The sequence below is a fragment of the Streptomyces sp. NPDC052016 genome, assembly GCF_044548445.1.
Taxonomy (GTDB): Bacteria; Actinomycetota; Actinomycetes; order Streptomycetales; family Streptomycetaceae; genus Streptomyces.
Window position 1 is genome coordinate 57,672 of the sequence record NZ_JBIUBX010000015.1, and the last position, 55,612, is coordinate 113,283.

Below are 55,612 nucleotides of genomic sequence, written 5' to 3' on the forward strand. Positions count from 1 at the left end.
TGAGCCGTCACTCCGAGGGTGACGCGGAGGGGGAGGCCTCGTCCGACGGGGCCTCCGTCTCGCACGTCACCGAGAACGGCACCGAGTTCGACGTGGTCCGCTCCGGCTCACGCACCTCGACGCCGATCGAGTTGCGGTACGTCCCGCTCTCGGCGTACGTCGTCACGGTCACCCGGTCCTGCCGCGACGTCCCGCCGCCCGCCGGGAAGTCGAGCGTCTTCCAGTCCGAGTCCGCGAGCTCCCCGTCCTCCGACACCCACCGGTAGGTCACCTGCGCGGGCAGCCGGCCCACCGTGATGGTCGCCGTGAAGACCGGCACCCCCTCCTCCGGCGGCGGACAGGCTCCGGAGTAGTCCGTGTGCTGCCCGGTGACGGTGACCGCGACCGACTGCGCCGGAGCCTCGCTCGTGGCGCTCTCGCTCGTACTCGGACTCGGACTCGGCGAGGGCCGCTCCTCGCTCCCCGTCTCGCTCGCCTCGGGCGAAGCGGACGGACTGACGCCCTGTGACAGGCTGCTGGTCACACCCCCGCCCGCGCCGTCGTCCCCTTCGTCCCGGTCCAGCAACGCGTATGTCAGCCCGGCGACCGCCAGCGCCAGCGCCGCCACGCCCGCGATCAGCACGCCGGCGGCCCGCCGGTTGCCGCCCGGCTCGGTCCGGGTGGTCGCCGCCGGCCCGGTCCACGAAGGCGGCGCCGCCGGCTGCTGCCGGGCGAGCGGCTCCGTGCCCGCGGTCGACGGCAGGGCCGTGACCGTCGGCGGATACGGCGCCGCCCGGCCGGTGTGGGTGCGCGGGGCGCCTCCCCCGGAGGGGGTACCCCCAGCGGCGACGACCCGCAGGTCCTGCTCGGCCCGGTCGGCGGACAGCCGCTCGGCGGGGTCCTTGCGCAGCAGCCCCTCGATCACCGGAGCGAGCGGACCCGCCCGGCGCGGCGGCGGAAGCTCCTCGTCGACGATCGCGCGCAGGGTGCTCAGCGGAGTGTCCTGACGGAAAGGGGAGTTGCCCTCGACCGCCGCGTACATCAGCACGCCCAGCGACCACAGGTCCGACTCGGGTCCCGGTGTGCGCCCGAGCGCACGCTCCGGCGCGAGGAACTCGGGGGAGCCGATGACCTCACCCGTCATGGTGATCGCGGAGGTGCCCTCGACCGAGGCGATGCCGAAGTCGGTGAGCACGACCCGCCCGTCGTTCGACATCAGCACGTTGGCCGGCTTCACGTCCCGGTGCAGCACCCCCGCCTCGTGCGCCGCCCGCAGCGCGGCCAGCACCTCCGCGCCGATGTGCGCGACCCGCGCCGGATCCAACGGGCCCTCGGCGTCGAGCAGCTCGGCGAGCGAGATGCCCCGCACCAGCTCCATGACGATCCACGGCCGCCCGTCCTGCGTGGCCACGTCGTACACCGTCACCACGTTCCGGTTCGCGACCCGGGCCGCGGCCCAGGCCTCGCGCTCCAGCCTGGCGTACATCCGCTCGACGTCGTCGGCCGGCAGCCCGGCCGGGGCCCGTACCTCCTTGACGGCGACCTCGCGGTGCAGCACCTCGTCGCGGGCCCGCCACACCGTTCCCATACCGCCCTCGCCGAGCGGGGACAGCAGGCGGTAGCGGCCCGCGATCAGACCTTCACGGCCCGGTCCTTCGGACACCGTGCCCCCTTCTTCGCATCCGGGCGAACACCTCCACAAACGTAGCTCAGGCGACGAAGGATGCGGCCCCCTTGAGCACCAGTCCGGCGCCGAGGGCCACGACGACGAGCGCGGACCACAGCGGCACGTTCCGGCGGACCAGCGCCGCCACCGGGTGGGTGGTCCAGCGCGGGCTGCGGTCCAGGAACCGGGCCGCGCCCGACCCCAGCCTGACGACGGCGAACCCGGCGGCGGTGAGGGTGAGCGCGAGGCCGACGCCGTACGCGACGACGAGCAGCAGCCCGAACCAGGCGTGCCCGAGCGCGGCCGCGCCGACGAGCACGACGACGGCGGACGGGCTGGGGACGAGCCCCCCGGCGAAGCCGAGGAGGATCGTGCCGCGGAGGGTGGGTGCGGTGGAGTGGGTGTGGGTGAAGCCGCCGTGGGTGTGGGTGTGGGTGTGGGTGTGGGTGTGACCGTGACGGCCGTGGCCGTGGCCGTGGCCGTGGCCGTGGCCGTGGTCGTGGTCGTGGTCGTGGCTGTGGTCGTGGTCGTGCGCGGGGTCGTGGGGGGTGCCGTGCGCGTGGTCGTGCTCGGGCTCCTGGACGTGCGCGTGGTCCTGGTCGTGGTGGTGGCCGTGGTCATGCTCGTGAGATGTGTGTGCCGCGGAGGCGCCGACGAGGGCGAGCGCACGGGCGGGGGTCTTGGTGTGCTCGTGAGCACGGGTGCGCCCGGGCCCGTGGCCGTGGCCCGGGCTGTGGGCATGGCCGTGGCCGTCGCTGTGCGCGTGGCCGTGGTCGTGGCCGCCGCTGTGCGCGTGGCCGTGGTCGTGGCGGCGGTTGTGCCAGGCCCGGCGGACCAGGGTCGCGCCCGCGCACAGGACGAGGACACCGCTGGCCAGGCCCAGCCAGGCGATCACCGAGGGCGCCGCGGCCGAACCCGCGGTGATCAGGAGGCCGAGGGCGACCACGCCCAGGGTGTGGGTGACGGTGACCGACGCGGCCAGGGGCAGGACGTCCTTCATCCGGGCCCTGCCGCCCCGGGCGGCAGCCGTCGCGGCCATGAGGGTCTTGCCGTGCCCGGGGGCGACCGCGTGCATCGCGCCGAGTCCGACGGCGATCAGCACGGTGAGGGCGGCGAAGCCGACGGTAAGGTCCTGCCGGGCGACCAGGCTGTCCAGGGCCCGTGTCCAGCGGTCGGTACCGCGGGGCAGCACGGAGGCGGCGGGCGCGTCGCGCTCACCCTCCACGAGGGCCGCGCCGCCGGGGCGGATCCGCAGCGACGCGGTGGCGGTGTCGGCGGGAGAGGAGAGCAACTCTTGCGGGTAGTCGGTGAGTTCGCCGGACAGCGACTCGGTCGGTACGTCGGAGGCGGTGAGCGTCATCCGGTCGCCCCGCGCGGTGATCTCCCGCCAGCCCGGCCCGGAGGCGGCGCCCGCGCCCCGGAAGGCGAGGGAGGCCGTCCCGTCCTCGGGCAGCGGGGCCGTCAGCCGGCACTCCACGCGCAGGGTGTCCAGCCCCGCCTGACCGGGGCGTACGACCGCCTCGGCGGCGCCGGCCGTGAGGGCGACGGGACGGCCGTCGACGGTGAGTCCGCTGTCCTCGGCGGCGGTGGCGCAGCGCTGCCGGGCCCACGCGGTGAGGCCGAGCCGCTCGATGTCCGGCTTCGCCTGGGTCGCCGGGATCTCGGCCAGGTCCTCGACGTGGTCGACGCGCAGGTGTCCTGGCGCGGCGACGAGCCCGTCGTAGCGGTTGACGGTGAAGTTGCCCAGGGGGTGCGCGCTCGCGCCGGCGGAAGGGATCAGCACGAGCGCACACCCGGCCGTCAGGACGGCCGCGCAGGAGGCGAACACACGACGGGCTGTCACTTGGCCGCCTCCAGCGTCTTCAGTGCGGTGCGGGCGTCACGGGCGCCCAGCGGGGAGAACCCGGGGTTGAGTTCCAGGGCCGCCGCGAGGTGGGTGCGGGCGTCCTGGGTGTGACCGGTGGCGCGTTCGATGACACCCCGGTGGTAGAGGAAGGCCGCGTTGCGGTAGCCCGTGGCCGTGGCCTGCCGGGCGTAGGGGAGGGCTTCGGCGTCCCTGCCGTTGACGTGCAGGGCCCACGCGAGGGCGTCCGCGGTGTGCACGGTCCGGCGACGGTTCCACTCGGCGCGTGCCGCGCGCAGCGCCGCCGCCTTGTCGCCGTGGTCGGCGGCCGCGAGGGAGGTGTCGAGGTCGGCGTTGACGCCGTTGGCCCGGGCGAGGGCGGTCCAGGCGTCGACGAGTGTGTACTGCGCCTCGGCCTTCGCCGCGTCGCCCTGGGCGCCCCTCGCCTCGTACAGCTCTCCCAGCGCGACGAGCGGGCCGGGGAGCGGGAAGCGGAGGACCACGTCCTCCAATCCCTCGATCGCTTCGGCCCGACGCCCGTCGGCCGCCTGGGCGCGGGCGCGTCCCTCCAGCGCCGGGAGGTAGTCCTCGTCGGCGGCCAGAGCGCGGGCGTAGTGGGTGAGGGCGGTGCTGTGGTCGCCCTGGTTCCAGGCGAGTTGGCCGAGCTGGGTGGCGACGAAGGCGATGTCGCCGGGCGTGGTCGAGGCGGCGAGGGCCTGCTCCAGGACCCGGCGCGCGGTGGTGACGTCTCCGCGCAGCTCGTGGACGTACGCGTACCGCGCGAACACCGGTACGCCGGGGCGCCGTTCGTCGGCGGTCCGCGCGGCCTTCTCCGCCTCGTCGTAGCGGCCGAGCTCGACGAGCGCGTCGATACGGGAGCACAGGGCGCGTTCGCTGTAGGGGTTCTGCCGCAGGGCCTGGTCGGCGTGGTGCAGGGCGCCGTCGAAGTCGTGCCGGGCGGCGGCGAGGGCGGCGAGGCCGGACAGTGCCTGGTCGTTGCCGGTACGCAATTCCAGGGAACGCTCCAGGGCCTTCTCCGCCTGCGGGTAGCGGGAGGGGTCGCCCTTGGTCCGCGCCTGCTCGACGTAGGCCAGTCCGAGCGTGGCCCAGCCGCCGAAGTCCCGTGGCTGGGCGCGGAGATGGGCCTGGAGCGAGGTGATCCCGGCGTCGAGGTCGGCCCCGGCGAGCAGCCCCGGTGAGACCGCGGCGGCCGCGACCACCGGAGTCGCTCCGCCGTCGCGCACGGCCCCGAAGGCGATCGCCCCGGCGGTGAGCGCGACGGCCACCATGGCCGCGCAGGCCCCCAGGTGCAGGGCCCGCCAACGCCGGCCCGCGGCACCCGTACGACGCACGGCGGCGACACGGGCGTCGACCTCGCCGGCGCCGGACGGGGCGCCCGCCGAAACTCCTTCGCCGTCCGCGCGGTCCGGCCCGTCCTGGACGTCCGCGCGGTCCGGCCCGTCCTGGGTGTCCGCGTCGTCCGGCCCGTCCTGGGTGTCGGCGTCGTCCGGCCCGTCCTTGGTGTCCGCGCTCTCCGGCCCATCCTGGCCGTCTTGTGAGGCCCGGATGCTCCCCGGCTCCTCGAAGGTCTCCGTCCCCCGCGCGTCCTCCCGCACGGCCGGTACGCCCTGAGCGTCCTCGACGGCCCGGGCGCCTCGGCGGCCGGCGTCCGCGGTGCGTGGTCCGGTGGTCCGCGGGACGGCGTCTCCGCTGCCGGACGCCTGCGACGACCCGGCCGCCCCGGTCTCGCCCTCCGGCCCGCCGTCGGGCCGGGCGGGGTGCTCGGGGCGCGGCCCGGAGGCCGGGTGCTCGCGCTCCGGTTCGCCGTCGTTCGTACGCGGGGACATGCCCTCTCCTCGGTCGCCTGGGGTGGATCGTCCTGCCGTTGGGGTGGCGCGGCCCGCGCCGTGGGGGAATGGGTACGCGGGCCGCGCCCGTCGGTGGGGGGTGGTGCGGGCCGGGGAGCGCAGGATTCTCCCCGGCCCGGTCCGTGCACCGGCCTGGAAGGCCGGCGGTTCGAGGGCCCGGTGGCCGGTTGCCGGTGGCCCGGCGCCCGGTTGCCCGCCGCCCGGTTGGCCCGGCGGGCCTAGTAAGCCCGGCCCCGCATCCGGCGCCACCACGTCAGGCCGCCGCCGATGAGCAGGATCCCGGCCGCGCCCGCGCCCGCGGAGACGGCGATCAGACCCGTGTTGCCGTCGGTCCAGGAGGAGGCCGGCTGGAGGGCGTCACCGAGCTGGTTGCGGACGTCGTTGCCGCCGCCGGTGCCCTTGGCGAGCGGGCCGCGCGACCCCTCGGTCGGCAGCGCGACGTACGGGAAGGCCTTCTCGAACTCCTTGTCGTTCTTGTCGACCGCGTCGCCCAGGTCGTTCTTGGCGCCGAGCAGTTCACCCTCGACGACCTGGAGCGAGGCGTCGATCACGTCGTCGGTGAGCCGACGGCCGTTCGGGAAGCCCGCGTTGTCGCCGTCGAGCACGCCCAGCCGCTTGGGAGCGGCGGTCGGCTTGATCGAGGTGTTCAGCCGCAGCTCCTCCGACGGCGTCACGTGCGGAGGCTGGTTGAGGCCCTTGACGCCCTTCAGGAACACGTCGACGAGGTCGTTGCGCGGCTCGGCCGGCGCCTTGATCTTGTAGATCGCCTCGATGAGTTTCGGCAGCTCGGGGTTGGTGACGTTCTTCAGGAACCGGGCGTCCTCCCAGGGCGCGGACGCGTTGAACTTGTCCTTGTCCTTGATGGGGTTGACGACCTCGTTCACCAGCGGGTTGCCGAGTCGCGAGACCTGGGAGAAGTAGCCCTGCGCGTTGCGGCGCTGCGTGGTGGACCAGATGCCCACGATCGGCTGGTCGGACGACTCGGTGATCAGGTCGGTCGGCACCTGCAGGGCGATCGAGTTGACGTTGTAGCCCTTGAGCGTGTCGTTGCCGACCTCGGAGAGGTTCCCGCCGTACAGCAGGTCGAAGACGCGCAGGTCCAGGAAGAAGGGGTCGTCGGCCTGGCCGGCGAAGGTCTTCGCGCCGTTGGAGAGCTTGTAGATCGCCTGGTCGCGCAGCTTCTTGTAGTCCGGCATCGACGCCTTGCCCACGTTCGACGGCGCCACCGGTACGTCGTCCGCGAGCTTCGTCTTGTGGAGGACCTTCTGCTTCCTCAGCTTGACCAGCTCGAGGTCGTACGTCTGCGTGACGTTCAGGTCCTTGTCGTCGAGGCTCTCGACGGCCCCGGTGTTGTACAGGAACGTCTTCTTGTTCTTGACGTGCGTCTTGAAGGTGTACCGGAAGAGCAGGTCGCCCTGCGCGTCGCCGTTGTTGTCGATGTGCAGGTCGTACTGCGCGTCCTCGGCGAACGTGAAGAAGTTCGGGCCGCCCGCCGGCTCCTCGAACGGGATCCAGTTGGCGATGATCGTCGTCGAGTCCGGATGGTCCGGGCTCACGAAGGCGTACACGTCCGTGTTGTCGTACTGCGGGGTCCCGGAGATGAGCGGGGCCTCCCGGTGGCTGGAGGCGGCGGCCACCCCCGGTTCCAGCGTGGCGACGCCGGCGGCCGCGAGCCCCCCGGCGGCCAGCGCCCCGCATATGAGGGTCGCGACGCCCCTGCGTCCTGATCCGCTCCTGGAGATAGCTGCTGTCATGCCGTCCGTCCTCTGTGCCAACTTGCCTGACGGACAGTGATACGGAGCGGAGGGCGGGATCGGATTGGTCGCCGTCCAAAAACTTTTTCTTTCCTGTTCACCCGCGTTTCCGGCCTCCGGATCCGTACCTCCTCCGGAGGTGTGTGCGTTGCGAATGCCTGGTAAGACGGGACGGGCCGGGTGCGGCCGCGGGGAGGGGGACCGGATGGAGGCGGACGAGCTGCTGCTGCTCGTGGCGGGCGGCGACCAGAAGGCATTCGAACAGCTCTACGCGCTCGTGTCCGGACCGGTGTTCGGACTGGTCCGGCGGGTGGTGCGGGATCCGGCGCAGTCGGAGGAGGTGTCACAGGAGGTGCTGCTGGAACTCTGGCGCTCCGCCGCGCGGTTCGACCCCGGCCGCGGCAGCGCCCTGTCGTGGATCCTCACCCTCGCCCACCGTCGCGCCGTCGACCGGGTGCGCAGTGTCCGCGCGGCCGGCGAACGCGAGCAGCGCGAGGCCCAGCGCGCCCATCACCCCGCCTTCGACCAGGTGTCGGAGGAGGTCGAGGCGGGACTGGAGCGAGAGTGGGTGCGCCGCTGCCTGGACCGGCTGACGGCCCTGCAACGCCAGTCCGTCACCCTCGCCTACTACGACGGCTACACCTACCGCGAGGTGGCCGAGCGGCTCTCGTTGCCGCTGGGCACGGTCAAGACCCGGATGCGCGACGGACTCACGCGGCTGCGCGACTGCCTGGGAGGTGCCGCATGAGCGTCCTCGGATCGCTGTTCCGCCGGCAGGACCTGCACTCGCTGGCCGCCCCCTACGCCCTCGACGCCCTCGACGCCGACGAACGCCGCCGCTTCGAGAGGCACCTGAGGAGCTGCGACCGCTGCGCCGCCGATGTTCGGGCGCTGTCCGAGGACGCCGTGCGGCTCGCCTGGTCGACGGCCGCCCCGCCGCCGGCCGCGATGCGCGACCGGGTCCTGGCCGCCGTACGGACGACTCCCCAGGAGCCCGCGCACGGGCCGGTGCGGGAGCGCGCGCCACAGCTGCCGCCCCATGTCTGGGGCATACAGCCGCCGCCCGCCCGCACCCGTGCGCCCCGTGCGCGCCGCCCCCTGTTCGTGCCGTTCGCCACGGCGACGGCCGCCGCCGCGCTCGTCGTCGCCTCCCTCTTCGCCGTCCAGGCGAGCCGCACCCAGGAGCAGCTGGACGCCGAGCGTGCCCAGGCACGTGAGATCGCCCACGTTCTCGCAGCTCCGGACGCCCGGGCGGGCAACGGGAAGGACGCGCAGGGCCGCAGCATCGGAGTGATCGCTTCCGCCTCGGCGGGGGAGGCGGTCGTCACGCTGAGCGGATACGGCGAACTGCCCGGCGGGCAGGTGCACCAGCTGTGGGTCATGCGCCCTGGTGCGCAACCGCGCTCCCTAGGCCTCTTCGACGGCGACACGCCCTTGGTCGCGACCGGTCTCGAGCAGTCCTCGACGTCACTCGCTGTGACCGTCGAACCTGACGGAGGCTCACCACAGCCCACTACGCAGCCGGTTGTCCAACTCACCCTGAAATCGGTTGGATTCGGAGAGTAACCGCGGAGGCATCGTCAACACCCTTATGGGGAAGGTGAATCCTGTGACCGCGATACATGCGTGCTCCGACGGGGCGATAGGGTTACCCTGCCCGGGCCGGGTGGACTCGTACGGGTGGGGAGTGACATGGAACAGATAACGATGCGCAGCAGGGCGAGGGTCCCTGCGATCACCTGCGGGAGCAGCGCGACCAGTTCGCGTCTCGACCGCCATCTCTCGGTGCTGGCGGGTCCCGCCATACCGCAGCGGGAGACGATCGAGGCGACTTCACTGATGCGGGAGCTGACGGCGCGTGAGCCCACCCGCAACCGCAGCCCCAGGGGCGCCCGAGTGAGCCGGGTCTCGCTCTTCGCGCCGCTGCGCCGACTGCGCCGTTCGCTGTTCGGCGGCAACAAGCACTGAAGGCCCGCGCTCAGGCGACCACGCCGTTCCGGCGCAGCGCTGCGATCTCGTCGTCCGTCATCCCCACGGCACGCAGCACCGCTCCGGTGTGTTCCCCGAGCGCGGGCACGGCCCCCATCCGCGCCTCCGCCCCACCCGGCAGTGTGATCGGAGGAAGCAGCGCCCGCAGGGGCCCAACCGGCGAGTCCACGTCCCGCCACCGCTCCCGGGCCGCCAGCTGTGGGTGCTCCGCCAGTTCGGACACATCCCTCAGGCGCGCGCACGCGATCCCCGCGTCCTCCAGCCGCGCCAGCGCCTCATCGGTGTCCAGCGCTCCCAGGGCCTTCGCCACCAGCGCGTCCGTACGCTCCCGGCGCGCGACCCTCGCCGCGTTCGTCGCGAACGCCGGATCCGCCCCCAACTCCGGCTGCCCCAGCACCCGCTCCGCCAGGCGCATCCACTCACGGTCGTTCTGCACCGACAGCAGCACCCGTCCGCCGTCCGCCGTCGGATAGGCGTCGTACGGCGCGATCACGGCGTGCGCGAGTCCGGTGCGTGCCGGGGCGGTTCCCCCGTGCAGGGTGTGGTGCAGGGGATGCCCCATCCACTCCGCGAGGGCGTCCAGCATCGACACCTCCACCGGGCCGCCCCGTCCGGTCGTCCCGCGCCGCACCAGCGCCGCCAGCACACCCGAGAAGGCGTACATGGCCGCCGCGATGTCGGCCGCCGGGACGCCCGCCTTCACTGGCTGCCCAGGCGTCCCGGTGACCGACACCAGCCCCGCCTCGCACTGCACGAGCATGTCGTAGGCCCGCTTGTCCGCGTAGGGGCCGCTCGCGCCGTAGCCGGAGATGTCGACGGCGATCAGCCGCGGGTGCTCCGCGCACAGGGTGGCCGCGTCCAGGCCGAGCCGGGCCGCCGCCCCCTGCGCGAGGTTCTGCACGAACACGTCCGCTTCCGCGACCAGCCGGCGGACGACGTCCAGGCCGCGCGGGTCCTTCAGGTCCAGCGCGACGGACTCCTTGCCCCGGTTGCACCAGACGAAGTGGGAGGCGAGGCCGCGCGCGGCGGTGTCGTAGCCGCGTGCGAAGTCGCCGCCGTCGACCCGCTCCACCTTGATCACCCGGGCGCCCAGGTCGGCGAGCTGCCGGGTGGCGAACGGGGCCGCGACGGCCTGTTCGACGGCGACGACGGTGATGCCCTCCAGGGGCAGGGGGAGCTGTTCCATGGAGCGGATCATGTCCCGTGGGCGGGGACTTTGTCAGCAGCTGCCGGTCACCGCTGCCCGTGCGCGTACCGGCGGACGGCGAGCGGCAGGCACACGGCGATCAGCGCGAGGCACCAGGCCACGGACCCGGCGACGGGGTGGGCCACCGGCCAGGCGGCGCCCTCGGGCACGGGGGCGTTCCCGAACAGGTCGCGCAGGGCCGTCGTCACGGCGCTGATCGGGTTCCACTCGGCCGGCGTGCGCAGCCAGCCGGGCATGCCGTCGACGGGGATGTAGGCGTTGGACAGCAGCGGCAGCATGAAGGTGGCGCCGCCCAGCTGGCCGGCGGCCTCCTCGCTCTGCGAGGCGAGTCCGAGCAGGATGCCCACCCAGGTGGCGGCGAAGCGGAAGAGCAGCAGCAGCGCGAAGGCGCCCGCCCCGCGCAGCCATCCGCCCTCGACGCGCCAGCCCATCGCGAGGCCCACCAGCAGCAGCGGAACGAGCCCGACCGCGGTCGTCAGCAGGTCGGCCACCGCCTGGCCCAGGGGGACCGCCGAGCGGCTCACGGGCAGCGTGCGGAAGCGGTCCATCACGCCGCGGTGCGCGTCCTGGGCTGCGGTGAACATCCCCGTCATGATGCCGTTCGCGGCGGTCGCCACCAGCATTCCCGGGACCAGGAACGCGCGGTACTCCTCGCCCGGCATGGCGAGCGCGCTGCCGAAGACGTAGCCGAAGAACAGCAGGAAGACGATCGGCATCGTCTGGGTCATCACCGTGATCGCGGGCGCGTGCCGGATCCGCCGCAGGTGGCGGCCCAGCATGGCGCTGCCGTCGTGGATCACCGCGCTCATGCGGCGGCCTCCTTCGTGGCGGTGAGGCGCAGGAACACCTCGTCGAGAGTGGGCGGGCGCAGGCTCGCGTCGACGACGGGCACGCGGGCCGCGTCGAGTTCGCGGACGACCCGCGGCAGGGTGACGTCCGGGTCGAGGACGACCGCCCCCGCGGTGCGGCGTTCGCGGTCGAGCACCGGTTCGGAACCGGTCAGCTGGTCGAGGACCACGGCGGCCGCGTGCAGCGCGGGCTCGCCGCCCTCCTCGGCGACGACCACCTCCGCGAACCGCCCCGTCTGCGCCTTGAGCCCGGCCGGAGTGCCCTGGTGCGCGGCGCGGCCCTCGTCGATCAGCACGATGTCGTCGGCCAGCCGGTCGGCCTCGTCCAGGTACTGCGTGGTCAGCAGCACGGTCGTGCCCTCACGGGCCAACTCCCTCACCGCGTCCCAGATGTCGTTCCTGCTGTGCGGGTCGAGTCCGGTGGTCGGCTCGTCCAGGAAGAGCACGGCTGGCCGGGTGACGAGGCTCGCGGCCAGGTCGAGCCGGCGCCGCATGCCGCCGGAGTAGGTGCGCGCCGGACGGTCCGCGGCCCCGGACAGGCCGAACCGCTCCAGCAACTCGTCGGCCCGTGACCGGGGCGCGCGCAGCAGCCGGGCGAAGAGCCGCAGGTTCTCGGCGCCCGTGAGATCGCCGTCGACCGAGGCGTACTGCCCGGTGACCGCGATCCGCCGCCGGACCTCCGCCGCCTCGCGCACGACGTCGTGCCCGGCGACCCTGGCCGTCCCTGCGTCCGGGGCCAGCAGGGTGGTCAGCACCCGGATCGCGGTCGTCTTCCCCGCGCCGTTCGGCCCGAGCAGCCCGCAGACCGTGCCCTGCACGACCGCGAGGTCCAGCCCGCGCAGCGCACGGACATCGCGGAAACGCTTCTCCAGACCCTCACTAAGTACGGCGTACGTAGTTGTCATGGGGTGACCGTACCGCACTACGTACGGTGTACGTAACTACGATGGTGGGGAGGTGATGATCCATGGCGGGCCGAGCGGCCGAACCCGAGGTGATCTGGGCGCGCCCCGAGCGTGCGGGCCGGGGCCCCAAACCCGCGTACAGCCGCGCCGACATCGCGGCGGCGGCCGTCCGCATCGCCGACGCGGACGGCATCGACGCGGTCTCGATGCGCCGAGTCGCGGCCGAGATCGGCTGCGGCACCATGTCGCTCTACAACTACGTGCCGCGCAAGGAGGACCTGTACGAGCTGATGGTCGACCTGGTCAGCGGGGAGTACGACCTGTCCCGCGAGCCGAGCGGCGACTGGCGCGCGGACATGATGGACCTCGCCCGCCAGGCCCGCGGCATCATGCGCCGCCACCCCTGGCTGGTCCGCGTGATGTCGACCGTCTACAGCATCAGCCCCAACGCGCTGCGCTGTCTGGACTGGTGCCTCGCCTGTCTGGAAGGCCTCGACGTGCCGCCCGGTACGAAGCTGGAACTGTTCGGGATGGTCAACGGATCGGTCATGACGTTCGTCGCCAACGAGCAGGCCGTCGCCGAACGGACGCGCTCCGTGCCGTGGTCCGCGGAGCAGGAGGAGGCCGTGCGCGGCGCCTACATGATGCGCCAGGTCATGACGGGCGACTATCCGCACCTGGCGGCCCTGTTCGCCCAGGGGGTCGCCCCGCCGGAGGACCCGGAGGGCGCCTTCGACCGGGCCCTCACGCGGCTGCTGGACTCCTTCGACCCGAAGGCCACCCCCTAGACTCCGCGGCCGCCCCCTAGATCAGGGCGAGTTGACCCTCGGGGCCCTCCTCGTGTCCGCCGAGCACCGAGGCCGGCCGGCGTGCGGGCTCGGGCACCGGCAGCACGCCCGCCCGGTGCAGCTCGGCGGCCGTGACCGGGGCCGGCGCCGTGGACTCCGCCTGCCGCGGGCGCAGTTCGGCGAGCAGGGCGAGGACCGTGATCAGCTCCAGCAGCTCCGAGGTCCAGGTCTGCGGCCAGGTCGCCGGGCGCACGGCGTTCAGGGTCCCCGGCTCGCCCTCCGCCGTCCGCGCCGTGAACCAGGCTTCCACGACCCCGGACCCCGCCACCTGAAAGTCCCACGCCTCGGGCGGTACGGGGGAGATGCGGCCGTCGTCGAGGTGCAGGGTCTCCTCGTCGCGGTCGTAGTGGAGCGTGCGGGGGCGCGGCGGCAGCGGGGCGCGGACGTAGGGGCGGCGGCCGCCGGGGAGTTTGGGCCGGTCGCCGTCGCGGCGCAGCAGCCAGAGGATGCGGCGGCCCCGTTCGACGCCCCGCGCCCAGTGCTCCGGGTCCGCGGTGAGCGGGACCGTGAGGTCGGGGCGGGTCGCCGCGAGGATCCAGGCCAGGACGTCGGCCGGGGTCACCGGGTGACCCAGCCGTGCGGTCAGGTGCTCCAGCAGGCCGGGGGCCAGGTTCGGTTCCGTGCCGCCCGGGCGGCGGTACAGGGGGCGGACGCGGCCCGGGCGGACCAGGGGCAGCAGTGAGGTGGCGAGGAGGACGGGGCCGGGCGGATCCCCGGCCGTCTCCACCACGAAGACCTGGTGACGGTCCGCCACCCGCCACAACTCGGGCCGCGCGGCGTCGATCAGGCGGTGGTCGGGAATCAGCCACTGCTCGTCGAAGGGGGCGTGCAGCACGCGGACCGGCTCCGGACAGGGGCCGGAGGCCCGCAGCAGCTTCTCCGTGCCGGTCGGCCGGCCCGGCAGCTGGCCGACCGCCGAGTGCAGCGTCCGCGAACGGGTCGGCTCGAACAGGGCCTCCCGGTCGGGTCCCTCGGCCTTCACCAGAGCGTCCCAACGGGCCTTCAGCGATGCCGCGTCCGGGGCCGCCGGCCAGCCGCGGCCGAGCCGCACGGGTGCGACGGACCACGGCATGAGGTCCGCCAGGAGCGGAGCGTCGTCGTGCGTCACGCTGGGCATCGTACGACGGCCCCTCGCCGCGCGGGTCAGGTGGCGTCCAGGGTCACCGTGAAGGAGAAGCGGTCGCCGCGGTAGTGGATGACCGCCACGTCCAGCGGGCGGCCGTCGGTGTCGTAGGTCACGCCCGTGTAGTGGAGGATCGGGCTCAGCAGCGGGACGTGGAGCAGTCCGGCCGTCTCGGGGTCGGCGAGACGGGCCTCGACGGTGTCCGTGATGCGGCTGATGTCCGCCCCCACGACGTCCCGCAGCACCTTCGTCATCGGCCAGCGCACCAGGTCGTCCGGATCGATCAGGGACGCGACGTCCGGACGGACGTAGTTGCGGGCGTGGTTGGTCGGCTCACCCGTCTTCTCGTCGCTGCGCAGCCGGTGGTACGTCGCCACCTCCGCCAGGTCCGGGAAGTACTCGGCGAGTTCGGCCGGGGGCGCCGCCGTCCCCCGGTCGAGGAGCTCCGTCACCATGCCGGACTGCTGGGCCACGATCGCGTCGACCGAGCCCAGCAGGCGGACGGGGGCGCCCCGCCGGGCGGTCGGCTCGATGAACGTGCCGCGCCGGCGGTGGCGGGTGATCAGCCCCTCCTCCTCCAGCTCCTTCAGCGCCTGGCGCATGGTCAGCACGCTCACCCCGTAGTGCCCGGCCAACTGCTCCTCGGTGGGCAGGCGCAGCGGGTCCTGCGGCGAGCGGCCCAGTATCGAGGCGCGCAGCGACTGCGACACCTGGTACCAGAGCGGCAGCTTGCGGTTCAGGACGATCGAGTCCGGGGCGAAGGAGGTCACGGGCTATCCGTACCTTTCGCGCGACGGTCAGTGCAACGGGCGGAAGTGCCTCTCCAGGCCCGACCACACGTCGTCGTAGCCCTGCTGCAGGTGCTGCGCGCCCGCCGCGTGCGGGGTGAGGGTGACCGGCCACCGCGTCTCGAACATGAACGCCAGCCCGTCGTCCACCTTGTGCGGCTTCAGCTCCGCGGCGCTCGCCCGGTCGAAGGTCTCCCGGTCCGGTCCGTGCGCCGACATCATGTTGTGCAGCGAGCCCCCGCCGGGCACGAAGCCCTCCGCCTTCGCGTCGTAGGCGCCCTCGATCAGGCCCATGTACTCGCTCATCACGTTCCGGTGGAAGTACGGCGGCCGGAAGGTGTCCTCGCCCACCAGCCAGCGCGGCGCGAAGACCACGAAGTCCACGCTCGCGAGACCCGGGGTGTCGGAGGGAGAGGTCAGCACCGTGAAGATCGAGGGGTCCGGGTGGTCGTAGGAGATCGTCCCGATCACGTTGAAGCGGCGCAGGTCGTAGACGTACGGAACGTGGGTGCCGTGCCAGGCGACGACGTCGAGCGGGGAGTGGTCGTAGGTGGCGGTCCACAGGTTGCCGCAGAACTTGTTCACCACCTCCACCGGGCCCTCGACGTCCTCGTACGCCGCGACCGGTGCGCGGAAGTCACGGGGGTTGGCGAGGCCGTTGGCGCCGATCGGGCCGAGGTCGGGGAGGCGGAAGGGGGCGCCGTAGTTCTCGCAGACGTACCCGCGGGCCGCCGGGCCCGGCCCGCCGTCGGACCCGGTGTCGAGCAGCTCGACCCGGAAGCGGACCCCGCGCGGGATCAGCGCCACATGACCCGGTTCGGCGTGCAGCAGGCCGAACTCCGTGCGCAGCAGGAGGCCGCCGCGCTCCGGGACGATCAGCAGCTCGCCGTCGGCGTCGCTGAAGACTCGGTCCATGGAGGCGTTGGCGTGGTACAGGTGCACGGCCATGCCGGTGCGCTGGGTGGCGTCGCCGTTGCCGCCGAGGGTCCACAGGCCCGCCAGGAAGTCCGTCCCCGGCACGGGCTCCGGCAGGGGGTTCCAGCGCAGGCGGTTGGGGTCCGGGACCGTCTCCGTGAACGGGGCCGTGCGCAGCGCCCCGTTGTCCGCGCGGGTGAACGCGGGGTGCGCGGCCGAGGGACGGATCCGGTACAGCCAGGAGCGGCGGTTGTGGGCGCGCGGCTCGGTGAAGGCCGAACCGCTGAGCTGCTCCGCGTACAGGCCCAGCGGCGCGCGCTGCGGCGAGTTGCGGCCCTCGGGCAGGGCGCCCGGAACCGCCTCGGAGACGTGCTCGTTGCCGAACCCCGACAGGTAGGTCAGCCCCTCGGCCGTCTTGCGTGCGTCCCCGCTGCTCATGCGTGCTCCCTCTCGGACACTGATTCCTATGTATCACCGTAGGATTGCGGTTTCCCGCGCGCAAGAGGTGCGGGGCGGCTCGGGGCTCCTCCTCCGGGAGGGCTCCTCCTTCGGGAGGACGATCACGCGGTGGCGAGAACCGACTTCAGGGGGATTCGTGCCGTCGTACCGGTGTTCTACGCTCCCCCGCATGTCGTGGACGCGTGGCACCCTTCCCGCGCTCGCGGTCTGTGTCCTGCTGCTGACCGGATCCGCGGGCTGCGGCTCCGGTGATGCCCGCGAGCCGGCCGGGCCCGCGGGGACGACCGCGGCCTCACCGGAGCCGGTGGGCAAGGTCCTGGAGGACACGGACGACGACGGGCGCCACTACCGGGAGGTGGACGGCGAGGGCGCGCCGGAGGTGGGGCTCGAGGTGGAGCCCGACGCCGACGGCGGCTGGGACGTCCGCCTCAAGGTGAGCAACTTCCTGTTCTCGCCGGCCGGGACGAAGGCGCGGGCGGTCGCCGGCCGCGGCACCGCCCGGCTCTTCGTGGACGACCGAGCCGTGGCCGATCTGCGCGGTCCCACCTACGACATCCCCGCCGGCTACCTCCCGCACGGCACCCACCAGGTCACCGCCCGTCTGTACGCGGACGACGGCACGGTGTGGGCGGTCGACGGCAAGCCGGTGGAGAGCACGGCGGACATCACGGCGTCGGAACCGGAGGCGTCCTCGGAACCGGAGGCGTCCTCGGAACCGGAGGCGTCCTCGGGGTCGGAGGCGTCCTCGGGGCCCGAGGCGTCCTCGAGGTCGGACGCGACCCCCGCGTCCCCGGAGACCTCCGCCTCCTCCGCCGCACCGGGACTGAGTGCGTCACACATCTTTCTGCGTACCCAGGGGCGAGGTTCACCCGGTCCCGGCGGAAAGGCATCATGAAGCCCGTGCCCCACGCGACATCGCTTCGCCGTGCGCCCGTGCAGCGGCGCAGCGCCGAACGCCTGACCAGAATTCTGGACGCCTGCGCCGACCTCCTGGACGAGGTCGGCTACGACGCCCTGAGCACCCGTGCCGTCGCCGAGCGCGCCGGCGTCCCCATCGGCTCCGTCTACCGCTTCTTCGGCAACAAGAAGCAGATGGCCGACGCCCTCGCCCAGCGCAACCTGGAGCGCTACGCGGAGCGCGTCACCGAGCGGCTCAAGCGTGCCGGCGACGCGGGCGCCTCCCGCCCGGGCGGAGCCGAGGGCAGGGGGGACTGGCGGGCCGCCATGGACGCCGTGCTCGACGAGTACCTGGCCATGAAGCGCACCGCGCCCGGCTTCTCCCTCGTCGACTTCGGCAACCAGATCCCGGTCGGCGCCCGCGCCGAACCCAACCACCGTGTCGCCGACCGCCTCACCGACCTGCTCTCCGGCTACCTCGGCCGCCGGCCCGACGAGGATCTGCGCCGCACCTTCCTGATCGCCGTGGAGACCGCGGACACCCTCGTGCACCTGGCCTTCCGGATGGATCCGGCGGGGGACGAGAGGGTGATCGAGGAGACCCGGGAACTCCTGCGGGCCTACCTCGCCCGCACCCTGGACTGACGATCCGGGATCCCTGAGGCCGGGGGATTCTGCCGAGGGGCCTCTCGGCGGCCGGAGTTCGGGCCGCCGGACCTCTTCCGGGCCGGGCTGCTCCAAGGAGGGCTCATCCGAGGCCACGGCCACGGGTCGTTCCCGAGGGGGGAGTCCCCGCCCCCGCCCCCGAGGGCGTAGCCCGACTCCCGAGGCCGGCGGTGGCTCTCCGATCCGCGGGGCTGGCCGTATCCGGGTAGGAGCTTTCCCGTATCGGGGGGCGGTCTCTTCCGAGTGCGGGGCGGTTGCTCCCGTATCGGGGGGCGGTCTCTTCCGAGTGCGGGGCGGTTGCTCCCGTATCCGGGGGTGGCCTCTCCCGAGTCCGATGACCACCTCTCCCAGGCCGCGAGTGCTGCCTCTCCGATTGTCCGGCCCAAGGCCTCCCCAGCGTGCATACCGGTCGGTATGCTCTGCGGCACGCAAGCGTCACCGCCGCCGCCCTCCGGGAGGACCCGTGTCCCGCACCGCCCTGCGAATCTGCCCCCTGTGCGAGGCCACCTGCGGGCTCACCCTGACCATCGAGGGAACGAGGGTCACCGGAGCCCGAGGCGACCGGGACGACGTGTTCAGCAAGGGGTTCATCTGCCCCAAGGGCGCCTCCTTCGGGGCCGTCGACGGCGACCCCGACCGGTTGCGCACGCCCCTCGTGCGCCAGGACGGAGAGCTGCGGGAGGCCACCTGGCAGGAGGCCTTCGACGCGGTCGCCGCCGGCATCCGGCCGGTCGTCGAGCGGCACGGGCCGCACGCCGTCGGCGTGGTCCTGGGCAACCCCAACGTGCACACGGTGGCCGGCGCGCTCTACCCGCCGGTGCTGCTCGCCGGACTCGGCACCCGCAGTCTGTTCACCGCATCCACGGTCGACCAGATGCCCAAGCACGTCTCCAGCGGACTGCTCTTCGGCGACGCCAACGCCATCCCCGTCCCCGACCTCGACCACACCGACCACCTCCTGCTCATCGGCGCCAACCCGCTGGAGTCCAACGGGAGTCTGTGCACCGCGCCCGACTTCCCCGGCAAGCTCAGGGCCCTCAAGGCCCGGGGCGGCACCCTCACGGTCGTCGACCCCCGCCGCACCCGCACCGCGAAGCTCGCCGACCGGCACGTGGCGATCCGGCCCGGCACGGACGCCCTGTTGCTCGCCGCGATGGTCCAGGTGCTGTTCGAGGAAGGGCTCGTGGACCTCGGGGAGCTGGCCGCTCACGTCCAGGGCGTCGACGAACTCCGGGCGGCCCTAAGGGACTTCACTCCCGAAGCCGTCGCCGGGGCCTGCGACGTGGAGGCCGCGGTGACGCGGGCCCTCGCCCGCGAACTCTCCGCCGCTCCCACCGCCGCCGTCTACGGCCGTATCGGCAGCTGCACCGTCCCGTTCGGCACGCTCGCCAGCTGGCTCGTCGACGTCCTCAACATCCTCACCGGCAACCTCGACCGGCCCGGCGGCGCCCTCTTCCCGCAGGCCGCCACCGACAGGACACCCCGTCCCGCCGGCCCCGGCCGCGGCTTCGCGCTCGGACGCTGGCACTCGCGCGTGAGCGGACACCCGGAGGCGAAGGGCGAGTTGCCGCTCTCCGCGCTCGCCGAGGAGATCGACACCGCGACGCAGGAGGGCGAGCCGATCCGGGCCCTGATAGCCGTGGCCGCCAACCCCGTGCTCTCCGCACCCGACGGCGACCGTCTCGACAAGGCCCTCGACTCCCTCGACTTCATGGTCAGCGTCGACCCGTACCTCAACGAGACCTCGCGCCACGCCCACGTCGTCCTGCCGCCGCCCCCGCCCTCCCAAAGCCCGCACCACGACTTCGCCTTCAACACCCTCGCCGTCCGCAACCAGGTCCGCTACACCCGGCCCGCCGTCCCGCTCGAACCCGGCCGGATGGCCGAGAGCGAGATCCTCGCCCGGCTGACCCTGGCCGCCACCGGGATGCACGGCGCCGACCCGTCGGCCGTCGACGACCTGGTCGTCGGCCAGACCCTGGGCAAGGCGGTGAAGGAGCCCCACTCACCCGTGTACGGCCGCGACCCGCAGGAGCTCGCGGCGCGGCTCACCGGCGACACCGGTCCCGAGCGCCGGCTGGACATGATGCTGCGCCTCGGCCCCTACGGCGACGGCTTCGGCGCACGGCCCGACGGGCTCAGCCTGACCAGGCTGCTGGACCACCCGCACGGCATCGACCTCGGACCGCTGCAATCCCGCCTGCCGCAGCCGCTGAAGACCCGCAGCGGGCGGATCGAGCTGCTGCCGGGACCGATCGTGGACGATCTTCCCCGGCTGCGGCGCGCGTCGGCGGAACGGCCCGCCGGGCTCGTCCTGGTCGGGCGCCGGCACCTGCGGTCCAACAACAGCTGGATGCACAACGTGCCCGCCCTGACCGGCGGCACCAACCGCTGCACGCTGCACATCCATCCGGAGGACGCCGAGCGGCTGGGCGTCCGCGACGGTGCCGCGGTGCGCGTCAAGGGCGCCGGGGGAGAGGTGACCGCCCCGGCCGAGGTGACCGACGGCGTGCGCAGGGGCGTCGTGAGCCTGCCGCACGGCTGGGGACACGACCGGCCCGGCACCCGGCTGAGCCACGCCTCCGCCGACCCCGGCGTCAACGTCAACCAGCTCCTCGACGGCAGCCTGCTCGACCCGCTGTCGGGCAACGCGGTCCTCAACGGCGTGCCCGTCGAGGTCACCGCACTCGCCGCGGTGACCGAAACGCACGCGCCTCTGACCTGAGCAAAGCTGTGACCAGGACTTTTGCGCTTATTGCTCGCACGTCAACGTCTTGTTAACACCGTTTGAACGGTCCTAACGTCAACGCACCGCCGACCCCCAGGTGGGATGTTCAAGGGCGAACGTTAGGTATCCACATGCTGACCATCCTCGGCTTCGCCATGATCGCGACCTTCCTGGTCCTGATCATGATGAAGAAGATGTCGCCGATCGCGGCGCTCGTACTGATCCCCGCACTCTTCTGCGTCTTCGTCGGAAAGGGCGCCAAGCTCGGCGACTACGTCATCGAGGGAGTGGGCAACCTCGCGCCCACCGCCGCGATGCTGATGTTCGCCATCGTCTACTTCGGCCTCATGATCGACGTCGGCCTCTTCGACCCGATCGTCCGGGGCATCCTGAAGTTCTGCAAGGCCGACCCGCTGCGCGTCGTCGTCGGTACGGCCCTCCTCGCGGCGATCGTCTCCCTCGACGGTGACGGCTCGACCACCTTCATGATCACCGTCTCGGCGATGTACCCGCTGTACAAGCGCCTGAAGATGAGCCTGGTCGTGATGACCGGTGTCGCGGCCACCGCCAACGGCGTCATGAACACCCTGCCCTGGGGCGGTCCGACGGCCCGTGCCGCCACCGCGCTCAAGCTCGACGCGGGCGACATCTTCGTCCCGATGATCCCGGCGCTCGCGGTGGGCCTGCTCTTCGTCCTCGTCCTCGCCTACTTCCTCGGTCTGCGCGAGCGCAAGCGGCTCGGTGTGCTGAGCCTGGACGAGGTGCTGGAGCAGGAGAAGATCGTCGAGGACGAGCCGGACCAGGAGACCGAGACGGTGCTCGTGGGCGCCGGAGCCTCCGGCGGCTCCGGCAAGGTCCGCCTGACGAAGACCACCGGCGGCTCCGGCTCGGGCACCGACGCGAACGACGCGGGCGAGGGCGACGACGACCAGGACGACGCCCGCCTCCAGGGCCTCGACCCCGACCGCCCGACACTGCGCCCCAAGCTCTACTGGTTCAACGCGCTGCTCACGGTCGCGCTGCTCACCGCGATGATCATGGAGTGGCTGCCGATCCCGGTGCTGTTCCTGCTCGGAGCCGCGCTCGCCCTGACCGTCAACTTCCCGCACATCCCCGACCAGAAGGCCCGGCTCGCCGCCCACGCCGACAACGTCCTCAACGTCTCCGGCATGGTCTTCGCGGCCGCCGTCTTCACCGGCGTCCTGCAGGGCACCGGCATGGTCGACGCGATGGCCAAGTGGATCGTCGACGGCATCCCCGCGGGCATGGGCCCGCACATGGCGCTCGTCACCGGCTTCCTGAGCCTGCCGCTGACGTACTTCATGTCCAACGACGGCTTCTACTTCGGTGTCCTGCCGGTCCTCGCCGAGGCCGGTGCCGCGCACGGTGTCTCGCCGCTGGAGATCGCCCGCGCCTCGCTCGTCGGCCAGCCGCTGCACATGTCGAGCCCGCTGGTCCCGGCCGTGTACGTGCTCGTCGGCATGGCGAAGGTCGAGTTCGGCGACCACACCAGGTTCGTGGTGAAGTGGGCCGCGATCACCTCGCTGGTGATCCTCGGCGCCGGCGTCCTGTTCGGCATCATCTGACCTTCGTCCGACCGTCCTTGGAGGACTCGACATGAGGCCCGGTGGGAACCGCGGCTGGCTGCTCCGCCTCGTCATCGCCTTCGGCTTCGCGCAGGGGGCGGTGTCGATGGCCCGGCCCGCCGTCTCCTACCGGGCCCTCGCGCTGGGCGCCGACGAGCGGGCCGTCGGCGTCCTCGCGGGCGTCTACGCGCTGCTTCCGCTGTTCGCCGCGGTCCCGCTGGGCCGCCGTACCGACCACGGCCGGTGTGCGCCCCTGCTGCCCGTCGGCGTGGTGCTCATATCCGGCGGCTGCGCGCTGAGCGGCGTCGCCGAGTCCCTGTGGGCCATGGCCCTGTGGAGCGGGGTGATGGGTCTCGGCCACCTCTGCTTCGTCATCGGCTCCCAGTCGCTGGTGGCCCGCCAGTCCGCCCCGCACGAACAGGACCGCAACTTCGGCCACTTCACCATCGGCGCCTCCCTCGGCCAGCTGGTCGGCCCGATCGCGGCGGGCGCTCTCATCGGCGGCCACGACATGGCCGGCACCAGCGCCCTCGCCCTGCTCGTCGCCGGCGCGGTCGCCGCGGTCGCGCTCACCTCGCTGTGGCGCACAGAGCACCGTGACACGGGCCCCGCGTCCCGGAACGCGCCGGGCGACCGGGTGCCCGTCGCCCGCATCCTGCGCTCCCGGGGCGTCCCGGCCGGCATCCTGGTCAGCCTCTCCGTGCTGTCCGCGACCGACATCCTCACCGCCTATCTGCCCGTGGTCGGCGAGCACCGGGGCATCGCGCCCTCCGTCGTCGGCGTGCTGCTCAGTCTGCGCGCGGCCGCCACCATCGGCTGCCGCCTGGTGCTCACCCCTCTGCTGCGGCTGTTCGGGCGGACGGCCCTGCTCACGGTGACGTGTCTGCTGGCGGCCCTGCTGTGCGCCGGGATGGCGGTGCCGGTGCCGGTGTGGGGGCTCGCCGCGATGCTCGCCGCCCTCGGCTTCTGTCTCGGCGTCGGGCAGCCGCTGTCGATGACCACGGTCGTCCAGGCCGCTCCCGACGGCGCCCGCTCCACGGCCCTCGCGCTGCGTCTGACCGGCAACCGGCTGGGCCAGGTCGCCGCGCCCGCCGCCGCGGGTCTGGTCGCCGGGGTCGCGGGGGTGGCCGCGCCCTTCGTGATGCTGGGGGCGCTGTTGCTGCTGTCCTCGGGGGTCGCGCTGCGCTCGCCGGGCGCCCCGGGAGGGGGCCGGCGGGCCGGAACGCCTCCGCGGCGGCCGCGGTCCGGGACCGGATTGCGCCGGTCGGGGGACATGTGACGGCGCGTCGGGGCGTGCTCCCGCACGGTGCGGAGCGGATGTGAAGAGAGTCAGATGCAAGCGCGATTTGTATGAAAATCGTCTGACTCGGAGGAACATCCATGCCCACCTCGATGCTCCCGTCCGCCGGCAGCCGCCTCGGCGTCACGGCCCTCACCGTCCTCACCGCGGCCGGGGCCACCTGGCTCGCGGCGCCGACCGCCGCGGCCCAGCCCGGAGTCGGCGCCGACATCAGGATCCACGATGAGCGCGTGCCCTACGGGGTGTCGAAGGACGACCCCGTGGTCTGCAGGTTCTACCTGGACGCCGTCAACTTCGGCGAACTGACGAGCGTCGCCTACACCATCCAGGCGCAGCCCCCGCTGCCCACCGCTGCCACCGTGACCGGCACCATCACCCTCGCCGGGGGCGCCGGGCACACCGACACGCTGGGGCTGGCCGACGGACAGTACAGGCTCACCTGGACCGTCGAGGGAGGCGTCGGACCGAGGGAGAAGGTCTTCCGCGTCGACTGCAGCGATGAACGCCGCGGGAACGACGGCCGCGGCTTCGGCGGTCAGGGCCCGGGCGGCCAGTCCGCCTCCGGTCCGGAGGGCGGCGGCCAGGACAGCGGCGGGCGGACGAGCGGCAGGGGTGAGGACCCGGGCCGTCCCATCGAGGACCGCGGTGAGGGCGGGCACGGCGGCGGCCACGACGGGGACGGCCCGAAGGGCGGCGTCCACGCGGGCGGCGGCGGTCTCGTCGACACGGCACAGGCCTACACCCCGCTGAGCGCGGCCGCCGCGGTGGGACTGGTGGTCGTCAGCGGAGCCGCGTACATCCGCCTGATCCGCCGACGCTCCCATGGTGCCGCGTAGGCGCGGACGCAGGCCCTGGCACCGGACCCGTGCCTATCGACTCGTCAGGACGGCCGCGGTGGCGGCCGTCCTGGTGACGGTCGGCGTCCAGTGCGGAGGGAGCGACGGGACGCCGGCCGGCACGGCGTCCGGGGGCGATCGCGCCGTGTCCGCCGCCGCGAGAACCCCGCCCCGTCCGCTGCCCCGCTCCCGGGCCACCACCCTGCGCGTCCCCTCCCTGGGCATCGAGGCGCCGATCGTCGGGCTGGGGCTCGGCCCCGGCCGGGAGCTCGAAACACCCCCGCTGGACAGGCCCAAGGTCGTCGGCTGGTACGAGGACGGGCCCTCCCCCGGCGAGCGGGGCACGGCGATCGCCGTGGGCCACCGCGACACGAAAACCGGCCCCGCGGTCTTCGCCGGCCTCGCCCACGTGACCCGCGGCAGCCGGATCGAGGCCCGGCGCGCCGACGGCCGCACCGCCGTCTACACCGTCGACCGGGTGAAGGTCTTCGACAAGGCCGGCTTCCCCGACAAGGAGGTGTACGGGCCGCGCGGGCGCCCCGAGCTGCGCGTGCTCACCTGCGGCGGCTTCTTCGACCGCAGGACCGGATACACCAGCAACGTCGTCGTCTTCGCCCATCTGACCGCCACCCGCTGACCCGCCCCCAGGCCGGCCCCGGCGGCGGACGCCGGAGCGCCGCCCGGTCCGCCGGCCCCTGAACCACCGGCTCCGGCCTCTGAACCACCGGCTCCGGCCTCTGAACCGCCGGCTCCGTATTCCCGCTCAGCGGACCACCGTGTCCGATCCCGTCCGGCGTCTTCCCCCGGCCGCGCACCGTCCGTTAACTTCCGTGACTCACAGCCCCGTACGGTCCCGTACGGGGCATTCGACGCGGAGCACCAGCGCCCTAGTGAGTCCCCGGGGACACCGTCATGACACGCGCCATCTCCCTGCACGACGTGAGCAAGGTCTACGACAAAGGCGTCCGCGTGGTGGACCGGCTGTCGCTGGACATCGCGCCCGGCGAGTTCCTGGTGCTGCTCGGGCCGTCCGGCTGCGGCAAGTCCACCGTGCTCAGGATGATCGCGGGCCTCGAGGAGATCACCGAGGGACGGCTGCTGCTCGACGGCGTCCACGCCAACGACCTGCCGCCGTCCGGGCGGGACATCGCGATGGTCTTCCAGAACTTCGCCCTGTACCCGACCATGACCGGCCGCGACAACATCGGTTTCCCGCTGCGCATCGAGGACCCCGGCAGCGACCCGCGGGCCCGGGTGGACGCCACCGCGCGGATGCTCGGCATCGAGGACCTCCTCGACCGCTTCCCCGGGCAGCTCTCCGGCGGCGAACGCCAGCGCGTCGCGATGGGCCGGGCCATCGCCCGCCACCCCTCCGCCTTCCTGATGGACGAGCCGCTGTCCAACCTGGACGCCAAGCTCCGCAACCGGCTGCGCGCCGAGATCGCCGGCCTGACCCGGAAACTGGGCGTCACCACGGTGTACGTCACCCACGACCAGGCCGAGGCCATGTCCCTCGGCGACCGGGTCGCCGTCCTGCGCGGCGGAGTGCTCCAGCAACTCGACACCCCCCGCGCGGTGTACGCGCGGCCCCGCAACGTCTTCGTCGCCGCGTTCATCGGCACCCCGCGCATCAACCTGCTGCGCGGCCTGGTCCGCGCCCCGCTCGACGGGGCGATGACGATCAGCCTCGGCAAGCAGGCGCTGCGACTGCCCGAACCCCTCTCTCTGGACCACAAGCTGCTGCGCGTGCAGCAGGGCCGGGAGGTGATCGTCGGGCTGCGCTCCGAGGCCGTACGCATCGGCCGGCCCGCCGACGCCCGCTTCGGCGAGACCCACATCACGGGGCTGGTGGAACACGTGGAGTTCCAGGGCCACGAGGCGCTCGTCCACTTCGACACCGGCTCGCGCCCCGCCGTCGTTCCGGAGCTCGAGGCTCCACGTCCGGTGACCCGGCAGCCCCGGCGCCGCCGCCGGGAGAGCAGGGTCCTGGACCGGCTGCGGGGGAGGGCGGGTGGTCTGCGGGCCGGGCCGGTCGTGGTGCTGGACGAGCCGCCGGAGCCGGATTCCGCCGTCGCGTCCCCCGAGGGGCGGCTGCCCGGCGACCTCGTCGTGCGCACCACCCCCGACTTCGACCTGCGGCACGGCATGCAGGTCCCCCTCCTCGTCGACCTGGCCCACCTGTTCGTCTTCGACCGGCACGGCGAACGGATCTGCCCGGCGCCGTCCCGGCTGCCGGACCTCGACGAGTGACCTCTCCGGACGTCCGGAGAGATCACCGCCCGGACGTTCGGAGGGTGTCGGTGAGTGGGCCGCTTTGGCGTTCGGGGGATGTCGGTGGGTGGGTCTCCTGGGCGTGGGGTGGGTGTTGGTGAGTGGGCTGCCGGGGCGTTGGGAGGGTGTCGGTGAGTGGGCCGCTTTGGCGTTCGGGGGATGTCGGTGGGTGGGCTGCGTGGGCGTGGGGAGGGGGCGGTGAGTGGCCCGTCCGGCGTCCAGGGCATGCCGGCGAGGGGGACTCCGCGGGCATCCGCGCCCGGTGATGTGACATGCCCGGGGCCCCGGTGACACCGTGAGGCGTCGCACGGAGGGCACCCCTGGTGCCCAAAAACTATCGGCGCTAGTTTAGGGCGCGGACGACGAGGACCGCCCGGAGGGAACGCGATGAAGGCACACGACGGCATCTACCTCGACGGCGCCTGGCGCCCCGCCGCGGGCCAGGACGTGATCGAGGTGGTCAATCCGGCGGACGAGCAGGTCGTCGGCCGGGTCCCGGCCGGCGGCGCCGAGGACGTGGACGCCGCCGTACGCGCGGCCCGCGCCGCCCTCCCGGTCTGGGCCGCGACCCCGCCGGGCGAGCGAGCCGCGCGTCTCACCGCCCTGCGGGACGTCCTGCTGGCCCGCAAGGACGAGATCGCCGAGACCGTCACGGCCGAACTCGGCTCCCCGCTGCCGTTCTCCCAGGCGGTCCATGCGGCCGTCCCCATCGCGGTCGCCGGCTCCTACGCCGAACTGGCCGCCACCCACTCCTTCGAGGAGCAGGTCGGCAACTCGACCGTGTTCCACGAGCCGATCGGCGTGGTCGGCGCCATCACGCCCTGGAACTACCCACTGCACCAGATCGTCGCCAAGGTCGCCCCGGCCCTCGCCGCGGGCTGCACGGTGGTCCTCAAGCCCGCCGAGGACACCCCGATCACCGCCCAGCTCTTCGCCGAGGCGGTCCACGAGGCGGGCGTCCCGGCCGGCGTCTTCAACCTCGTCACCGGTCTCGGCCCGGTCGCCGGGCAGGCGCTCGCCGCACACCCCGGTGTCGACCTGGTCTCCTTCACCGGCTCCACCGCCGTCGGCCGGCAGATCGCCGCGACGGCCGGCGCCGCGATCAAGAAGGTCGCCCTGGAGCTGGGCGGCAAGTCCGCCAACGTCATCCTCCCGAGCGCCGACCTCGCCCGGGCCGTCAACGTCGGCGTCGCCAACGTGATGTCCAACTCCGGTCAGACGTGCAGCGCCTGGACCCGGATGCTGGTCCACCGCGACCAGTACGACGAGGCCGTCGAGCTGGCCGCGGCCGCCGCCGCGAAGTACGGCGACCGCATCGGCCCCGTGGTCAGCGCCAAACAGCAGGCACGGGTGCGCGGTTACATCGAGAAGGGTGTCGCCGAGGGCGCCCGGCTGGTCGCCGGCGGTCCCGAGGCCCCGCGCGAGCGGGGCTGGTTCGTCAGCCCGACCGTCTTCGCCGACGTGACGCCGGAGATGACCATCGCCCAGGAGGAGATCTTCGGTCCCGTCCTGTCGATCCTGCGCTACGAGGACGAGGAGGACGCCCTGCGCATCGCCAACGGCACGGTCTACGGCCTGGCCGGCGCGGTCTGGGCCGGCGAGGAGCCGGAGGCGGTGGCCTTCGCCCGCCGTATGGACACCGGGCAGGTCGACATCAACGGCGGCCGCTTCAACCCGCTCGCGCCCTTCGGCGGTTACAAGCAGTCGGGCGTCGGGCGCGAGCTGGGCGCGCACGGCCTCGCCGAGTACCTCCAGACCAAGTCCCTGCAGTTCTGAGGAGCCTTCCGTGGTCCGTGCCGCCGTCCTTCCCGCCGTCGGTGCTCCCTTGGAGATCGCCGACATCCACCTGCCGGACCCCGGGCCCGGTCAGGTCCGCGTCCGGCTCGCCGCCGCCGGGGTCTGCCACTCCGACCTGTCGCTGTCCAACGGCACCATGCGCCTCCCGCTGCCCGCCGTCCTCGGCCACGAGGGCGCCGGCACGGTCGTGGCCGTCGGCGAGGGCGTCGCCCACCTCTCGCCGGGTGACGAGGTCGTCCTCAACTGGGCTCCCTCCTGCGGTAGCTGCCACGCCTGCGGACTCGGCGAGGTCTGGCTGTGCGCCAACGCCCTCAACGGCTCCGCGGACGTGTACGCACGCACCGCCGACGGCGCCGACCTCCACCCCGGCCTGAACGTCGCCGCCTTCGCCGAGGAGACGGTCGTCGGCGCGTCCTGCGTGCTGCCCGCCCCGGACGGCGTCCCCCTCACCGACGCCGCCCTGCTGGGCTGCGCCGTCCTCACCGGCTATGGCGCCGTCCACCACTCCGCCGGGGTGCGGCCGGGGGAGACGGTCGCGGTCTTCGGCGTCGGGGGAGTGGGACTCGCCGCCGTGCAGGCGGCACGGATCGCGGGGGCGTCCAGGATCGTCGCGGTCGACGTCTCGCCGGAGAAGGAGGAACTGGCGGGCGCGGCCGGGGCCACGGACTACGTCGTCGCCTCCGAGAACACGGCCCGCGAGATCCGCGGCCTCACGGGCAAGCAGGGCGTCGACGTGGCCGTCGAGTGCGTGGGCCGCGCCGCCACCATCCGCACGGCCTGGGAGTCGACCCGCCGCGGCGGCCGCACCACGGTCGTCGGCATCGGCGGCAAGGACCAGCAGGTCACCTTCAACGCCCTGGAGATCTTCCACTGGGGCCGCACCCTCTCCGGCTGCGTCTACGGCAACTCCGACCCGGCCCGGGACCTGCCGGTCCTGGCGGAGCACATCCGTGCCGGCCGGCTGGATCTGGGCGCGCTGGTGACCGAGCGAATCGCGCTGGAGGGCATCCCGGCGGCGTTCGAGAACATGCTGGCGGGGAAGGGCGGCAGGGCGCTCGTCGTCTTCTGAGGCGGCCGCCGAGGGGCGGACGGGCGCCGTCCGCGTCACACGTCATGGGAGGACCCGGAGCTTCCGCTTGCTCCGGGCAACCTTCCCGCACGACCGTTGACCCCATACCGTCCGGTCAGTATGTTCCCGGGCAATGTCCCCACCGCACCCACCGGAGTGTGCACTCATGGACACGGCCCCCACCGCTCACCCCCTCCCCGCCACCACGCCCGCCTCCGACAACCGCCGCCGCGTGGCCACCGCCGCCGCCCTCGCCTCGGCGGTCGAGTGGTACGACTACTTCGTCTTCGGCATAGCCGCCGCCCTCGTCCTCGGCGACCTGTACTTCCCGGCCGGCAGCCCCACCGCCGGAGTGCTCGCCGCCTTCGCCACCTTCGCCGTCGGCTTCCTGGCCCGCCCGCTCGGCGGCATCGTCGCCGGCCAACTCGGCGACAAGCGCGGCCGCAAGCCGATGCTGGTCCTCGCCCTCACCCTCATGGGCGTCGCCACCACGGGCATCGGCCTGCTCCCCACCTACGACACCATCGGCGTCGCCGCCCCGATCCTGCTGGTCGCCTTCCGGGTGATGCAGGGCATCGCCGTCGGCGCCCAGTGGGGCGGCGCGATGCTGATGGCCACCGAGTACGCCCCCGAAGGCAAGCGCGGCATCTACGGCAGCTTCGTGCAACTCGGCGTCCCCATCGGCGTGGTGACCGCCAACACGGTGTTCCTGCTGGCCGGAGCGTCCCTGACCGACTCCGCGTTCGCGGCCTGGGGCTGGCGCGTGCCGTTCCTCGTCGGCCTGTTCGTCCTCGTGCTCGCCTGGTACATCCACACGCGCGTCGAGGAGACCCCCGAATTCCGGGAGGCGGAGAAGAAGCTGGCCGAGCAGGAGAAGGCCGAGCAGCCCTCACCGTTGCGCACCATCCTGCGAGGCCACCTCGGTACGGTGCTCCTCGCCGGCGGCTCCTTCGCCGTGAACACGGCGACCTTCTACATCATCATCACGGGCGTGCTCGACTACACGACCCGCGAACTCGGCATGAAGAAGAGCGCCGTCCTCACCGTCTCGCTCTGCGTCAGCCTCACCCAGCTCGTGCTGATCCCGGCCGCCGCCGCCCTCTCCGACAGGATCGGCCGCATCCGGATCTACGCCCTCGGCGCCGCCGGCATCGCCCTGTGGGCCGTACCGCTGTTCCTGCTGATCGACACCGGCTCGCTGCTGTGGCTCGCGGTCGCCACCTTCGTCGCCAGCTGCTTCCTCAGCATCATGTACGGCCCGCAGGCCGCCCTGTTCGCCGAGCTGTTCACCCCCGAGATGCGCTACACCGGCGCCTCCCTCGGCTACCAGATCGCGGCCGTCTGCGGAGGCGGGCTCGCCCCCTTCGTCATGGTGCTGCTCCTGGAGGCGACGGGCACCTCGATGGCGGTGTCCGGCTACATCATCGTCCTCGCGCTGATCGCCCTGGCCTCCATCAAGGTCCTCGCGGACCGGGCCCGGTCACGCTGACCGGGACGCCCGCTCGGGCCGCGGCTCCCGGAGGTTCTCCGGCGCCGCGGCCCGCGCCCGTGCCCGGGACCGGGACACCGCGACACCCGCCAGGCACAGCCCACCGCCCGCGAGCGTGAGCACCCCCGGCACCTCGCCGAGCGCCAGCCAGGACATCAGGACGACCAGCGCGGGCACCGCGTACGTGGTCGCGCCCATCCGGCTGGCGGTCGTACGGGCCAGGGCGTACGCCCACGTCGTGAAGGCCAGCGCGGTCGGGAACACGCCCAGGTACACCATGTTGAGCGTGGCCGACACCGGCGCCTCGCCCGCCTCCCGGACCAACTGCCCGGCGAACGGCAGACACACCACCGCCCCCACCAGACACCCGAACGTCGTCACCTGGAGCGCGCTCGCCGAGCCGAGCGCCGGCTTCTGCGCGACGACCCCGCCGGCGTACGCGACCGCGGCGAGCAGGCACAGCACCACGCCCAGCACCGAGGAACCGCCCTCGCCCGACATCGACAGCCCCACGGTCACCGCACCAGCGAACGACACCGCCATCCCCGCCAGCAGCCGCGGCGGCATGGCGTCACCGAGCAGCCGGGAGCCCAGCAGGGCGATGAGGAGGGGCCCGACGTTCACGACCAGGGCCGCCGTACCCGCGTCCACCTGCTGCTCGCCCCAGTTCAGGACCACCATGTAGAAGCCGAACCACAGCAGCCCGGAGACCACGATCCCGCGCCACGCCGCCCTCGGCGGCCACCCCTCCCGCCGTACGAGACAGATCACCCCCAGCGCCAGGACCCCGCTCAGCAGCCGGCCGAGCGCCAGCGCGCCCGGCGAGTAGGCGGATCCGGCGCTGCGGATCGAGACGAAGGCCGAGGCCCACAGCACGACGGTGACCGTGGCGGCGCCGGCGGCGAGCAGTTCCGTACGACGAGGGATGTTCATCACGCTCCAGAGGCTAGGAAAGGAAGCGGCCGGAGGGCTCGCGGATTTCGGACGCCGGGCCTCAGCGCAGCGCCGCCGGAGCGATGCCCAGCAGCCCGGCCAGCGCGCGTTCGCCCGTCGCCGTCACCTTCACCGCGCGCTCGGAACCGATGCGTACGCACCAGCCCGCGTCCAGGGCGTGCCGGCACAGGGCGGCGCCCGCGACACCCGCCAGGTGGGGCCGGCGCTCGGTCCAGTCGAGGCAGGCCCGGGCCAGTGGGCGGCGCCCCCGGCGGTCGAGGGGGATGCCGGCCTCCTCGAACCACCGCAGGCCCGTCTCCGTCAGGGCGAACCCGGTGTCCCGGAGCAGCAGCCCGCGCGCGGCGAACGCGTCGGTGACCGTGATGCCGAGCCGCCCGGCGAGATGGTCGTAGCAGGTGCGGCCGCGGGCCATCGCCGACCCGGCGCTCGACGCGCGCAGGTTCCGGGGCGGCGCGACCTCCTCCGGGGCGACCTGGGCGGCGAGGTCCTCCACGAGCTGGGCGACGCTTGCGCCGGCCAGCCGTACGTACCGGTGCCGGCCCTGCCGCTCCTCGGTGAGCAGGCCGCCCGCGACGAGCTTGCCGAGGTGCTCGCTCAGGGTCGACGCGGCCACGCCCGCGTGCCGGGCCAGCTCGCCCGCGGTCCAGGCCCGGCCGTCCAGCAGCGCGAGCAGGCACGCCGCGCGGGTCTCGTCGGCGATCAGCCCCGCCAGCCGGGCCAGCAGCGGTGCCCGGGCGTCCTTGGTGGTCATGCCGTCCAGCATGGGACACGCACGGTTCGGTGCGCGCCGAACCGTGCCGTGCCGCGGGCCTACGCCGTCCGCCGTACCTGCTCGTACTGCTGCGCCAGTCCGTCCAGCAGCGCCGCGAGCCCCGTCTCGAAGGCCCGTTCGTCGACCTTCTCCTGCTGCTCGGCCAGCAGGTGCGCCTGGCCGAGGTGCGGGTAGTCGGCCGGGTCGTAGGCGCTCGCGTCGCCCACGAAGCCGCCCGCGAACGAGCCGAGCGCGGAGCCCATGATGAAGTACCGCATCAGCGCGCCGATCGAGGTGGCCTGCGCGGGCGGCCAGCCCGCGTCCACCATCGCCCCGTACACCGCGTCCGCGAGCCGCAGCGCGGCCGGGCGGCGACCGGGGCCGCGCGCGAGGACCGGCACGACGTTCGGGTGGTCGCGCAGAGCGGCCCGGTAGGAGACCGCCCAGTCGTGGAGCGCCCGCCGCCAGTCCCGGCCGTCCTCGAACATCGACAGGTCGACCTGGGCGCTCACCGAGTCGGCGACGGCCTCCAGGATCTCGTCCTTGGTCCGGAAGTGGTTGTAGAGCGAGGGCCCGCTCACTCCCAGCTCGGCGGCGAGCCGACGGGTGGAGACGGCAGCGAGGCCCTCCGCGTCCACGAGCGCGCGGGCCGTCTCGACGATGCGGTCGGTGCTCAGGAGGGGCTTGCGCGGTCGGGCCATGGCGCACATAGTAGGGCTGCACCCATAAACTAGCAGTGCTAATTTAAATGTACGGTTTTCAAGTGAGGTGATCCCGTGGTGCATCTGGGGCTCAGCGAGGAGCAGGAGGCCGTGCGCCGGCTCGCCCGCGATTTCGTGGACCGCGAGATCACCCCGCACGCCGTCGCCTGGGACCGCGCCGAGGAGGTCGACCGGGGCATCGTGAAGAAGCTCGGCGAGGTCGGCTTCCTGGGGCTGACGATCGACGAGGAGTACGGCGGCTCGGGCGGCGACCACCTCTCCTACTGCCTGGTCACGGAGGAACTGGGCCGTGGGGACTCCTCCGTGCGCGGCATCGTCTCCGTCTCCCTCGGCCTCGTCGCCAAGACGATCGCGGCCTGGGGGACCGAGGAGCAGAAGCGGCGCTGGCTGCCCGGACTCACCTCCGGCACCTCCGTCGGCTGCTTCGGCCTGACCGAACCGGGCACCGGATCCGACGCGGGCAACCTCTCCACTCGCGCGGTCCGCGACGGCGACGGTTACGTCCTGGACGGCACCAAGATGTTCATCACCAACGGCACCTGGGCCGACGTCGTCCTGCTGTTCGCCCGCTCCACGGACGCGCCCGGCCACAAGGGCGTCTCCGCCTTCCTCGTGCCGACCGACACCCCCGGCCTGACCCGCCGCCCCCTGCACGGAAAGCTCGGACTGCGCGGCCAGGCCACCGCCGAACTGGTCCTCGAGGGCGTGCGCGTGCCCGCCTCCGCGCTGCTCGGCGAGGAGGGCAAGGGCTTCTCCGTGGCCATGTCGGCCCTGGCGAAGGGGCGCATGTCGGTCGCGGCCGGGTGCGTCGGCATAGCCCAGGCCGCACTGGACGCGGCCGTGCGGTACGCGGGCGAGCGCGAGCAGTTCGGGAAGGCCATCGCCGGTCACCAGCTCGTCCAGGAGCTGATCAGCGACATCGCGGTCGACGTGGACGCGGCCCGGCTGCTGACCTGGCGGGTCGCGGACCTGGTCGACCGCGGCCTGCCCTTCGCCGTCGAGTCTTCCAAGGCCAAGCTCTTCGCCTCCGAGGCGGCCGTCCGCGCCGCCAACAACGCCCTCCAGGTCTTCGGCGGCTACGGCTACATCGACGAGTACCCGGCGGGCAAACTCCTGCGCGACGCCCGCGTGATGACCCTCTACGAGGGCACGAGCCAGATCCAGAAGCTGGTGATCGGTCGGGCGCTGACCGGGGTCTCGGCCTTCTGAGGCCCGAGCGCGGGGTGTTCTGAGTACGTCCCTGAGTACTTCGGCGGATGTGGCGCGGGCCACGTCCGCCGAAGCTTGTCGACATGAGTGACACACCGGTCAAGCAGCAGAGCACGGCCGCGTTCTACGGCCAGGCCGTCGCCTCCTTCGCCATCGCCATGGCGGCCACGTCCATCGGCATCTACCAGCTGAACACCGACGCCTGGGTGCGGGCCTTCCTCGCGATCGCGGTCCTGTACCTGGTGACCTCCGCCTTCACCCTGGCGAAGGTGATCCGCGACCGGCAGGAGGCGGGGCAGATCGTGAGCCGGGTGGACCAGGCCCGCCTGGAGAAGCTCCTCGCCGAGCACGACCCCTTCGAGAAGCTCTGACCCGGGCAAGCCGTCGACCAGCACTCTAAGCGGGCGCTCACCTTCGGCGGTATGGTGGAGCTCCTGTACCGAGAGGGGCGAACGAGCGATGAGTACGGCGGAGGAGACGGCCGGCGGCGAGGTCGAGCCGTGGGAAGAGGTCACCCCTGACGCGGCCCGGCGGCTGCTCGTCGCCGCCGTGGAGGCCTTCGCCGAGCGCGGCTACCACGCGACGACGACCCGCGACATCGCGGGCCGCGCGGGTATGAGCCCGGCCGCCCTCTACATCCACTACAAGACCAAGGAAGAGCTGCTGCACCGCATCAGCCGCATCGGCCACGACCGTGCGCTGACCATCCTGCGCACGGCGGCCCGGGCCGAGGGCAGCGCGGCGGAGCGGCTCGCGGACGCGGTGAGCTCCTTCGTCCGCTGGCACGCCGGGCGGCGCACCACCGCGCGCGTCGTGCAGTACGAGCTGGACGCCCTCGGCCCGGACGCCCGCGCAGAGATCCTCGACCTGCGCCGGCAGGTGGACGCCGAGGTGCGCGGGATCATCGAGGACGGTGTGGCGGCCGGCGAGTTCGACGTACTGGACGTGCACGGTACGACCCTCGCCGTGCTCTCCCTCTGCATCGACGTGGCCCGCTGGTTCAACGTCAACGGCCCGCGCACGCCCGACGAGGTCGGCACGCTCTACGCCGACCTCGTGCTGCGGATGGTGGGCGCGGCGAAGTAGCCGGACGGCCCCCGGGGGCGGGGGCCGCCGTGCGGTCGGAGGTGGTTCAGAGGTAGTACCGGGACACCGACTCCGCGACGCACACCGGCTTGTCCCCGCCCTCGCGCTCCACGGTGAAGGCGACGGTGACCTGGACGCCGCCGGGGACGTCGTCGACGCCGGTGATCGTGGCGGTGGCGCGCAGCCGGGAGCCGACCGGGACGGGGGCGGGGAACCGCACCTTGTTCGTCCCGTAGTTGACGCCCATCTTCACGTTCTCGACCGCGATCAGCTGCGGCCCGAACAGCGGCAGCAGCGAGAGGGTCAGATAGCCGTGCGCGATGGTGGTGCCGAACGGTCCCGCGGCGGCCTTCTCCGGGTCGACGTGGATCCACTGGTGGTCGCCGGTGGCCTCCGCGAAGAGGTCGATCCGCTTCTGGTCGACCTCCAGCCAGTCCGTGTGGCCCAGTTGTTCGCCCACCGCCGCCCTCAGGTCGTCGGCGGACGTGAAGATCCTCGGCTCTGCCATGTCTGCGGCCTCTCTCGCGTCACGAAGTCACCTCTAAGCGACTGCTTAGCATGGTAGGGCCCGGGAGCCATGTCAACGGACCGGGGGCCCGGTGAGACGGTGGGTAGGCTTCGAGGGGTGCCCCAGATCCCAGAGAAGATCCACGAGCTCACGGTCGGCCAGCTCGCCGCCCGCAGCGGCGCCGCCGTCTCCGCGCTGCACTTCTACGAGTCCAAGGGCTTGATCAGCAGCCGCCGCACCCCGGGCAACCAACGCCGCTACTCCCGCGACACGCTCCGCCGCGTCGCCTTCGTCCGCGCCGCCCAACGGGTCGGCATCCCCCTCGCCACCATCCGCGAGGCCCTGGCCGAACTCCCGGAGGAGCGCACCCCGACCCGCGACGACTGGGCCCGCCTCTCGGAGACCTGGCGCGCCGAACTGGACGAGCGCATCAGGCAGCTCAACCGCCTCCGCGACCACCTCACCGACTGCATCGGCTGCGGCTGCCTCTCCCTCGACACCTGCGTCCTCTCCAACCCGGACGACGCCTTCGGCGAACGGGCCTCGGGCTCACGGCTGCTGGTGGAGAAGCAGAGGCGGACGGTGGGCGGGCGGCCGACGCCGTAGCCCGCCGACCGCCCCCGGCCGCGGGTGGCAGGCGGCCCGGCTGCGCGGCTCCCCGCGCCCCCTGGACAGCCGCACACCCGCCGACCGAGCCGTCGCCCGCGGGCAGTCGTGCCGCCGGGGTGGCCCAGCGCTCCCGCTGGTCGAGCCGTCGGGCCGCGGACAGTCGTGCCCCCAGTGCCTCAAGGGCCTGGGATCACCCCCAGGGCGGCACGGGTGGGCGCGGCGGCACCCCGTCGGCGCCGGGCTGCGCACCCACCTCGGCACGGACACCGGGTCACCGGCCGACCCGCGTCACCCGAGCCGCCCCCTACTCGTACTCCGTCCCGCCCTTCCGGGTCAGGTACGCCGCGCTCACCGCCTTGGCGATGGCCCGACCCCCAGTCACCGCGCTGTACCGCTCCACGGCGGGCCGTATCACCACACCCTCCCGCAGATGCAGCTCCCGCCCGGACACCGTCTCGCGCCCACTCGCCAGCTCCAGCACCCGCCCGCTGTCGTACGGACCCTCGAACAGCCGTGGCACCAGTGGAAGTTCACCGTCCAGCACGTCCGCCGCGTCCAGCCACCGCACCGCACCCCCGACCTCCGCGGACACGTCGAACACGGCGTACCCGAGGCTATCCCGGCGGCCGTCGGCGCCGTACGTCAGATCCTGCACCCCCGCCCCGTACACCTCGCCGAAGACGCCGACCCGCCGCGCGCCGAGCCGCTCGGCGAGCCGCGCCGCGGCCTCCGCGACACCGTGCCCCCGCACGGCCCGCCAGTACAGGTTCCGCGGGTCCTCCTTCAGCGCCAGCGACTTCCCGCCGAAGCCCTTCGAGGAGACGTACACCCGCCCCTCGTCCGCGACATACGTCAGCAGGCACGCCGACCCGTGCAGCTTCTCGGTCAGCACCACCGGCTCGCCCGGCGTGAAGATGTCGGGATAGCGCTGGATGTTCTCGATGTCGACCCACGGCAGCAGGTCGGGCGCCGCCTCGACCTCCCCGCTCATCGTCGGCGGGATCGGCGGCACCCACTTGGTGATGCCGAGCCGCTCCGCGAAGTCGGTCCCCTCGGCCGCCGCCCGCGCCAGGTCGACGTCCGCCAGCGCCTTCGGCCGGCACACGATGCCCTGCGACAGCTCACCTCGCAGCCGCACCGCCTTGACCCGGTCCGCGTTGCCGCCCGCCAGCCGCCCGGTCAGTCCCAATTCCTCGATCAGCCCCGCCGGGAGCACGGCCTGCTCGGGGATGTAGACCGCCGCCTCCCCGGTGCGGTAGGCGCCCTTGGCGACGACCGCCCGGTACAGGCCGACCTGCGCCAGTTCGAGGGCGTCGGCGTTGGGGTGTTCATGGACGGTCAGCACTTCGGCGGTGACGCGCAGCGTCGACATCAGGGGCTCCTTCAGGACCTCAGGGATGTTTCATCGCCCCCAACTCTCCCCAACGGAAAGTGCTGGAGCGAGCCGATTAGCCGCTGGTAACGTCCGCCTCTTCGGCCGGTGGCGGAGCTGCCGCGCACGGAGTACCGACGGGATCGTTCCCATGCCCAGCCCCGCCCTCGCCACGGCTCTCGCGGACATAGACACCGTCTTCAACGGCTTCGCCAGCCCGCGCGAGACCCCCTGCCCCGTCTGTCACGTCTTCGAGGAGACCGCGTATCTGCGCACGCCGTACGTCCGGGTCCCGTTGGACGTCGTGCAGTACTACCTCTTCGAGGTGCCCGGCCACTTCGACGACCACGAGGCGGCGATGCGGCGCCTGCTGCCGCAGGCCGCACGGGCGATGGCCGACGGCGCCCTGGACGCGATCGGCTACCTCGGCCACGGATGGAGCCGGGTGGACTGGCGCTCCTGGCCCGCCGAGCAGGCGGCCGCGATCGCCGGCTTCCTCGACGCCTGGTGGCAGGACGCCCTCGCGACGGCCGAGCCGCCGTACGGCATCGCCGACGTGTTCGACACCTGCGTCACGATCGCCAGGACCGTGACGCCGTTCCTGGAGGGGTGGGCCCGCGGCCCGGTGGCCGACACGCACCTGGCGCACTGCGCCGACGTCTGGCTCGACGACCTGCTGGCCGACTCCTCGCCGTTCTCCTGGTGGGACGACGACAGCCAGGACGCGGGGCTCGCGGAGCTGCGCTCCTGGCTGGTGGGCCCCGGTGCCGCCCGCCTGCGCGCCCTCGGCGAGACCGACCTCGCCACCCGCGCCGAACTCCTCGCCCTGTCCTACGACGAGCGCTGGGCGCACCCGTACTGGTACAAGCCCTCGGCCACCAACTGAGCGTTGGACACCGCCCGTTGCCCGTCCGGCAGGAGCAGCGTGTCCTCCAGGCCGATCCGGGTCGCCAGCCGCAGCCGTCCCGCCAGCCGCAGCACCGGCCATGCGCCGCCGTCCTCGCCGTGCAGCAGAACGGGCCTGCCGTGCGCTGATCCGAGGTCGGTCAGCAACGCCCTCGCCGTCCCCTCCGCGCTCCCCTCGTCCGTGTCCGTGACTTCCGCCAGCACCCGCAGCACCTGGGGGCCGTACGGCGAGAGGGCGAACCGGGCGGCTCCGTCCGTCCCGGACCAGATGCCCGCCTCCACGCCCACGCCGAGGTCGAGCAGAGCGGCGGCGAGTTCCTCCGCGCCCGCTTCATGCCAGTTGACCGAAGCGTGGTCGGGCAGGACCGTCCAGGCCCGAACCCTCGCCACCCGGGCCGCGGGATCGGGTGCGGACCAGGCGCCCGTCGTGACCCCGACCGGCACCGCCACCCGCGCCCGTATCGCCTCCAGCGTCGCCGCGACCGTCCGCGGCGACAACGTGTCCCGTCCGCACGGCGTCTTGGGGTGGACGTGCACGTCCGTGGCGCCCGCCGCGACGGCCTCCTCCGCCGCCCGCGCCAGCGCCTCGGGCGACAGCGGCACCACCGCACCCTCGGCGGCACCCCTCGCCCCGTTCAAGCAGACCTGCATCATGCCCCGATGGTGACAGCCACCTCCGACAACGGCCCCGGCGCCGGACCGGTCCGGCGAAGCAGGGGGTGCGGCATCCCCGGCGCACCCCCGTCGTACTCTCAGGCCGACACCAACAGCCGTCCGCGCCTGGCGCAGGCCAGCGCCTCGGGCGTGAGCACGGGCCGCGGCACGAGTATCCCGCAGTCCACGCACACCGGACCGGCCGACGGCTCGTGGTCCAGGTCGTACTTCCAGACCAGCCGCTCGCCCCCGCACACCGGGCAGCCGGATCCCGGGTCGCGCTCCAGTGCGGCGATCAGCCGGCGCAGTACCTCGGCCAGCGGCTCACGGGGATGGACCCGCGGGTCGTCGCACCACGCCACGCCGAAACCGCCCCAGGTCAGCCGGTGCCAGTCGTCCACACTGCCCGGCCTGCGCAGCCCGTCGTGCTTCTCCTTCCTGCGGCGCTCGGCGAACTCGACCTCGTAGGCCAGCCACACCGCCCGCGCCTCCTCCAGCTCGTCCAACGCGGCCACGAGCCGCGCCGGATCGGGGGAGCGGTCCTCCGGACCGAACCCGGCCCGGAGGCAGAGATGGTCCCAGGTCGCCCTGTGCCCGTACGGGGCGAATCGCTCAAGGCACTTGCGCAGTGAGTACCGCCGCAGCGCCAGATCGCACCGCGGGTCGCGCACCTGTCTCGCCAGACTCCGGAAACCGGCCATCGCCTTGCACCTCCGTCACATCTGCACCTGCACTTCGGTCACTTCGGCGTCGTCGCACGGACTTCGCACGGCGTCGCCGAATAGACGTATCGACACACGATTCGGCTCCCCTCGGCTCCATCCGATTTCCGATGACGTCCATAAGCCGGATGAGGCGACTCCCAAAAGTGACGCATGTTCATCTTCAAGACCGGGGATACCGGCGGTAACCTTCCGGCCACCCCCGTCACCAGGAGCTGCCGATGCCACGGCGAATCCCCCGCACCGCTCCCGACAGACTGAGAACTCCCGGCAGATTCCCCGGGTTCCTGAAGACCGCATCCGTATGCGTCCTGATGGCCGGTCTTTTGACTCCGCTTTCCCCGGCGGCCGCCGCCGGGGTGTCCGACGCCGTGACCGCGGCCGAGGTCACCGCCGCCAACGACCACTGCGGCAACCAGTGTTCGGACATCCTGCCGCCCGGCCAGAACGGCAACGCCACCCTCGCCCAGATCCTGCTCAACCAGGCCTTCGGCACCCAGCCCGCGCACGCCCAGGACCAGCTCGGCCCCTACGCCAACCTGGCCAAGGGCCACTCCACCCTCACCAACGCCACGATCAACACGTTCTTCAACGACGCGTCGTTCGGGGTTCCCGCCGATCAAGTCGCCTCCACAGTGAAGCCCGCCGGCCGCGGCGACGTCACGATCGTCCGCGACAAGAAGACGGGCGTCCCGCACATCACCGGTACCACCAGGTACGGCACCGAGTTCGGCGCCGGCTACGCGGCGGCCGAGGACCGGCTGTGGCTGATGGACGTGTTCCGGCACGTCGGCCGGGGTCGGCTCACCTCCTTCGCCGGCGGCGCGGCGTCCAACCAGGGCCTGGAACAGCAGTTCTGGCGCAACGCCCCGTACACCGAGGCCGACCTCCAGGCCCAGATCGACAACGCCGTGGCCACCAACGGCGCCCGCGGCCGGCAGGCCCTCGCCGACGCCAACGCCTACCTCGACGGCATCAACGCCTACATCGACGCCTCCGACAGCGGCCGCTACTTCCCCGGTGAATACGTCCTGACCGGCCACAAGGACTCAATCACCAACGCGGGGACCATCGCCCACTTCAAGATCACCGACCTGGTGGCGCTCGGCTCGGTCGTCGGCGCCCTCTTCGGCTCCGGCGGCGGCGGCGAGGTGAACAACGCCCTCTCCCTGCTCGCCGCGCAGGAGAAGTACGGCGTCGAACAGGGCACCGAGGTCTGGGAGTCCTTCCGCGAGCGCAACGACCCCGAGGCCGTCATGACCCTCCACGACGGCAGGAGCTTCCCCTACGCCGTCCGGCCCGAGAACCCGCAGGGCCTCGCCCTGCCCGACCCCGGCTCGGTGGTCGAGGAGCCGCTGGTGTACGACCGCACCGGCAGCGCCGCCACCTCCACCGCGGCCACCGCCTCCACCACGGCCGCGGCCACCGCCCTCGGCTCGGCCAGGCGGGGCATGTCCAACGCCCTCGTGGTCAGCGGCGACCACACCGCCGGCGGCCACCCCGTCGCCGTCTTCGGTCCGCAGACCGGCTACTTCGCCCCGCAACTCCTGCTGCTCCAGGAGATCCAGGGCCCCGGCATCAGCGCCCGCGGCGCCTCCTTCGCCGGCCTGAGCATGTACGTCGAACTGGGCCGCGGCCAGGACTACGCGTGGAGCGCCACGACCTCCGGCCAGGACATCATCGACACCTACGCCGTCGAGCTGTGCCAGGACGACCACCACTACCTGTACCGCGGCACCTGCACGGCGATGGAGAAGGTCGAGCAGAAGAACGCCTGGAAGCCCACCACGGCCGACGGCACCGCCGCCGGCTCGTACACCATGCGCGTCTGGCGCACCAAGTACGGCCCCGTGGCCTACCGCGCCACGGTCGGCGGCAAGAAGGTCGCCTACACCACCCTGCGCTCGTCCTTCCTGCACGAGGCCGACTCCATCATCGGCTTCCAGATGCTGAACGACCCGGACCACGTGAAGGGCCCGGAGAGCTTCCAGAGCGCGGTGCAGCACATCAACTACACCTTCAACTGGTTCTACGCCGACTCCGAGCACACCGCGTACTACAACAGCGGCGACAACCCGGTGCGCGCGAGCGGCGTCGACGCCGAGTTCCCCGCGTGGGCGCGGCCCGCGTACGAGTGGAGGAACTGGAACCCGGCGACCAACACGGCCGAGTACACGCCGGCCTCGGCGCACCCCAACTCCATCGACCAGGACTACTACATCTCCTGGAACAACAAGCAGGCCAAGGACTACACGACCGCGCCGTGGGGCAACGGGTCCGTGCACCGGGGCAACCTCCTGGAGACCCGGGTGAAGAAGCTGGTCCAGGCCGGTGGCGTCACCCGTGCCTCGCTGGTGAAGGCCATGGCGGACGCGGCCCTGGCCGACCTGCGCGCCGAGGACGTCCTGCCCGACCTGCTCAAGGTGATCAACAGCTCGCCGGTCACCGACGCCACCGCTGCGGCGGCGGTCGGCAGGCTCCAGGCCTGGCTGACCGCGGGAGGCAAGCGCACGGAGACCACGGCCGGTTCGAGGACGTACGCCGACGCCGACGCGATCCGCATCATGGACGCCTGGTGGCCCCTGCTGGTGAAGGCGCAGTTCGAACCGGGCCTCGGCGCCGGGCTGTACACCGCGTTCACGGCCAACCTGCCCGTCGACGAGACCCCGTCCGCCGCCCACGGACCGACCGGCGCGCACGCCGGAAGCGCCTTCCAGTACGGCTGGTGGAGCTATGTCGACAAGGACATCCGGGCCGTGCTCGGGGAGCCGGTGCAGGGCCCGCTGGCGCGGAAGTACTGCGGCGGCGGCAGCCTCGGCGCCTGCCGGGACATCCTGATCAGCACGCTGAAGGAGGCGGCCGGCCGGACCGCGGCCCAGGTCTACCCCGGTGACGCCGTGTGCGCCGCGGGCAACCAGTGGTGCGCCGACTCGATCGTGCAGCGCACGCTCGGCGGCATCAAGCACCCCGGCATCAGCTGGCAGAACCGGCCCACCTACCAGCAGGTCGTGGAGTTCACCTCGCACAGGTGAGCACGCGCGGCGGCGGGCCGTGTCCTCAGCGGACGCGGCCCGCCGCGAGCACCACCCGGGCCAGTTCCGGGTGCAGGATGTCGCTGTGCGCCCCGGACGGGGCCCCGCCCCGCCGGACCACCGCCGCCGCGTCCACGTTCACGCAGCCCGACGCCGGCAGCGGACGGGCCAGGGCCTCGGCGAGGGTGCACGCGCGCGTGCCCGGCACCGCCTGCACGCCGTCGTAGCCCAGCGCCCCCCACTTCGCGCCCAGGATCCTCGCGGCGCCCGCCCCCTCGGCCAGCCCGCGGGCGTCGCCCGCCATCCGGGAGGCCAGCGGGTACATCGTGCCCAGCGCCGAGTCGTGGCGGGAGTGGCAGCACACCAGGGGCCCGTCGACGCGGTTCTGCTGGCCCTGCAGCACGCCTCCCGCGCGCGGGTCGTGCGGCAGCCGGGCGGCGAACGCGTAGTGCGAGAAGGCCGCCTGGAGCAGCGTCACGGACTTCACCGCGCGCACCCCGTCGGGCAGCCCGCGCAGCGCGAAGGACACCAGCCGCCCGCCGAAGCTGTGCCCCACCAGATGCACCCGCACCCGCGGCGCCGCGCCCGCCAGCCGGCCGACCAGCGGACCGAGCCCTCGCTCACCGACCGTCCCGGCCCTGCGCTTCATCGCGTAGTACGTCGCCTGCCGCAGCAGCTCGTGCGCCCCGTCCCACGGATTCGGGACCGTGAACCCGGCCGGACCGCCCCTGTGTTCGAGGTGGGCGAGGGCCCGCGCGAACTCCTCACAGGTCTCCGCCGTGGACCCGCGCAGCATCGCCGGTTCGTCCTGCGGCACCCCCTCCGCCAGCGTGTCCGCCGCGAACAGGGCCTGCGGCCCCGGTGCCACCACGTCGACCAGCAACCGCACCAGCCGTCCGAACTCCCGCAGTTCGGCCTCCTCGGACGGCCGCTGCTCCAGCATGCGCGCGATCTGCTCGACCACCGTGGCCCGGCCCGGGAACGTCTCCAGCAGCGCGTGCCGCGTGTCCTTGCCGAGCGCCGGACGCCGCCTCCCGTCGGCCGCCACCGACCTCGGCAGGTCCGGGATCGGCTCGTCCGAGAACCGCATCGACGGCCACACGAGACCCACGTACCCGATCCTCGCCGCCGGGGCCAGGCCGGGGATCGGCGCGAAGAAGCGGCTGTAGAGCCGGGTCGCGGCGGAACGGTCGTTGTTCCAGCCGTGTGCGAAGACGATCAGGTCCCGCACCCCGCGCCGGGCCGCCCCGGCCAGCAGCCGGTCCCGCTGTCCGCCGTCCACGTCGCCGTCGGCGTCGAACGTCACCTCCCAGTAGGGAGTCACACTCATCGCCGGATCCGCCATGACAGCCCCCTGTCCCCCGGAGTAGCGCGCCAGGTGGGCGCATCGTCCTGCCAACCGCGGGACTTGGCCAGACGTCACGGCTCATCCGTACAGCAGGTACTCCCGCCGTACGCGCCGGAAGGCGGCCAGCTCCTCCCGCCACCCCGCCACCACCTCGTCGACGCCCGCGCCCGCGTCGATCGCCGTGCGCACCCGGCTGGAACCGGTGAGCTTGTCGATCCAGTGGTCGGAGCGCCAGGCGAAGCCGTTCCAGACCCGTCTGGCCGTCACCAGGAGGGCGATCCCGGTGCGGACGGGGTCGTAGGCGTCCCGGTCGTGCACATGGATCTGCACGCCGCCGACGGTCTTCCCCTGGAACTTGGAGAAGGCCGGCGTGAAGTACGCCTCGCGGAAGTGCGCGCCGGGCAGCCCGAGCTCGTTGACGGCGGCCGCCCACCGCCCGTCGACACCCTCCGCGCCCAGGAGTTCGAACGGGCGGGTGGTGCCCCGTCCCTCCGACAGGTTGGTCCCCTCGAAGAGGCACGTCCCCGCGTACACCAGGGCCGTGTCGGGCGTCGGCATGTTCGGGCTCGCCGGCACCCACGGCAGCCCCGAGGCGTCGTACCACTCCGACCGCCGCCACCCGGTCATCCGTACGGTGTCCAGCACCACCGGCGCGGCCAGGAACTCCCGGTTGAACAGCACGGCCAGCTCCGCGACCGTCATCCCGTGTGCCTGCGCGATCGGCTGCCGCCCGACGAAGCTCGCGAACTCCGGGCGGAGCACCGGCCCGAGGGCCGCCCGCCCGGTCACCGGATTCGGCCGGTCGAGGACCACGAACCGCTTGCCGGCCAGCCGCGCCGCCTCCATGCAGTCGTACAGCGTCCAGATGTACGTGTAGAACCGGGCGCCCACGTCCTGGATGTCGAAGACGACCGTGTCGACGCCGGAGGCGGTGAAGACGTCCGCGAGCGGACGGCCGCTCTTGAGGTACGTGTCGTGGACGGGCAGCCCGGTCGCCGGGTCGTCGTACCGGCCCTCGGAGCCGCCCGCCTGCGCGGTGCCCCGGAAGCCGTGCTCGGGTCCGAAGACGGCCACCAGGTTCACACGGTCGTCGGCGTGCATGACGTCGACCATGTGGCGGACGTCGCGGGTGACGCCGGTGGGGTTCGTGACCACGCCGACGCGGTCTCCGGCGAGGAGGCCGTACCCGTCGGCGGCCAGCCTCTCGAACCCGGTGCGCAGGCCGTGTCCGGCGGCCCCCGCGGGCAGGGGGAGGCAGGCGGCGGCCGTCGCTCCGGCGAGTACGGCTCTTCTGGACAGGCGCATGGGTGCTCCCGTGTGCGGTGTGTCGGGTGCGGGTGACCGCCGGTCGCGCACGCGGCGAGGCCGCTGGGCGCCACGGTCCCGCGCCCCTAGGGTGCTGCGGCGACCCTTTCCTGAAACATACCGACCGGTTAGTCTGACAGGCAGCAGGGCCGACGCTTGTCATGTCGTGCCGCAGTCGTGTCGAAGGAGACCGCTGGTGGAAGCCGTGCAGGGTGCTGGAGTCGTCGTCACCGGGGCGGGAGGCGGCATAGGCGCCGCGCTGGCCCGCCGTTTCGCCGCCGAGGGGGCCCGGGTCGTCGTCAACGACCTGGACGCGGACCGGGCGAAGTCCGTCGCCGACGAGATCGGCGGGATCGCGCTCCCCGGCGACGCCTCCGGGATCGTCGCCGACGCCCGCGACGCCCTCGGCGGCACCGTCGACGTCTACTGCGCCAACGCCGGGGTCGGCTCGGGCGGAACCGAGGCGGCCGGGGAGGCCGTGTGGGAGCTCGCCTGGGACGTCAACGTCATGGCCCACGTCCGCGCGGCCCACACCCTGCTCCCGGACTGGCTGGAGCGCGGCCGCGGCCGGTTCGTCTCCACCGTCTCCGCCGCCGGACTGCTGACGATGATCGGCGCCGCCCCCTACAGCGTCACCAAGCACGGCGCGTACGCCTTCGCCGAGTGGCTGTCGCTGACCTACCGCCACCGCGGGATCAAGGTCCACGCGATCTGCCCCCAGGGCGTGCGCACCGACATGCTGACGGCCAGCGGCACCGCCGGCGACCTGGTGCTCCGGCCGACCGCGATCGAACCGAAGGACGTGGCCGACGCGCTGTTCCGGGGAATCGAGGAGGACCGCTTCCTGATCCTGCCGCACCCCGAGGTCGCCGGGTACTACCAGGCACGGGCCGCCGACCCCGACCGCTGGCTGACGAACATGAACCACCTCCAGCAGAAGTGGGAGGCCGCCGAGTGACCGCCTCCCGCTACGCCGCCAAGCCCTGGCTGGCCCTCCTCGACGAGGCCCAGCGCGCCCCGGTCGACCCCGCCGACTCCCTGGTGCACGCCCTGCGCCGGGCTGTCGAGGAGGCCCCCGAGCGCACCTTCCTCACCTATTTCGACGGTCGGCTCACCTACCGCGAGGCGGACGAGCTGAGCGACTCCGTCGCCGGCCACCTGGCCGCCCGCGGCCTCGAGCGCGGCGACCGGGTCGCCGTCCTGCTCCAGAACTCCCCGCACTTCGTCCTCGCCGTCCTCGGCGCCTGGAAGGCGGGCGCCACCGTCGTCCCGGTCAACCCGATGTACAAGGCGGGGGAGGTGGCCCACGTCCTGCGCGACGGCGAGGTCGCCGCGCTGCTCTGCTCCGACCGGGCCTGGGAGTCGTACCTGCGCGAGACGGCCGCCGACTCCCCGGTGCGGATCGTGCTCACCGGGTGCGAGCTCGACTTCCAGACCCGCGGCGACGCGCGCGTGCTCACCTTCGAGCGGCTGCCGCAGGCGCCGGACGCCGACGACCTCACCGCCGTGGCCCGCGCCGGCCACCGGGCGCCCGAGGGCCGCGCCCCGGCCGCCTCCGACACCGCGCTGATCAGCTACACCTCGGGCACCAGCGGCGCCCCCAAGGGCGCCACCAACACGCACGCCAACATCATGTTCAACGCCGAGCGGCAGAGCACCGGGCTGCACCTGCCCGAGGCGCCCGTCTACTACGCGCTCGCGCCCCTCTTCCACATCACCGGCATGGTCTGCCAGCTCGGCGCCTGCCTGAACAGCGCGGGCACCCTCGTCCTGACGTACCGGTTCGAGGCGGGCGTCGTGCTGGAGGCGTTCGCCGAGCACCGCCCGCACTACACCGTCGGCCCGTCCACGGCGTTCATGGCGCTGGCCGCCCACCCGGCCGTCACCCGCGACCACTTCTCGTCCTTCGTGACCATCTCCTCCGGCGGCGCCCCGCTGCCGCCCGCCCTGGTGGAGAAGTTCCGGGCCGGCTTCGGCCCCTACATCCGCAACGGCTACGGCCTCACCGAGTGCACCGCCCCCTGCGCGTCCGTCCCGCCCCACCTGGAGGCGCCGGTCGACCCGGTCTCCGGGACGCTCGCGGTCGGCGTGCCCGGCCCCGACACGGTCGTGCGGATCGTCGACGACCGGGGCGCGGAGGTGCCCTTCGGCGAGCAGGGCGAGATCGTCGTACGGGGTCCGCAGGTCGTGCCCGGGTACTGGCGCCGCCCCGACGCCACCGCCGAGACCTTCCCCGACGGGGAACTGCGCACCGGCGACATCGGCTTCATGGACGAACAGGGCTGGCTGTACGTCGTCGACCGCAAGAAGGACATGATCAACGCGTCCGGCTTCAAGGTGTGGCCGCGCGAGGTCGAGGACGTCCTGTACACCCACCCGGCGGTGCGCGAGGCAGCCGTGGTCGGGGTGCCCGACGGCTACCGCGGGGAGACCGTCAAGGCCTACATCAGCCTCCGCCCGGGCGCCGAGACGGACCCGGACGAACTCGCGGTGTACTGCAAGGAGAGACTGGCCGCCTACAAGTACCCGCGGCAGGTGGAGGTCCTGCCCGACTTGCCCAAGACGGCCAGTGGGAAGATCCTCCGGCGGGAACTGCGTTCCCGCACGCACGACAGCCAGTAGGCAACGCCGAGAAGGCGACGAGAAAGGCAGGTGGCGGCAGTGCCCAGGACGACGGACGGCGACGGGACCCCCGTGCCGCAGCGGCTGCTGGCCGCCGCCACCCGGCTCTTCGCCGAGCAGGGCTACGACCGCACCTCCGTGCAGGAGATCGTCGAGGCGGCCGGCGTCACCAAGGGAGCCCTGTACCACTACTTCGGCTCCAAGGACGACCTCCTGCACGAGGTGTACGCGCGCGTGCTGCGCGTCCAGCAGGAGAGGCTCGACGCGTTCGCGGACGCCGACGAGCCGATCGAGAAGCGCCTCAGGGACGCGGCGGCCGACGTGGTCGTCACGACGATCGAGAACCTCGACGACGCGTCGATCTTCTTCCGCTCGATGCACCACCTGAGTCCCGAGAAGAACAAGCAGGTGCGCGCCGAGCGCCGCCGCTACCACGAGCGTTTCCGCGCCCTCGTGGAGGAGGGCCAGACGGCGGGCGTCTTCTCCACGGCGACTCCGGCCGACCTGGTGGTGGACTACCACTTCGGGTCCGTGCACCACCTGTCCACCTGGTACCGGCCCGACGGCCCGATGAGCCCCCAGGAGGTCGCCGACCACCTGGCGGACCTGCTGCTGAGAGCGCTGCGGCCGTAGCCGGCGCCGCGTTCGCCCCTCCACGCCCCCTCCCGGAGCCTTCGATGGCTCGCATCGGTCGAGGGCCGCGCCGAATGCAGCCCGTCCGGCGTCCGAGGACGAGGCCTGCTCAGGGCCGAAGGGGGTCCGGGGGCGGCAGCCCCCGGGGACGGGACGGACGGAAAGGGGCGGCGGGGGCGAGAACCCCCCGCACGCCCCACCGGTCACACGTACTTCTTCAGCTCCCGCCGCGCCAGCGACCGCTGGTGCACCTCGTCCGGACCGTCGGCGATCATCAGCGTCCGCGCCCCGGCGTACAGCTCGGCCAGCGGGAAGTCCTGGCTGACGCCGCCCGCGCCGTGCAGCTGGATCGCCCGGTCGATGATGTCGACGACCGCGCGAGGCGTGGCGATCTTGATCGCCTGGATCTCCGTGTGGGCGCCCCGGTTGCCGACCGTGTCCATCATCCAGGCCGTCTTCAGCACCAGCAGCCTCAGCTGCTCGACGGTCACCCGCGCGTCCGCGATCCAGTTGTGGACCACGCCCTGCTGTCCCAGCGCCTTGCCGAACGCCGTACGCGACACCGCCCGCCGGCACATCAGCTCGATGGCGCGCTCGGCCATGCCGATCAGCCGCATGCAGTGGTGGATGCGGCCCGGGCCGAGCCGGGCCTGCGCGATGGCGAAGCCGCCGCCCTCCTCGCCGATCAGGTTGGTCACCGGTACGCGCGCGTGGTCGAAGACCACCTCGGCGTGGCCACCGTGGTAGTGGTCCTCGTAGCCGAAGACCTTCATCGCCCGCTGGACGGTCACGCCCGGGGTGTCACGGGGCACGAGCACCATGGACTGCTGGCGGCGGATGTCGGCGCCGTCCGGGTCCGTCTTGCCCATCACGATGAAGATCCGGCAGTCCGGGTTCATCGCCCCGGAGATGTACCACTTGCGGCCGGTGACGACGTACTCGTCTCCGTCCCGCTCGATGTGCGTGGTGATGTTCGTGGCGTCGGAGGAGGCCACCTCCGGCTCGGTCATGGCGAACGCGGAGCGGATCTCCCCGGCCAGCAGCGGCTCCAGCCACTGCTTCCGCTGCCGCTCGTCGCCGAACTGCGCGAGCACCTCCATGTTGCCGGTGTCCGGCGCCGCGCAGTTCAGCGCGGTGGGCGCGAGCTGCGGGCTGCGGCCGGTGATCTCGGCCAGCGGCGCGTACTGGAGGTTGGTCAGCCCGGCGCCGTACTCGGAGTCGGGGAGGAAGAGGTTCCACAGGCCCTGGCGACGGGCCTCGGCCTTCAGCTCCTCCACGACGGCCGGGGTGTCCCACGGCGAGGCGAGCCGGGCGCGCTGCTCCTCGGCGACCGGCTCGGCCGGGTAGACGTGCTCGTCCATGAAGGCGAGCAGCTTGGCGCGCAGTTCCTCGGTGCGCGCGTCGAACGCGAAGTCCATGGCCGTCAGCCTTCCTGGAGAGTGGTCAGTCCGTGGTCGATGAAGACGGGCACCAGGTCGCCGATGCGGTCGAAACCGCGGCCGACGGTCTGGCCCAGGGTGTAGCGGTAGTGGATGCCCTCCAGGATCACGGCGAGCTTGAACCACGCGAACGCCGTGTACCAGGACACGGCCGACACGTCGCGCCCCGAGCGGGCGGCGTACCGTTCGATCAGTTCGGCCGGATCCGGGTGTCCCGGGGCCTCCGCGGTCGTGGAGACGGGGGAGTCGGGCATGCCGAGCGGCATGCTGTACATCACCAGCAGCCCCAGGTCGGTGAGCGGGTCGCCGAGCGTGGACATCTCCCAGTCGAGGATCGCCCTGATCCGGTCGTCCTCGTCGATCAGCACGTTGTCGAGCCGGTAGTCGCCGTGCACGACGGCCGGGGCGGGGGAGGAGGGCAGCCGGCGGCCGAGGGTCGCGTGCAGTTCGTCGATGCCGGCCAGTTCGCGGTTGCGGGAGGCGTCGAGCTGTTTGCCCCAGCGGCGCAGCTGACGGTCCAGGAACCCCTCGGGGCGGCCGAAGTCGGCCAGGCCCACCTCGGCGGGGTCCACCGCGTGCAGCTCCACGAGCGTGTCCACCAGGGAGAGCACCGCGGCCCGGGTGCGCTCCGGGCCGAGCGGGGCGAGCTGGTCGGCCGTCCGGTAGGGCGTGCCGGCCACGAACTCCATCACGTAGAAGGGCGCCCCGAGCACCTCCTCGTCCTCGCACAGCAGCACCGGACGGGGCACCGGCACGCTGGTCGGGTGCAGGGCGCTGATCACCCGGTGCTCGCGCCGCATGTCGTGCGCGGTGGCCAGGACGTGGCCCAGCGGGGGCCGCCGTACGACCCACTTCGCCTCGCCGTCGGAGACCGCGTAGGTGAGGTTCGACCGTCCGCCCTCGATCAGCCGGCCGGTGAGCGGGCCGTGGACCAGACCGGGCCGCTCGCGGTCGAGCAGGGTGCGCAGCCGGTCGAGGTCGAGTCCGGGCGGGTGGTCGGGGCTCATGCGTCGCTCCTACGGACAGGTGAACGGGACCTGACCATGATGCCGACCGGTCGGTATGTCGTCCAGTAGCGGTGCCCAACGTGATCGGGGCCACCCTAGGCCGACTGCTCGCCGGGCAGAACCCGGACCGCCGCCGGGCGCGCCTTTCCGGACGCCTCCTCGGCCGTCCGGCGGACGGTGTGCTCCGGGTGGTGGGCGATGCGCTCCAGGCGGAGGGCGCTGATGCCGCACCCCCTCGCGGGCACGGAACGGGAGACGGCAGGGCCGCCACGCGAACGGCACACATCCGGGCATCCGGGCTTGCGCGGTGATCGACCACCCCGGAGGGTCGGTGGCATGAAGGGCATCAGCTACAGCCGGTACGGCGGTCCCGAGGTCCTCGAGTACGGGGAGGTCCGCGACCCCAAGATCGGCCCCGACTCGGTGCTGGTCAAGGTGCGGGCGGCGGCCGTCAACCCCGTCGACTGGAAGGCCCGGCGGGGCTACCTCGACGGCGTCCTCGACACCGTCTTCCCCGTGGTCCCCGGCTGGGACGTCTCCGGCGTCGTGGTGCGGCCCGGCCCGTCCGTCACGGAGTTCTCGGTGGGCGACGAGGTCATCGGCTACGTCCGCGAGGACTTCCTCTCCCGCGGCACCCTCGCCGAGTACGTCGCCGCCCCCGTGCGCACCCTCGCCCGCAAGCCGCGCAATCTCACCTGGGAGGAGGCCGCGGGACTGCCGCTGGTGGGACTCACCGCCTACCAGGTGCTGATCAAGGCCCTCCAGGTGAAGCGCGGGGAGACCGTCCTGATCCACGCGGCCGCGGGCGGCGTCGGCTCGATCGCCGTCCAGATCGCCCGCCACCTGGGCGCCCGGGTGATCGGTACGGCGAGCGAGGCCAACCACGACTTCGTGCGCTCCCTCGGCGGCGAGCCCGTGGCCCACGGCGACGGTCTGGGCGAACGGGTCCGGGGCCTGGCCCCCGAGGGCGTGGACGCGGCCTTCGACACCGTCGGCGGCGACACCCTGAAGATCTCCGCCAACCTGCTGGCCCCGGAGGGCCGTCTGGTCTCCATCGCCGACGCCGACGCGGTCGACTACGGCGGTCGCTACTGCTTCGTCCGTCCCGACCCCGACGACCTCACCCGCCTGGCCGAACTCGCCGAACAGGGCGTGGTCTCCGTGCACGTCTCGGAGACGTACCCCCTGGAACGCTCGGCGGACGCGTACCGGTCGAACGAGGAGGGGCGGACGCGGGGCAAGATCGTGGTGACGGTGGAGTGGGAGAGGGAGGAGATGGCGTGGTGAGGGGGAGCGGGGTGCGCGGGCCGGGAGGGGGAGCGGGCGCGCGGGCCGTGACGGCGAGCGGCGCCGCGGAGGAGGGTGACGGCAGTCAGGCGCCTGCCTGACACCCCGGCTACAGCACCAGGGCCGCCCCGCACACCGCCATCGCCACCGCGCACAACGCCATGGCCGTGGCCTGGCGCGCGGCCAGGGCCGGGGGCGCGGTCGCCGAGGCCAGGACGCGGATCCGGTGGTGGGCGAGGAGCAGGAAGCCCAGCCAGAGGGCGCAGCACAGGGCGCAGATGACGATCGCGACGGGTGTCGCACCGCCGTGCAGCGCGGTCCTCACGGCGAGGACCGCGGCGACGGTACTCGACAGCGTCGTCCGCCGCCAGGCGAGCCGGGTCCGCTCGGGCTGGAGCCCGGGATCGCGTTCGCCGCTCACCCCTCCCACCCGAGCAGCACCACGACGACCATCGCGACGGCCACCACCGCGACGACGAGGCTCAGTAGCGCCGGGAAGCGCGACGCCGGCAGGTCCTCGCCCCGCCGCATCGCGCGCTCGCACCGAACCCAGTGGTTCACCGCGCGCAAGGAGCACAGGACGCCCGCCGCCAGCAGCGCGAGGGCGAGCCCGACCCGCCACCCCCACCGCAGGTCCGGCAGGAACTGGTCCACCGCGAACCCGCCGCCGATCAGGGCGAGCGCGGTGCGCAGCCACGCCAGGAACGTACGCTCGTTGGCCAGCGAGAACCGGTAGTCGGGCGTGCTCCCCTCCCGACGCACCGCCTCGGGCGCGAACCACAACCGGACGTTCCGTAGGAACTCGATCACGCGCAGGACCCTACCCGGCGCCCGTCAGGAGAAGCGCTGCCGGGCGACGGACCGCTCGGCGGCGGGACCGGCGGCACCGCCGCCCTCCTGCGCGGCGCCCGCGCCGCTCAGCCCCCCGCCCGGAAGGCCCTGAGCCGCTCGTACGCCGCCAGCCCGTCCGGCACCCACTCCCACTCCGACAGCCGCCGCTCGACCTCCTCGTCGGACAGGAAGCCGTACCAGGCGACCTCCTCCACCTGGGGACGCACGGGCAGCGCGCAGCGCACCTCGTAGACGGCCGACCACCAGCTCAGACCGGCGCCGTCGTCGTACAGGAACTTGAAGAGGAACTCCGGCCGGGGCAGCCCGCGCACGCCGAGTTCCTCCTCGGCCTCGCGCAGGGCCGCGTCGTCGTAGGCCTCGCCCGCGCCGACCACACCGCCGACGAACATGTCGTGGAGGGAGGGGAAGACCAGCTTGCCGGGGGTGCGGCGGTGGACGAAGATCCGGCCGTCCGCGTCCCTCGCCTGGATGAAGACGCAGCGGTGGCGCAGGCCCTCCGCGTAGACCTCGCCCCGTGGGGACTGTCCGATGACCCGGTCGTGCTCGTCGACGACGTCGAGGATCTCGTCAGCAGCGCTCATGGGCCCATCCAAGCAGGGGCGGGCCCGCCGGCGTCACTGAGGCTGGAGTACGCGTGCGCGCACCCGCTCCGGCACGGCCGCGCCCTGCGGCATCGCCGGATGCAGCCCCAGCAGCACGATGCCCGCGACGACCGCCGCGAGTCCCGCCGCCTCCCAGGCCAGCGCGCCGGCGTCGGTGCGCAGCCGGTCCCCGAGGAAGCCGACCCCGCAGATGATCCCGGCGAGCGGCTGGGCCCCGGTCAGCGCGGGCAGCGACATGCGCAGCGGCGCCGTCTCGAACGCGCTCTGCACGAGGATGAGCCCGGTGATCCCGAGGAGCAGCACGGCGTACGGCTGCCAGCCGGTCAGCAGCTGGAGGAGGCCGCCCTCGGCGAAGAGCTCCCCGCTGACCCGGGTCAACGCGTCCTGGACGCCGTAGAGGAGCCCCGCCGCGAGGGCGAGCAGCACCGGGGCCGCGGACAGCCGTGACCGCTTGGCGTACGCCGTGAGCAGCAGGGCGAGTCCGACCATCACACCGATGATCAGCCAGTGCCGCAGCGGATCGTCGACCGCCGTGCCGCCGCGCGGCTCGCCCGCCACGATGAACGCGGTCACCCCGCCCGCGAGCAGCAGCAGTCCCGCCCAGCCCTGACGGCCCAGGGACTGCCTGGTCTGGTGGCGGGAGAGGGCGAGGGCGAAGAGGAGGTTCGTCGCCAGCAGCGGCTCGACCAGGGAGATCTCCCCGTTGCCGAGGGCGATCGCGCCCAGGACCATGCCGGCCGCCATCAGCCCGATGCCGCCCAGCCAGCGCGGCACCCGCATCAGGTCGAGCAGCAGCCGGGGCGAGAGGAAGTCGCCGAGGGGAGCCTTCTGGGCCGCGTTCTGCTGGAGGACGAATCCGAAGCCCAGACAGCAGGCGGCGCTCACGGCGAGAACCAGAACCAGAACCGACACGCTGAGTACCTCGATGATCGGGTCGGGCCACGGGAGGGCGTAGCGGCCGACTGCGGCGTCCCAGCGCTCGCGGAGCCCTGGGGGCGCCCGGACACGGCTTCGGGGTAGGACCCCGGTACCGGGCGGCTGACGCGGTCACGGCGTCCGACGGGACCGGCGCGGGGCCGGGGACGCGGGGGCGACCGTAGCCCATGCTGCGCGACCGGGCCGGGCGGCGCCATGGCGTACGCCACACCGCGGCGGTGCGCA

The 55,612-nt window shown here is 73.1% G+C and carries 52 protein-coding genes (1 of these 52 running past the window's edge); 26 read left to right on the forward strand and 26 right to left on the reverse strand.

Annotated features, from left to right (window positions below):
• A protein-coding gene (locus ACIHAR_RS19815; protein ID WP_365456083.1) for an SGNH/GDSL hydrolase family protein crosses the window boundary here: on the forward strand, positions 1–3 show its 3' portion. It extends 804 nt beyond the left edge of the window; only the last 3 of its 807 coding nucleotides appear in the window; its start codon lies off the left edge, out of view; its stop codon occupies positions 1–3.
• Between the two features lie 4 nt (positions 4–7).
• On the opposite strand, the gene ACIHAR_RS19820 is transcribed toward ACIHAR_RS19815, so the two are convergent.
• The 4 genes from ACIHAR_RS19820 to ACIHAR_RS19835 all read right to left on the reverse strand — a co-directional run bounded on the left by ACIHAR_RS19820 (position 8) and on the right by ACIHAR_RS19835 (position 7,110).
• Complete coding sequence (locus tag ACIHAR_RS19820; protein ID WP_365456080.1) at positions 8–1,642, reverse strand: serine/threonine-protein kinase; 1,635 nt, start codon at positions 1,640–1,642, stop codon at positions 8–10.
• A 46-nt stretch (positions 1,643–1,688) separates the two neighbouring features.
• Positions 1,689–3,488, reverse strand: coding sequence for a nickel transporter (locus ACIHAR_RS19825; protein ID WP_400020710.1), 1,800 nt, complete (start codon positions 3,486–3,488; stop codon positions 1,689–1,691).
• Entirely contained in the window at positions 3,485–5,335 is a 1,851-nt protein-coding gene (locus ACIHAR_RS19830) for a tetratricopeptide repeat protein (protein WP_400020712.1), read from the reverse strand. Before ACIHAR_RS19830 ends, ACIHAR_RS19825 begins: the two co-directional genes overlap by 4 nt.
• Before the next feature lie 239 nt (positions 5,336–5,574).
• Positions 5,575–7,110: a DUF4331 domain-containing protein gene (locus ACIHAR_RS19835; protein WP_365456071.1), complete on the reverse strand. Its 1,536-nt coding sequence runs from the start codon at positions 7,108–7,110 to the stop codon at positions 5,575–5,577.
• A gap of 205 nt (positions 7,111–7,315) precedes the next feature.
• Here ACIHAR_RS19835 and ACIHAR_RS19840 point away from each other — a divergent pair, with 205 nt between their 5' ends.
• The 3 genes from ACIHAR_RS19840 (at position 7,316) to ACIHAR_RS19850 (ending at position 9,078) form a co-directional block, all read left to right on the forward strand.
• Entirely contained in the window at positions 7,316–7,858 is a 543-nt protein-coding gene (locus tag ACIHAR_RS19840; protein WP_365456068.1) for a sigma-70 family RNA polymerase sigma factor, read from the forward strand.
• The gene (locus tag ACIHAR_RS19845) at positions 7,855–8,676 is read left to right on the forward strand and encodes an anti-sigma factor domain-containing protein (RefSeq protein WP_400020715.1); all 822 of its coding nucleotides are present in this window, start codon (positions 7,855–7,857) and stop codon (positions 8,674–8,676) included. The genes ACIHAR_RS19840 and ACIHAR_RS19845 overlap by 4 nt, the downstream gene beginning before the upstream one ends.
• Before the next feature lie 126 nt (positions 8,677–8,802).
• A complete protein-coding gene (locus tag ACIHAR_RS19850) occupies positions 8,803–9,078 on the forward strand; it encodes a hypothetical protein (protein WP_400020717.1) in 276 nt (91 codons plus the stop codon).
• A gap of 10 nt (positions 9,079–9,088) precedes the next feature.
• Here the strand turns inward: ACIHAR_RS19850 and ACIHAR_RS19855 are convergent, their stop codons facing one another.
• From ACIHAR_RS19855 to ACIHAR_RS19865, 3 genes are read right to left on the reverse strand one after another with little or no spacing between them, the layout of a single operon-like run.
• Positions 9,089–10,285 (reverse strand): CaiB/BaiF CoA-transferase family protein, encoded by a 1,197-nt coding sequence (locus tag ACIHAR_RS19855; protein ID WP_365456059.1) that lies wholly within the window; start codon positions 10,283–10,285, stop codon positions 9,089–9,091.
• A gap of 47 nt (positions 10,286–10,332) precedes the next feature.
• The gene (locus ACIHAR_RS19860) at positions 10,333–11,115 is read right to left on the reverse strand and encodes an ABC transporter permease (protein ID WP_365456056.1); all 783 of its coding nucleotides are present in this window, start codon (positions 11,113–11,115) and stop codon (positions 10,333–10,335) included.
• Positions 11,112–12,059 carry an ATP-binding cassette domain-containing protein gene (locus ACIHAR_RS19865; RefSeq protein ID WP_400020720.1) on the reverse strand — a complete coding sequence of 316 codons (948 nt, stop codon included), beginning with the start codon at positions 12,057–12,059 and terminating at the stop codon, positions 11,112–11,114. The genes ACIHAR_RS19860 and ACIHAR_RS19865 overlap by 4 nt, the downstream gene beginning before the upstream one ends.
• A gap of 62 nt (positions 12,060–12,121) precedes the next feature.
• On the opposite strand from ACIHAR_RS19865, the gene ACIHAR_RS19870 reads away from it, so the two are divergent.
• Positions 12,122–12,847 (forward strand): TetR/AcrR family transcriptional regulator, encoded by a 726-nt coding sequence (locus tag ACIHAR_RS19870; RefSeq protein ID WP_384654317.1) that lies wholly within the window; start codon positions 12,122–12,124, stop codon positions 12,845–12,847.
• A gap of 16 nt (positions 12,848–12,863) precedes the next feature.
• Here ACIHAR_RS19870 and ACIHAR_RS19875 read toward each other — a convergent pair whose 3' ends face one another.
• From ACIHAR_RS19875 to hmgA, 3 genes are read right to left on the reverse strand one after another with little or no spacing between them, the layout of a single operon-like run.
• The gene (locus tag ACIHAR_RS19875; protein ID WP_400020722.1) at positions 12,864–14,024 is read right to left on the reverse strand and encodes a type ISP restriction/modification enzyme; all 1,161 of its coding nucleotides are present in this window, start codon (positions 14,022–14,024) and stop codon (positions 12,864–12,866) included.
• A 26-nt stretch (positions 14,025–14,050) separates the two neighbouring features.
• Positions 14,051–14,800: a GntR family transcriptional regulator gene (locus ACIHAR_RS19880; protein ID WP_365456045.1), complete on the reverse strand. Its 750-nt coding sequence runs from the start codon at positions 14,798–14,800 to the stop codon at positions 14,051–14,053.
• A gap of 27 nt (positions 14,801–14,827) precedes the next feature.
• Entirely contained in the window at positions 14,828–16,171 is a 1,344-nt protein-coding gene (hmgA, locus tag ACIHAR_RS19885) for a homogentisate 1,2-dioxygenase (protein WP_365456042.1), read from the reverse strand.
• Between the two features lie 190 nt (positions 16,172–16,361).
• Between hmgA and ACIHAR_RS19890 the strand changes: the two genes are divergently transcribed.
• The 11 genes from ACIHAR_RS19890 (at position 16,362) to ACIHAR_RS19940 (ending at position 30,831) form a co-directional block, all read left to right on the forward strand.
• The gene (locus ACIHAR_RS19890) at positions 16,362–17,087 is read left to right on the forward strand and encodes a hypothetical protein (RefSeq protein ID WP_400020725.1); all 726 of its coding nucleotides are present in this window, start codon (positions 16,362–16,364) and stop codon (positions 17,085–17,087) included.
• Positions 17,084–17,734, forward strand: a complete 651-nt coding sequence (locus ACIHAR_RS19895) for a TetR/AcrR family transcriptional regulator (protein WP_365456036.1) — start codon at positions 17,084–17,086, stop codon at positions 17,732–17,734. The genes ACIHAR_RS19890 and ACIHAR_RS19895 overlap by 4 nt, the downstream gene beginning before the upstream one ends.
• Before the next feature lie 484 nt (positions 17,735–18,218).
• The gene (locus ACIHAR_RS19900) at positions 18,219–20,480 is read left to right on the forward strand and encodes a molybdopterin oxidoreductase family protein (RefSeq protein ID WP_400020728.1); all 2,262 of its coding nucleotides are present in this window, start codon (positions 18,219–18,221) and stop codon (positions 20,478–20,480) included.
• 134 nt (positions 20,481–20,614) lie between these two features.
• A complete protein-coding gene (locus ACIHAR_RS19905; protein WP_400020730.1) occupies positions 20,615–22,069 on the forward strand; it encodes a CitMHS family transporter in 1,455 nt (484 codons plus the stop codon).
• Positions 22,070–22,100: 31 nt separating this feature from the next.
• Positions 22,101–23,348, forward strand: a complete 1,248-nt coding sequence (locus ACIHAR_RS19910) for an MFS transporter (RefSeq protein WP_400020732.1) — start codon at positions 22,101–22,103, stop codon at positions 23,346–23,348.
• 101 nt (positions 23,349–23,449) lie between these two features.
• Positions 23,450–24,205: a hypothetical protein gene (locus ACIHAR_RS19915; protein WP_365456024.1), complete on the forward strand. Its 756-nt coding sequence runs from the start codon at positions 23,450–23,452 to the stop codon at positions 24,203–24,205.
• The gene (locus ACIHAR_RS19920) at positions 24,192–24,842 is read left to right on the forward strand and encodes a class F sortase (RefSeq protein WP_400020735.1); all 651 of its coding nucleotides are present in this window, start codon (positions 24,192–24,194) and stop codon (positions 24,840–24,842) included. Before ACIHAR_RS19915 ends, ACIHAR_RS19920 begins: the two co-directional genes overlap by 14 nt.
• Positions 24,843–25,117: 275 nt before the next feature.
• Positions 25,118–26,455, forward strand: a complete 1,338-nt coding sequence (locus tag ACIHAR_RS19925) for an ABC transporter ATP-binding protein (RefSeq protein ID WP_365456018.1) — start codon at positions 25,118–25,120, stop codon at positions 26,453–26,455.
• 408 nt (positions 26,456–26,863) lie between these two features.
• Positions 26,864–28,252, forward strand: a complete 1,389-nt coding sequence (locus ACIHAR_RS19930; RefSeq protein ID WP_400020737.1) for an aldehyde dehydrogenase family protein — start codon at positions 26,864–26,866, stop codon at positions 28,250–28,252.
• A 10-nt stretch (positions 28,253–28,262) separates the two neighbouring features.
• Positions 28,263–29,342, forward strand: a complete 1,080-nt coding sequence (locus ACIHAR_RS19935; RefSeq protein WP_400020739.1) for a Zn-dependent alcohol dehydrogenase — start codon at positions 28,263–28,265, stop codon at positions 29,340–29,342.
• Positions 29,343–29,508: 166 nt separating this feature from the next.
• The gene (locus tag ACIHAR_RS19940) at positions 29,509–30,831 is read left to right on the forward strand and encodes an MFS transporter (protein ID WP_365456009.1); all 1,323 of its coding nucleotides are present in this window, start codon (positions 29,509–29,511) and stop codon (positions 30,829–30,831) included.
• Here ACIHAR_RS19940 and ACIHAR_RS19945 read toward each other — a convergent pair.
• From ACIHAR_RS19945 to ACIHAR_RS19955, 3 genes are all read right to left on the reverse strand, one after another.
• On the reverse strand, positions 30,823–31,764 hold the full coding sequence (locus ACIHAR_RS19945; RefSeq protein WP_365456006.1) for a DMT family transporter: 942 nt from the start codon (positions 31,762–31,764) through the stop codon (positions 30,823–30,825). The two genes, ACIHAR_RS19940 and ACIHAR_RS19945, sit on opposite strands and share 9 nt — an antisense overlap.
• 61 nt (positions 31,765–31,825) lie before the next feature.
• Positions 31,826–32,536: an ArsR/SmtB family transcription factor gene (locus tag ACIHAR_RS19950; RefSeq protein ID WP_400020742.1), complete on the reverse strand. Its 711-nt coding sequence runs from the start codon at positions 32,534–32,536 to the stop codon at positions 31,826–31,828.
• Positions 32,537–32,595: 59 nt separating this feature from the next.
• Positions 32,596–33,237: a TetR/AcrR family transcriptional regulator gene (locus ACIHAR_RS19955; protein WP_365456001.1), complete on the reverse strand. Its 642-nt coding sequence runs from the start codon at positions 33,235–33,237 to the stop codon at positions 32,596–32,598.
• A 78-nt stretch (positions 33,238–33,315) separates the two neighbouring features.
• Here ACIHAR_RS19955 and ACIHAR_RS19960 point away from each other — a divergent pair, with 78 nt between their 5' ends.
• The 3 genes from ACIHAR_RS19960 to ACIHAR_RS19970 all read left to right on the forward strand — a co-directional run bounded on the left by ACIHAR_RS19960 (position 33,316) and on the right by ACIHAR_RS19970 (position 35,553).
• Positions 33,316–34,467, forward strand: coding sequence for an acyl-CoA dehydrogenase family protein (locus ACIHAR_RS19960; protein ID WP_365456152.1), 1,152 nt, complete (start codon positions 33,316–33,318; stop codon positions 34,465–34,467).
• An 83-nt stretch (positions 34,468–34,550) separates the two neighbouring features.
• Complete coding sequence (locus ACIHAR_RS19965) at positions 34,551–34,838, forward strand: YiaA/YiaB family inner membrane protein (protein WP_365455998.1); 288 nt, start codon at positions 34,551–34,553, stop codon at positions 34,836–34,838.
• Positions 34,839–34,926: 88 nt separating this feature from the next.
• Positions 34,927–35,553, forward strand: a complete 627-nt coding sequence (locus ACIHAR_RS19970; protein WP_400020745.1) for a TetR/AcrR family transcriptional regulator — start codon at positions 34,927–34,929, stop codon at positions 35,551–35,553.
• A gap of 46 nt (positions 35,554–35,599) precedes the next feature.
• On the opposite strand, the gene ACIHAR_RS19975 is transcribed toward ACIHAR_RS19970, so the two are convergent.
• Positions 35,600–36,061, reverse strand: a complete 462-nt coding sequence (locus tag ACIHAR_RS19975; RefSeq protein WP_365455992.1) for a MaoC family dehydratase — start codon at positions 36,059–36,061, stop codon at positions 35,600–35,602.
• Between the two features lie 117 nt (positions 36,062–36,178).
• Between ACIHAR_RS19975 and soxR the strand changes: the two genes are divergently transcribed.
• Positions 36,179–36,667, forward strand: a complete 489-nt coding sequence (gene soxR, locus ACIHAR_RS19980) for a redox-sensitive transcriptional activator SoxR (protein WP_400020748.1) — start codon at positions 36,179–36,181, stop codon at positions 36,665–36,667.
• 307 nt (positions 36,668–36,974) lie between these two features.
• Here soxR and ACIHAR_RS19985 read toward each other — a convergent pair whose 3' ends face one another.
• Positions 36,975–38,042 carry an RNA ligase (ATP) gene (locus tag ACIHAR_RS19985; protein ID WP_400020750.1) on the reverse strand — a complete coding sequence of 356 codons (1,068 nt, stop codon included), beginning with the start codon at positions 38,040–38,042 and terminating at the stop codon, positions 36,975–36,977.
• A 151-nt stretch (positions 38,043–38,193) separates the two neighbouring features.
• Between ACIHAR_RS19985 and ACIHAR_RS19990 the strand changes: the two genes are divergently transcribed.
• Positions 38,194–38,928 (forward strand): hypothetical protein, encoded by a 735-nt coding sequence (locus tag ACIHAR_RS19990; RefSeq protein ID WP_400020752.1) that lies wholly within the window; start codon positions 38,194–38,196, stop codon positions 38,926–38,928.
• Here ACIHAR_RS19990 and ACIHAR_RS19995 read toward each other — a convergent pair.
• Both ACIHAR_RS19995 and ACIHAR_RS20000 read right to left on the reverse strand, forming a co-directional pair.
• Positions 38,874–39,602 (reverse strand): 3-keto-5-aminohexanoate cleavage protein, encoded by a 729-nt coding sequence (locus ACIHAR_RS19995; RefSeq protein WP_365455980.1) that lies wholly within the window; start codon positions 39,600–39,602, stop codon positions 38,874–38,876. The two genes, ACIHAR_RS19990 and ACIHAR_RS19995, sit on opposite strands and share 55 nt — an antisense overlap.
• 98 nt (positions 39,603–39,700) lie before the next feature.
• A complete protein-coding gene (locus tag ACIHAR_RS20000; RefSeq protein WP_384654384.1) occupies positions 39,701–40,303 on the reverse strand; it encodes a hypothetical protein in 603 nt (200 codons plus the stop codon).
• 242 nt (positions 40,304–40,545) lie between these two features.
• On the opposite strand from ACIHAR_RS20000, the gene ACIHAR_RS20005 reads away from it, so the two are divergent.
• Positions 40,546–43,356: a penicillin acylase family protein gene (locus tag ACIHAR_RS20005; protein ID WP_365455974.1), complete on the forward strand. Its 2,811-nt coding sequence runs from the start codon at positions 40,546–40,548 to the stop codon at positions 43,354–43,356.
• 25 nt (positions 43,357–43,381) lie between these two features.
• Here ACIHAR_RS20005 and ACIHAR_RS20010 read toward each other — a convergent pair whose 3' ends face one another.
• Together ACIHAR_RS20010 and ACIHAR_RS20015 are read right to left on the reverse strand one after the other, a co-directional pair.
• The gene (locus ACIHAR_RS20010) at positions 43,382–44,701 is read right to left on the reverse strand and encodes a serine-threonine protein kinase (protein WP_400020755.1); all 1,320 of its coding nucleotides are present in this window, start codon (positions 44,699–44,701) and stop codon (positions 43,382–43,384) included.
• An 81-nt stretch (positions 44,702–44,782) separates the two neighbouring features.
• Entirely contained in the window at positions 44,783–46,009 is a 1,227-nt protein-coding gene (locus ACIHAR_RS20015) for a DUF1343 domain-containing protein (protein WP_365455968.1), read from the reverse strand.
• A 193-nt stretch (positions 46,010–46,202) separates the two neighbouring features.
• Between ACIHAR_RS20015 and ACIHAR_RS20020 the strand changes: the two genes are divergently transcribed.
• From ACIHAR_RS20020 to ACIHAR_RS20030, 3 genes are read left to right on the forward strand one after another with little or no spacing between them, the layout of a single operon-like run.
• Positions 46,203–46,967: an SDR family oxidoreductase gene (locus ACIHAR_RS20020; protein WP_365456149.1), complete on the forward strand. Its 765-nt coding sequence runs from the start codon at positions 46,203–46,205 to the stop codon at positions 46,965–46,967.
• A complete protein-coding gene (locus tag ACIHAR_RS20025; RefSeq protein WP_400020757.1) occupies positions 46,964–48,631 on the forward strand; it encodes a class I adenylate-forming enzyme family protein in 1,668 nt (555 codons plus the stop codon). The genes ACIHAR_RS20020 and ACIHAR_RS20025 overlap by 4 nt, the downstream gene beginning before the upstream one ends.
• Positions 48,632–48,670: 39 nt before the next feature.
• Positions 48,671–49,264, forward strand: a complete 594-nt coding sequence (locus ACIHAR_RS20030; RefSeq protein WP_365455962.1) for a TetR/AcrR family transcriptional regulator — start codon at positions 48,671–48,673, stop codon at positions 49,262–49,264.
• Positions 49,265–49,467: 203 nt separating this feature from the next.
• Here ACIHAR_RS20030 and ACIHAR_RS20035 read toward each other — a convergent pair whose 3' ends face one another.
• From ACIHAR_RS20035 to ACIHAR_RS20045, 3 genes are all read right to left on the reverse strand, one after another.
• Positions 49,468–50,682 carry an acyl-CoA dehydrogenase family protein gene (locus tag ACIHAR_RS20035; protein ID WP_365455959.1) on the reverse strand — a complete coding sequence of 405 codons (1,215 nt, stop codon included), beginning with the start codon at positions 50,680–50,682 and terminating at the stop codon, positions 49,468–49,470.
• A 5-nt stretch (positions 50,683–50,687) separates the two neighbouring features.
• Positions 50,688–51,710, reverse strand: a complete 1,023-nt coding sequence (locus ACIHAR_RS20040) for a phosphotransferase family protein (RefSeq protein WP_365455956.1) — start codon at positions 51,708–51,710, stop codon at positions 50,688–50,690.
• 95 nt (positions 51,711–51,805) lie between these two features.
• Positions 51,806–51,955 carry a hypothetical protein gene (locus tag ACIHAR_RS20045; RefSeq protein ID WP_400020760.1) on the reverse strand — a complete coding sequence of 50 codons (150 nt, stop codon included), beginning with the start codon at positions 51,953–51,955 and terminating at the stop codon, positions 51,806–51,808.
• 91 nt (positions 51,956–52,046) lie between these two features.
• Here ACIHAR_RS20045 and ACIHAR_RS20050 point away from each other — a divergent pair, with 91 nt between their 5' ends.
• Positions 52,047–52,997 carry an NADP-dependent oxidoreductase gene (locus ACIHAR_RS20050; RefSeq protein ID WP_365455950.1) on the forward strand — a complete coding sequence of 317 codons (951 nt, stop codon included), beginning with the start codon at positions 52,047–52,049 and terminating at the stop codon, positions 52,995–52,997.
• Between the two features lie 109 nt (positions 52,998–53,106).
• Here the strand turns inward: ACIHAR_RS20050 and ACIHAR_RS20055 are convergent, their stop codons facing one another.
• From ACIHAR_RS20055 to ACIHAR_RS20070, 4 genes are all read right to left on the reverse strand, one after another.
• Positions 53,107–53,427 carry a DUF202 domain-containing protein gene (locus tag ACIHAR_RS20055; RefSeq protein ID WP_365455947.1) on the reverse strand — a complete coding sequence of 107 codons (321 nt, stop codon included), beginning with the start codon at positions 53,425–53,427 and terminating at the stop codon, positions 53,107–53,109.
• Positions 53,415–53,807 carry a DUF202 domain-containing protein gene (locus ACIHAR_RS20060; RefSeq protein WP_365455944.1) on the reverse strand — a complete coding sequence of 131 codons (393 nt, stop codon included), beginning with the start codon at positions 53,805–53,807 and terminating at the stop codon, positions 53,415–53,417. The genes ACIHAR_RS20055 and ACIHAR_RS20060 overlap by 13 nt, the downstream gene beginning before the upstream one ends.
• 107 nt (positions 53,808–53,914) lie before the next feature.
• Positions 53,915–54,430 (reverse strand): NUDIX domain-containing protein, encoded by a 516-nt coding sequence (locus ACIHAR_RS20065; protein ID WP_365455941.1) that lies wholly within the window; start codon positions 54,428–54,430, stop codon positions 53,915–53,917.
• Positions 54,431–54,463: 33 nt separating this feature from the next.
• Positions 54,464–55,363, reverse strand: coding sequence for a DMT family transporter (locus ACIHAR_RS20070; protein ID WP_365455938.1), 900 nt, complete (start codon positions 55,361–55,363; stop codon positions 54,464–54,466).
• Positions 55,364–55,612 lie beyond the last annotated feature (249 nt).

Excerpts from the sequence above, each read along its gene's own strand:
- ACIHAR_RS20035 (WP_365455959.1), bottom strand. The coding sequence starts at position 50,682 with ATGGACTTCGCGTTCGACGCGCGCACCGAGGAACTGCGCGCCAAGCTG.
- ACIHAR_RS19905 (WP_400020730.1), top strand. The coding sequence starts at position 20,615 with ATGCTGACCATCCTCGGCTTCGCCATGATCGCGACCTTCCTGGTCCTG.
- ACIHAR_RS19915 (WP_365456024.1), top strand. The coding sequence starts at position 23,450 with ATGCCCACCTCGATGCTCCCGTCCGCCGGCAGCCGCCTCGGCGTCACG.
- ACIHAR_RS19920 (WP_400020735.1), top strand. The coding sequence starts at position 24,192 with ATGGTGCCGCGTAGGCGCGGACGCAGGCCCTGGCACCGGACCCGTGCC.
- ACIHAR_RS19930 (WP_400020737.1), top strand. The coding sequence starts at position 26,864 with ATGAAGGCACACGACGGCATCTACCTCGACGGCGCCTGGCGCCCCGCC.
- ACIHAR_RS19910 (WP_400020732.1), top strand. The coding sequence starts at position 22,101 with ATGAGGCCCGGTGGGAACCGCGGCTGGCTGCTCCGCCTCGTCATCGCC.
- ACIHAR_RS19970 (WP_400020745.1), top strand. The coding sequence starts at position 34,927 with ATGAGTACGGCGGAGGAGACGGCCGGCGGCGAGGTCGAGCCGTGGGAA.
- ACIHAR_RS19865 (WP_400020720.1), bottom strand. The coding sequence starts at position 12,059 with ATGACAACTACGTACGCCGTACTTAGTGAGGGTCTGGAGAAGCGTTTC.
- hmgA (WP_365456042.1), bottom strand. The coding sequence starts at position 16,171 with ATGAGCAGCGGGGACGCACGCAAGACGGCCGAGGGGCTGACCTACCTG.
- ACIHAR_RS20040 (WP_365455956.1), bottom strand. The coding sequence starts at position 51,710 with ATGAGCCCCGACCACCCGCCCGGACTCGACCTCGACCGGCTGCGCACC.
- ACIHAR_RS20005 (WP_365455974.1), top strand. The coding sequence starts at position 40,546 with ATGCCACGGCGAATCCCCCGCACCGCTCCCGACAGACTGAGAACTCCC.
- ACIHAR_RS19875 (WP_400020722.1), bottom strand. The coding sequence starts at position 14,024 with ATGCCCAGCGTGACGCACGACGACGCTCCGCTCCTGGCGGACCTCATG.
- ACIHAR_RS20050 (WP_365455950.1), top strand. The coding sequence starts at position 52,047 with ATGAAGGGCATCAGCTACAGCCGGTACGGCGGTCCCGAGGTCCTCGAG.
- ACIHAR_RS20065 (WP_365455941.1), bottom strand. The coding sequence starts at position 54,430 with ATGAGCGCTGCTGACGAGATCCTCGACGTCGTCGACGAGCACGACCGG.
- ACIHAR_RS20000 (WP_384654384.1), bottom strand. The coding sequence starts at position 40,303 with ATGGCCGGTTTCCGGAGTCTGGCGAGACAGGTGCGCGACCCGCGGTGC.
- ACIHAR_RS19925 (WP_365456018.1), top strand. The coding sequence starts at position 25,118 with ATGACACGCGCCATCTCCCTGCACGACGTGAGCAAGGTCTACGACAAA.
- ACIHAR_RS19830 (WP_400020712.1), bottom strand. The coding sequence starts at position 5,335 with ATGTCCCCGCGTACGAACGACGGCGAACCGGAGCGCGAGCACCCGGCC.
- ACIHAR_RS19855 (WP_365456059.1), bottom strand. The coding sequence starts at position 10,285 with ATGGAACAGCTCCCCCTGCCCCTGGAGGGCATCACCGTCGTCGCCGTC.
- ACIHAR_RS19950 (WP_400020742.1), bottom strand. The coding sequence starts at position 32,536 with ATGACCACCAAGGACGCCCGGGCACCGCTGCTGGCCCGGCTGGCGGGG.
- ACIHAR_RS19965 (WP_365455998.1), top strand. The coding sequence starts at position 34,551 with ATGAGTGACACACCGGTCAAGCAGCAGAGCACGGCCGCGTTCTACGGC.
- ACIHAR_RS19995 (WP_365455980.1), bottom strand. The coding sequence starts at position 39,602 with ATGATGCAGGTCTGCTTGAACGGGGCGAGGGGTGCCGCCGAGGGTGCG.
- ACIHAR_RS19955 (WP_365456001.1), bottom strand. The coding sequence starts at position 33,237 with ATGGCCCGACCGCGCAAGCCCCTCCTGAGCACCGACCGCATCGTCGAG.
- ACIHAR_RS20015 (WP_365455968.1), bottom strand. The coding sequence starts at position 46,009 with ATGCGCCTGTCCAGAAGAGCCGTACTCGCCGGAGCGACGGCCGCCGCC.
- ACIHAR_RS19985 (WP_400020750.1), bottom strand. The coding sequence starts at position 38,042 with ATGTCGACGCTGCGCGTCACCGCCGAAGTGCTGACCGTCCATGAACAC.
- ACIHAR_RS19990 (WP_400020752.1), top strand. The coding sequence starts at position 38,194 with ATGCCCAGCCCCGCCCTCGCCACGGCTCTCGCGGACATAGACACCGTC.
- ACIHAR_RS19945 (WP_365456006.1), bottom strand. The coding sequence starts at position 31,764 with ATGAACATCCCTCGTCGTACGGAACTGCTCGCCGCCGGCGCCGCCACG.
- ACIHAR_RS20010 (WP_400020755.1), bottom strand. The coding sequence starts at position 44,701 with ATGGCGGATCCGGCGATGAGTGTGACTCCCTACTGGGAGGTGACGTTC.
- ACIHAR_RS19860 (WP_365456056.1), bottom strand. The coding sequence starts at position 11,115 with ATGAGCGCGGTGATCCACGACGGCAGCGCCATGCTGGGCCGCCACCTG.
- ACIHAR_RS19940 (WP_365456009.1), top strand. The coding sequence starts at position 29,509 with ATGGACACGGCCCCCACCGCTCACCCCCTCCCCGCCACCACGCCCGCC.
- ACIHAR_RS19975 (WP_365455992.1), bottom strand. The coding sequence starts at position 36,061 with ATGGCAGAGCCGAGGATCTTCACGTCCGCCGACGACCTGAGGGCGGCG.
- ACIHAR_RS19835 (WP_365456071.1), bottom strand. The coding sequence starts at position 7,110 with ATGACAGCAGCTATCTCCAGGAGCGGATCAGGACGCAGGGGCGTCGCG.
- ACIHAR_RS19890 (WP_400020725.1), top strand. The coding sequence starts at position 16,362 with ATGTCGTGGACGCGTGGCACCCTTCCCGCGCTCGCGGTCTGTGTCCTG.
- ACIHAR_RS19895 (WP_365456036.1), top strand. The coding sequence starts at position 17,084 with ATGAAGCCCGTGCCCCACGCGACATCGCTTCGCCGTGCGCCCGTGCAG.
- ACIHAR_RS19845 (WP_400020715.1), top strand. The coding sequence starts at position 7,855 with ATGAGCGTCCTCGGATCGCTGTTCCGCCGGCAGGACCTGCACTCGCTG.
- ACIHAR_RS19870 (WP_384654317.1), top strand. The coding sequence starts at position 12,122 with ATGGCGGGCCGAGCGGCCGAACCCGAGGTGATCTGGGCGCGCCCCGAG.
- ACIHAR_RS19840 (WP_365456068.1), top strand. The coding sequence starts at position 7,316 with ATGGAGGCGGACGAGCTGCTGCTGCTCGTGGCGGGCGGCGACCAGAAG.
- ACIHAR_RS19850 (WP_400020717.1), top strand. The coding sequence starts at position 8,803 with ATGGAACAGATAACGATGCGCAGCAGGGCGAGGGTCCCTGCGATCACC.